This is a genomic window from Streptococcus suis (assembly GCF_016775005.1).
GTDB classification, from domain to species: domain Bacteria; phylum Bacillota; class Bacilli; order Lactobacillales; family Streptococcaceae; genus Streptococcus; species Streptococcus suivaginalis.
The window spans coordinates 115,344-160,375 of record NZ_JAEUXI010000006.1 but is presented as its reverse complement, the minus strand read 5'-3'; the positions used below and the strand labels follow the sequence as shown (position 1 = coordinate 160,375).

The window sequence follows — 45,032 nt, the reverse complement described above, 5'->3', positions numbered from 1 at the left end:
ACTTTAACACTGCCGTCTGGCTGGCGTTCTGAAATAACCGAGCTTCCGTTTGCTCCGTCACGACCGTTGGTACCGTTGGTGCCATCTACTCCATTTCGGATGGTAGTAATCTCGGTGCGCTCACCTGTTGAGGAAACGTTGTAGACTTTAACACTGCCGTCTGGTTGGCGTTCTGAAATAACCGAGCTTCCGTTGGTGCCATCTACTCCATTACGGATGGTAGTAATTTCAGTACGCTCACCTGTTGAGGAAACGTTGTAGACTTTGACACTTCCATCTGGTTGACGTTCTGAAATAACAGAACTTCCGTTTGCGCCATCACGACCGTTGGTACCGTTGGTGCCATCTACGCCGTTGCGAATAGTTGTGATTTCAGTGCGCTCGCCTGTTGAGGAAACGTTGTAGACTTTGACACTTCCATCTGGTTGACGTTCTGAAATAACAGAACTTCCGTTTGCTCCGTCACGACCGTTGGTTCCATTGATGCCATCTGCACCGTTGCGGATGGTGGCAATTTCAGTGCGTTCACCTGTTGCAGAGACATTGTATACTTTGACACTGCCGTCTGGTTGGCGTTCTGATATAACCGAGCTTCCGTTGGTTCCATTGGTGCCATCTACGCCGTTGCGAATAGTTGTGATTTCAGTGCGCTCGCCTGTTGAGGAAACGTTGTAGACTTTGACACTGCCATCTGGTTGACGTTCTGAAATAACTGAGCTTCCGTTTTCGCCATCGCGGCCGTTGGTTCCATTGGTTCCATCTGCACCGTTGCGGATGGTGGCAATTTCAGTACGCTCACCTGTTGAGGAAACGTTGTAGACTTTAACACTGCCGTCTGGCTGGCGTTCTGAAATAACCGAGCTTCCGTTGATTCCATCTACACCGTTGCGGATGGTGGCAATTTCAGTACGCTCGCCGCTTGGAGAAATATTGTAAACTTTGACACTGCCATCTGCTTGAACTTCTGAAGTTACAGAGCTTCCGTTGGTGCCATCTACTCCATTACGGATGGTAGTGATTTCAGTGCGTTCACCTGTTGAGGAAACATTATACACTTTGACACTGCCGTCTGGCTGGCGTTCTGAAATAACTGAGCTTCCGTTTGCTCCGTCGCGACCATTGGTGCCATCTACGCCGTTGCGAATAGTTGTGATTTCGGTGCGCTCGCCTGTTGAGGAAACGTTGTAGACTTTGACACTGCCATCTGGTTGACGTTCTGAAATAACAGAACTTCCATTTGCTCCGTCGCGACCATTGGTGCCATCTACGCCGTTGCGAATAGTTGTGATTTCGGTGCGTTCACCTGTTGAGGAAACGTTGTAGACTTTGACACTGCCATCTGGTTGACGTTCTGAAATAACAGAACTTCCATTTGCTCCGTCGCGACCATTGGTGCCATCTACGCCGTTGCGAATAGTTGTGATTTCGGTGCGTTCACCTGTTGAGGAAACGTTGTAGACTTTAACGCTGCCATCTGGTTGGCGTTCTGAAATAACAGAACTTCCGTTTTCGCCATCGCGGCCGTTGGTTCCATTGGTGCCATCTACGCCGTTGCGAATAGTTGTGATTTCGGTGCGCTCGCCTGTTGAGGAAACGTTGTAGACTTTGACACTGCCATCTGGTTGACGTTCTGAAATAACTGAGCTTCCGTTTGCTCCGTCGCGACCATTGGTGCCATCTACGCCGTTGCGAATAGTTGTGATTTCAGTACGCTCACCTGTTGAGGAAACGTTGTAGACTTTGACACTGCCATCTGGTTGACGTTCTGAAATAACTGAGCTTCCGTTTTCGCCATCACGACCGTTGGTACCGTTTGTGCCATCTACTCCATTACGGATGGTAGTGATTTCAGTGCGTTCACCTGTTGCAGAGACATTGTATACTTTGACACTGCCATCTGGTTGACGTTCTGAAATAACAGAACTTCCGTTTGCGCCATCACGACCGTTGGTACCGTTTGTGCCATCTACTCCATTTCGGATGGTAGTAATCTCGGTGCGCTCACCTGTTGAGGAAACGTTGTAGACTTTAACACTGCCGTCTGGTTGGCGTTCTGAAATAACCGAGCTTCCGTTTTCGCCATCACGACCGTTGGTACCGTTTGTGCCATCTACTCCATTACGGATGGTAGTGATTTCAGTGCGTTCACCTGTTGCAGAGACATTGTATACTTTGACACTGCCATCTGGTTGACGTTCTGAAATAACAGAACTTCCGTTTGCGCCATCACGACCGTTGGTACCGTTTGTGCCATCTACTCCATTTCGGATGGTAGTAATCTCGGTGCGCTCACCTGTTGAGGAAACGTTGTAGACTTTAACACTGCCATCTGGTTGGCGTTCTGAAATAACCGAGCTTCCGTTGGTGCCATCACGACCGTTGGTACCGTTTGTGCCATCTACTCCATTACGGATGGTAGTGATTTCAGTACGCTCACCTGTTGAGGAAACGTTATAGACTTTGACACTTCCATCTGGTTGACGTTCTGAAATAACTGAGCTTCCGTTGGTACCATGTCGGCCATTATAGATGGTCTGACGATTTATTTCTCTCCCATCACCATCACGAACAATGATTAAAGTTCCAATCTCCCTATTACCATCCATCACAGGTAATTGTTCAATGGTCGGTGTTTTTCCATCCCTACCATCATTACCATTTAAGATATTTCTACGAGAAATAATGCGTCCATCACCATCTTTAACAATGACTGTTGTTCCAAGCACATGTCCATCTTGACCAGTGTACGGCTCTAGCTCTACACTAGGTGTTTTTCCATCAATACCATTTCTACCGTCTCGAACAAAACGAGTATATTCGCTTCCGTCTGGTCTAGTAATGGTAATATTATAGCCTGATGTTCCATCAGATGAAACGCCTGGTGTCACATTGATATCAGCATTCCTCCCATCGCGCCCATTACGGACAAAGCGTGTATATCTACTACCATCAGCCTTAGAAATAGTGATATTATAACCAGATGCTCCATCTATATCTTGTGCAGGTTCAATACTAACATCTGCATTACGTCCATCAAGACCTCTTTCACCTTGTAACCCGTCCGGAATAAAGACTTGTCGTATAATTCTACCATTTGGACCATCTCTAAAGGTTATTTCAGTACCGTTTACCAATGGCCCGCCATCTACAGATCCCTGCTTCCTAACTGTTGTAACATCGATATTCGAATCAACAACTTGAGGTTGTTCACCATCTTTAATATTAACCTCAATAATTTGATTTCGAGGCTGTGTGTGAATAGTTGCTTGACCATATTCATAGCGGGAGGATTCTTCCGTCCCATTTGCACCAATATAAGCAATTCGCTTAACAGGAATTTGCATAATTCCATTTACACCAGACTCAATTTGTCTAGTGAAACCAGGTGCTTGGTCAGGCATCACTACAAAGCGATATTCGGTTTGAAACGGAATAGGCATGGCAATAGGAGGCAACTCCGTCGTCACTTCATTTCGACTTGGATTTGGATCAATTGTTACAACACTCTTATTCCAAAAGTAGTTATCAGAAGAGAAGAAATCCTTGGTATTATTAGCACCATTATCTAATGAGAACATTCCGATATGGCTATCAATACTCAAATCTCCATTCCAATTACGAACAGGAACTGAAAATTTTATATTAAGCGGACCAGACATCACCTGGGCATTCGTGTACTGGATCGGTGCCGATGGGCTATAACCTGCAATGGTATTTCTTCTACCTCCATTAACAAGAGCAATACTTGAAATATTAGATCCAGCACGCACTGAAGCATTTGTCGGAGTTCCGTATGCAGCTCCTAAATTGACAACGAAATCTCCCACATGTGTACCAGAACGACTATTGATACCATCTAATTTATAGTTCAATTCGAAATCCATGGTATTTCTGGATCTGTTCGGTGTCACCGTCAGGGTATAATTAGCAGGTCCATATGAGAAGGTCTGTCCTTTCCCATTGACCACATACTTATTCTGATTATTGGGATTAATCAGTGTTTCTGACATAACTACCAGATTGAGAGGTTTTGGAAGGCTTGTATTTCCTAATTTATTTTGGATATAAAATTTCTTCTCAGCCTCACTGAAACCAGCCAAACTTTTTATCTCTTCTGCTGTCAATTGAACTGAATTGGTTCCAGTTTGTTGAGCTACAATTTGGTTAAACAGAGTCAGCTTCTCTTCTTCGGAAAGTCCTAAAGCCTCTAAGTCAGCAAAACTCATATTTGCCAAATCTAACTGACTTAGGTCTAGAGTTGAATCAGATGAATTGGGAACTTCATGGCTATCCATTTTAGTTTCAGCAGAACTTACTGAAAGAGCATTTCTTCCTTCCTCGGTAGTAATTCCTACGTCATTGTAATTAGAAATAGCTTCCGGCGAAGTCTCTGTCTGATTTTCCCTACTTGTTTGATGACTTTCTTTTTCAACTTCATTGCCAATTTGCTCACCTGTAGAAGTTTCTGATGAAGTAACTGCTGTACCCAACTCAGAAACACCGTTTACCTCTTTTGCAGTAGAGTTTGCTTCAGCTGTGATGGGGGTTGAATCTACTCCAATTTCACCCCCACTTGGTTCAACACCTTCTAATTTTGGAGCGCTTTCTTTCGCGTTTGTAGTTGAATCCAAAACTTTTTCAATCAGTTCTATATTGGAATTGGCTTGTCCTATTTGTCCAGTGTCTATTTCTTCAGCAGCCGCTTTTACAGCCCCTCCACTAAACATAAATAAGAAACCAATTAAAACAGATGCAACACCAGATTTAAACTTTTTAATTGTAAACCGTTGTTTAGAACGCAGTGCTTCACTTTCAAACTGTTTATTATTAAAAAACATAAGAATTCCTTTCTATTATGCAACAATTTTACAGATAAATAGTTGCTAAATTACATTTTTCATTATATACTAATTGAAATAGTACCTATTCACAACATATATTATTTTGTGAAAATACTATTTAAATTTTTGGGGAAATTACTTATAAAATTGAAAATGGGGGAACTTTTGTGGAAAAAAAGTCTTTTAAAACTAGTAAAAAATTTCTAAAAGCTTACTTTAAGCTTAAGAAATCTAACGATTGTAAGAGTTTTACAGTAAATAAGATAGCTGAACATGCCGAATTAAGTCGGAGGGTTTTCTACAACTACTACAATTCAAAAGAAACTTTTTTAGAAGAATCGCTTGAATATATTCTGAATGAGATCAATATTATTCTTGAAAAAGATCCTACCCTTAGCGATGATGTTGTGAGAGAAATGTTAACATTCCTCTATCAAAATCAGGAAATTGCTATAGATTTTGTCAATTTTTTTCCACATATTTCTTTGGAAGTAACCAAGTATATTACTGAAGTCGTTGAACATTCTAGCATACCAAACCTTCCTCAACAGTTGGAACAGGCGTATGGAATTCCATATCCCTATGCTTTAAGTGTTTATACTTCAACTATTGACAGCATAATCAAGTATTGGATACAAAATGGTTGTAAAGAAACACCTGAAACCATTCAGAGCTATATCTTATCCATTGTTCGTATTTAATATTTCTTGCAATAAAGTTTTTCTATTATTTCAGCTTCAAACATACTCATTAATTTACTTGATAACTTTCTAATTTACGAAGTATTCTAAATAAATAATCAATAAGTTTTGTCATTCCATTTCTATAACAAGAAATCTAAACTAATTAATTAAGTGAAGTTTCAAGAACTTTCAAAAGTCTATAGCTACAAATTAAGCCATAGAATAACCAAAACCATCAGTTTAAACCGATGGTTTGTTTTTTTACAAAAAATACTTTTTAGGTAGATAAGGTCGATAAACAAACTTCTCCGTACCTACTCCGTATTTATTTCTCTGCACAGTTATTCTAATGAGATATAAATCGAAAAACTATAATCATTTCTTGCAAAATCATTATTCTACTCTCAATTCTTCTGTGGTTTGTTCAACTATCAACTTCAATTTACAACAATTGTATTGAAAAATAATTTTTCACTCTTTGCTTGATAGCTGATCATTCATTTAATACATTTATGTGACTATAGACATATTATTAAGTAATTTGATATCATTATTTCACTTTAATATCTTTACTTAACTATTTTTCTGTTTTTAAATAAGATTTTTCATCAATCTAAAGAAAATAATGATATTATTGCAACTCAAAATAATCATTAAAAAATATATTAATTAAAATAAAAAAAGCGGACCAAGTTGGTCCACTTCTAGAAAAGCACTCCCTTACTATAAAAATGTGAAATCTAATTCATATTTCCAAAGCTTTTCCTAATATATTAGTTCAATCAAAACGAACATGACCACCAAAGCCAACAAGTGACCAACTGTCACCAGTACAAATGAATACTTGAGACCACGCTTCATGCTGATTTTTGACAGGTTATGGAAGGTAATCATAACACCGGATTGTGGTACAACAGTCAAGATAGCCGAAGCTACGACAACCACACGATGAAGGACTTCCGGATTAATCCCCATTTCCAAGTAGGCTGGCAAGAAGTTATTAGAGGCAATGCCTACCGCTCCAGAAGAAGATCCGATGATACCACTAATCAAGGCTGTTGATAGTGACAAACTAATCAGTGGAGATCCTGGAATCTGTTGGATCCAGTCTTGAATGACGGCAAAACCTGTTGACATGGCAAGAACTGTTCCAAAAGCTACTGTGCTAGATGTAGCAAAGGCTGGGACAATAGAAGCTGTCGCACCTGAGTTCAACATATCTTTTTGATTTGGAAGATAGGAATGAAAAATCAGGGTTGCCAATAGAATAGAGACTGTCAGTCCAATGACCAAGATATTTGGTGTTTGACTCCATACGAAAATCACTCCAATCAAACTCAGCAATGGTAAGATAGAAAGCACAACACTAGGTTGCTTGCCTTCATCCGTCGAGACAGATGCTTCTTCGACCTCTGTATAAGTTTCTCCCTTGGCAAGACTTTGCTTAAGGCAATATGCCATGTAAAATAGACCAAAGAGCAACAAGGTCACACTGGCCGCTAGACTAAGTAGGGGAGCTGCTGTCAGACTCGTTCCCAAAACCTTGGTTGGAATCACGTTTTGAATGGAAGGTGTTCCTGGCAAGGATGTCATGGTATAGGTACTTGCTCCGAGAAAAACGGGGAGGGGAAATAGGGCCCAATTGATATTCAACTCTTTAAAAAGTGGTCGAGAAAGTGGAAGTAGGGTAAAAATCACCACAAAAATACTGACACCACCATAGGTTAATAGGCTTGTAATCAAGGTAATTGCCAATAAAACCTTATAGGGACTATCTTTTCCGACAAGTTTCAAAATGCTGTTGGCAATGGTCTGGGTAGCTCCACTTGCTTCCATGTAACGTGCCAAAATTGAGCCTAGCATAAAGATAGCAAAGTTATTAATTAAAAAGCCTGCAAGACCAGTCATATAGGACTTCTCCTGTCCAAACATGACCTCTAACACATTCATCTGATTGGTCAAGATGATAATCAGACTAGCCAATGGCGCTGCAACAATTACATGTAGATTCTTTGCAGTCCAATAAATAATGGCCACAACGGCCAGTAAAACTCCTAAAATTGCTAAAATTTCCATAATTCTCCTTATTTTCCTTATTTAGTCAAGGGAGATTTTTTTAATTTCTGACCTATCTCCTAAATGACTTACTAGCTCTTTTACCTTTTGACCAAGACTTGGATGTCGATAATCTGCTGCAATATCAGCCAGTGGTAAAAGAACAAATGCCCTCTCATGGGCGTAGGGATGGGGAACGATGAGGTTTTCTTCCTCAATCACTTGCTCATCCCAAAAAATAATATCCAAATCAATGGTACGTTGGCCCCACTTTTCAATCCTGACCCGATCCAGATCCAATTCAATCTGCTGGCAAAGGGCTAAAAAGTCTTGGGCAGATAAATCTGTTTCAACCTGACAGGCTAGATTGAGGAAATCAGCCTGATCTGTCTTGCCCCAAGCTGGTGTTTCATAGATGGGAGAAACCAAACCAAGTCGGCAGCCAGGATGACGATCTATAGCCTCTAAAGCCGCCTTTAAATAAGCGAGACGGTCCCCCATATTCCCGCCAATACTGAGATAGGCTAGATGCTTCATGGTCGTTCACGCTCCAATTCAATTCCGACAGAATCATAGTGTCCAGCAATGGGCGGATTTTCCTTGTAAATGGCCAAGCGAATCTTCTCCACCTTTGGAAATTGATCAAAAATCTCCTGACAAATAACACCTGCTACCTTTTCTATAAGAATGTAGGGCCTGCCTTCCACAACTGCTTTAATGGTTTCAAAGACCATACCATAGTGAACTGTGTCTTCTAAATTGTCAGTTTGTGAAGCTGCTGTCAGGTCAACAAACAAATCACAGTCAACTGTGAAAATTTGACCAAGAACTTGTTCTTCTTTGAAGGCACCATGGTAGCCGTAAAAGCGACATTTATTAAGAGAAATCTTATCCATGTTGACCTCCAGAAGTCAATTGATCCCAAACTTTAACGATGTCACGGTTGGCAGCGACATTGTGAACACGGACCATTTTACAGCCTTTTTGGACTGCCCAGGCAGACAAGGCTGCTGTTGCTTGATCGCGGTCAGTCGGTAAGCTATTTCCACCAAGCAGATAATCTACCACTCGCTTACGAGATATTCCAAATAGAACAGGGTAACCTAGACTAGTAATTTGATCCAAGCCTTGCAAGAGATCCAGATTATGTTGGACATTTTTTGAAAAACCAAATCCTGGATCCAACCAAATCTTGTCTGCGGAAACACCAGCATCAAGTGCTGCTTGAGCACGCTCAGCTAGAAAGTTTTTGACCTCTCCAACAACATCCGCATAGCTTTCTTCTTTCTGGTTGTGCATGAGAATAATTGGTACCTTGTACTCCGCAGCCAGTGCTAGCATATCTCCATCATAAAGTCCTGCCCAGACATCATTTAAAATATCTGCGCCTGCTTCAAGCGCTGCACGTGCTGTGCCTGTTTTATAGGTGTCAATGCTGACTAGACAGTCATAGTTTTCTTTGATAGCGCGGATAATCGGAACCACACGAGCAATCTCATCTTCTTCAGACACAAAGCTTGCACCTGGACGAGTGGACTCACCACCAACATCGATGACAGTCGCGCCGTCTGCCAACAACTTTTCTACTTGTACCAAGGCAGACTCCACCTCATTATAGTGACCACCATCTGAAAATGAGTCTGGCGTCACATTGAGAATCCCCATAATGGTTACTTGATTCGCTAACTGTTCGATTGACATAGAACCTCCTATTTATTGTGAATCATGGACAAGAGTTCACGGCGCAAGATGGCATCTTCCTTGTATTTGCCAAGGGCAACGGTGGTCACTGTCTTACTACCTGGCTTGCGAATACCACGCATACTCATGCACATATGCTCTGCTTCGACCATGACAAAAACGCCTTCTGGTTCAAGGGCATCTTGAAGCGCATGAGCCACTTGATGAGTTAAGCGCTCCTGCAATTGAGGACGACGGCTCGCCACCTCTACTGCACGCGCCAATTTACTCAGACCTGTCACACGCCCCTTACTCGGAATATAGGCTACATGGGCAATTCCATAAAAGGGCACCAAATGGTGTTCACACATAGAATGAAAAGGAATATCCTTTACCAAAACAACCTCTTCATGTCCCTCTGAAAAGACAGCTGTAAATTGGTCTTTAGGGTCCTCTTGTAGGCCGTTAAACATTTCTAAATACATCTTAGCGACCCGTTTTGGCGTATCCAGCAAGCCCTCACGGTTTGGGTCTTCTCCTAATAATTCCAATAATTGGTAAATGGTTTGTTCGATTTGTTCTTGTTTTGACATACTACATCCTAAATAATTTGATGTTCTTATTATACCGTAAAATCCCTTTTCAGAAAAGGGTTTCCATCACTTGATAGCCTCAACTGTCCCCGACCAGATAAAAGATAAGACATCCCCTACAACTGGCTTTATGATATAATGGAGGAAATGATTTTCAAGGAGCTACTATGACCAAAAAACCTGTCCAACTAGCGACGATTTGCTACATTGATAATGGCAAAGAATTTCTCCTTCTCCATCGCAATAAAAAAGAAAACGATGTCCACCATGGAAAATGGATTGGGGTCGGAGGCAAGTTGGAGCCTGGTGAAACTCCACAAGCCTGTGCCATTCGCGAGGTCTTTGAAGAAACAGGCCTGACAGTCACCAAGCATGCCCTCAAAGGAGTCATCACCTTTCCAGACTTTACTCCAAACACTGACTGGTACACCTATGTCTTTAAGATAACAGGTTTTGAGGGAAACCTAATAGAATGCAACGAAGGCGATCTGGAGTGGGTTCTTTATGATCAAGTCCTGTCCAAACCAACCTGGGAAGGCGACCGCCATTTTCAAGAATGGCTCTTGGAAAACCGTCCCTTCTTCTCGGCATGCTTTCGCTATGATGGGGACAAACTGCTGGATTACAGCGTTGATTTTTATGAAGATTAACTCTTTTTTCATTAGATTTGGAACACGACTCCTAGTTTTGTACCTACATGCTAGGAGTTTTTGCATGAAAAAAAGGTCCTTGCGGACCTATCATTGAAACGATTGTTGATTTTTTATAGAAATTTTTTCTTAGGAACTTGTTTGTTGAGGACAACATCCTTTGGACCAGCTGCCAAAAGGGTGTCGAGAAGGTGCTTGTCTGAAATACGTTGACTTACTTGAATGTGGTATTCCAAAACCAGCTCCTCTTTCTTTTTCTTGTACTTGATAGAAAGCAGCTTAGCAGCCTTTAAATCCTTTCCAAAGCTCTTCTCGAAAAACTGATCATAGTCAAATTCCTTATCAACTGTCACTAGTAAATGACGGCTTGTTTGATCCACCTGGGCAAATAGGGTATTTTCAAATAAGAGAATAGCCAATGAAAGGACTAAAGTAACCAAAACTGCCAATCCGATGTAGCCCATCCCTGTTGCAAGCCCAATAGCTGTCGCCATGAAAACAGCTAGCAAGTCCTTGGAACTTCCCGCAGCAGAACGGAACTTGATTAAGCTAAAGGTTCCTGCCACCGCAACACTTGTTCCTAGATTTCCGTTAATTAGGAAGATAATCACCGCAATCAGGGTGGGCAAGAGACTGAGCGTCATAACAAACTCTTTTGAATAGAGGGATTTATACTTATAAACTGCAGCTAATAGGATTCCCAGCCCCAAACTCGAACCTAAAGTCAGTGCTATTTGCAAAAGAGTTATATTTGAGTTGCTGGTTGTAAAGATACTATTAAACAGTTGCATGTTTCTGCTCTTCCTCTCTAGTTAAGCTGATATTGTGGGCCAATTTATAGGCGTTTCCGTATTTAGAAAATGATTGTTTTTCAATCTGATATTTTTCAAGAAGCTCCTCCAGCCACTCTGGGCAAACTTCTGGTACTTTAACCTCCATGATAACCTTGTTTGGGTCTAAGAGATTTTTACCAAATTTTCCTTCCTCAACTGCTACATTGTAGTCTCGGTAGAGAAGGTTTTGATCAATGGTCAAGCGAATTTTCTTGTCCTCTTTTCCTTTGAAAGAAACACGGTCATAGTAGATATACATTTTAGGCTGGATTTGACCGTAGCGTTCTTTAAGCATTTCAATCTCGGACATGACTTTTTCATCCCGAATCGATTTATCATTTTCACCAGTCGCCACAAAATGAGTCACAGAGTCTGGAGTAGATGTCAAACGGTACTTGTAGCCAATTTTATTTTCTTTCTTTTTAATTTCCAAAAATGCGTGACTAGCACCTGTTGGTTGGGCATCATAGACACGCATGCGCACCTTTTCTCTGCCATTCTTTTTGGCAATCGAGTCTTGGATCATATCAAAGTTTTCATTATCGAAATATATATTTGTAATAGTTGATTGAGCATATTCATCCGCCACCATGTATTCTTTCAAATCTTCTGCTAAGAGAGCAAAGGTTGCCTTGTCCAAAATGTATTTTGATTCAATGCGTTTAAACTGTTTTTGTACGATTCTTGTCTTCATGGGATTACCTTCTTTTCACTTTCTTCGAGCACCTGTCTCGTTTACAGGTATTAGTTTAACGGCAAAAGGTTAAAAGAAGCTGAAAGAAATGTTAAAGAAAACTTAACGCAACAGCTCTGCTATGTTACAATAAAGCAAAGGAGAAAATCATGTTAAAAAAGATTATCAAATGGTCCCTGAGCATCCTTGCTCTTATCCTACTGACCGTCGGCTCCTATGTAGCCTACCTCTTTCTTGACTACCACCGACTCGAAGACAATCTTGCTCTGGAGGTGACCAATCAGACCAGTCAGGACGAGTTTGCGGTCGGTCAAACTTATTCTATGATGTCCTTTAATATCGGCTACGGCTCCTATCCGAGCGACTACTCCTTCTTTATGGACGGGGGAGATGAGGTCCGAGCTCGGAGCAAAAAGGCTGTAGAGGAGGCTCTGGCTATTGATAAGGACCTGATAACTTCTGCCAATCCCGACCTCATTCTCTTTCAGGAGGTGGATCTGAACGGTGACCGTTCCCAGCACGTCAATCAGGTGGACTATTTTACACAGGAGTTGACCGACTACTCCTGGTCTTTTGCTCAGAACTACGACTCTTCCTACCTCTTCTACCCGGTCACCGATCCTATTGGCCAAGCGACTTCTGGACTGCTGACCCTCTCTAAGATTAATTTCCAAGAGGCCACCCGCTACCAGCTGCCCATTGACACGGACATCAATAAGTTCTTCGACCTGGACCGTGCCTACTCGGTCAATCGTTATGGGACCAATAGCGGAGCGGATTTGGTAGTTATCAATGTCCACCTTTCTGCCTATACTAAGAATGCGAGCATCCAAAAGGCACAGCTGGAAAAAATTAGTCAGACCATGGAAAGCGAGTATGCCAAAGGCAACTATGTCATCGTTGGCGGAGATTTCAACCACGCACTTAATGACAATGCCCGCAATGACCTAACCTGGATGAAGACCTTTCCAGTTGACCAACTGCCAGCAGGCTTCTCGGTTATTGCATCCAGCAATGCACCAACTGTCCGCAATATCGACCAACCCTACAATCCCAATACTACCCTGACAGGAACCATCGATGGTTTTATCCTTTCAGACAATATCATTGTTTATAAGATTGAGACTCTTTCAAACGATTTTGCGTCCAGCGACCACCATCCTGTCCTAATGAGCATACGACTCCAATAACCCCATAATCAAAATCGTAGGAAAAGGCTTGCAACTATGCTAGAATAAAGTAAACGAACGCAAGGAGAAACCCATGTACGAATTTGTCCTAGAATACGGCTCTTTCCCCGTAAAACTTATCGACGGTTTTGTCAACAATCGCTCAGAAATTCCTGATTTTCTCAAAGAGGATGAAGAAATGATTGCCCGATTGAATGAGATTAACGAACTCTTCCACCAACTTTTCTTAACCATCGAATGCAAGTTTGACTACATCGGCAAGCAATTCCCTGACAAGATTGAACAACTACGAGCACTCTATCATCCCCTGGCAGACGATTTACTAGTCAAGTATGGCAACCAGATAGAGTTGAAGATTGAACCCTTTATTTTGTAAGACAAAAGAGATGACCGCAATCATCTCTTTTCTTCTATTCTGTATTCCAAACCATACTGGTCACGCGATAAGTAGCCATAATCCACCAAATAGCGTCTCAATATAGCATAGTCATCATAAATCTCAGCTAGAAAGGCATTGACTTCTTTTTCGGTGAATGTTGAACCTTTCTTAGCTAATTCTTTTTGTAAATAAGCAAATAAGACCTGCTTACTTTTCAGCTTTTTCGGAATGACAAGCAACTTCCCATCTCTGAAAAATTTTTCTTGAATATCTTGAGTACTCATATCACCCTCCCAAAAATCCTAGCCCGCAGGCTAGGATTTAGTAGTATAGTCTTTCAGTTTGCTTTTAGTACTAGGCAACGAGCTGCAGACAATACTGGAGTACGGCAAAGCGAGTTAACGAAGTAATAAAAGATAAAATGGAAGACTAAAATTTAACGAATCTCAGCACCAAGCTCCACCAAAGCCTTACTGATTTTCTCCATGTACTTCGCCACTTCTTCATCCGTCAGGCTGTCCGCAGGATTTTGGAAGGTCAGGTTGTAAGCCATAGACTTCTTACCAGCCTCAATATTGCTGCCAGCATAGACATCAAAGAGGGTCACCTTAGTCAAGCGTTTGACGCCTGCACCAGCAATGGCATCCAGGACATCCTGATGTTTGACATCACTGCTCAAAAGTAGAGCAATATCACGGCTAACCGCTGGGAATTTAGAGATTTCGGTAAATGGCTGAGCAGGCTGGAGAGCTTCTTCAATCGCATCCAGATTGATTTCAGCCACATAAGTTTCAGGGATACCGTAGTCCTTAGCCGTTTGAGGGTGTACCTGACCGACAAAGCCGATTACCGCCCCATTCAAATGAATTTCAGCTGTACGACCTGGGTGCAGGGCAGCAATCTCACTGGTTGCCACAAAGTCAACTGCCAACTTGTAGTGACCAAAGATAGCTTCCAAAATTCCTTTAGCATGGAAGAAATCAACTGGTACAGCTGGTGTCTGGAAGTCTTTCTCAGCCACCAAACCTGTCAAGACAAGGGCAAATTTATTGATTTCTTGTGGCAGGTCCTCTTTTGGATTGCCAGACTGTTCAAAGATTTTACCGATTTCGTAGAGGGCCAAGTTCTTGTTCTTGCGAGCCACGTTGTAGGCTACCGTTTCCAGCATACCAGATACCATATTCTGACGAAGGGCAGAGCGGTCAATGGTCATCGGCCACATGAGTTCGGTGACTGTGGTTGGACGAGCCGCAAACTCCACAGCCTTTTCAGGTGTTGTCAAGGCATAGGAAATGATTTCTGTCAGACCTGCACCTTCTGCCAGGCTACGCACTTGGCGACGGATGTTCTGGGTCAGGGTCAACTCACCTGCTGTTCCATCCTCTTTCGGAAGAGTGGTCGGCAGATTATTATAGCCATAGATACGTGCGATTTCCTCTACCAAGTCTGCTGGGATGCGAATGTCCCAACGACGACGCGGTACTGCTACTGTAAACTGACTTGCATCGCCAGTTGTTTCCATACCTAAACGACGGAAAATGTCTGCGATTTGGGCATAGTCCAGATTGGTCCCGAGCGAGCGGTTAACGTAATCAATGGTCGCTGTGACTGGGACATCAGAAGTGTCCACGCTACCCGCAGAAACGATGCCAGACAAGACCTGACCGCCAGCTAGTTCCGCAATCATAGCAGCTGCTGTGTCCATAGCCTCCGTCAAGGTTGACACGTTGATGCCTTTTTCAAAGCGAGAAGAGGACTCAGAGCGAAGGTTGAGGCGACCTGAGGTCTTGCGGATAGACTTGCCGTCAAAGAGGGCAGCTTCCAGCACAACCGTCTTAGAGTTGTTGTCAATTTCTGTGTTGGCACCACCCATGACACCACCAAGGGCAACTGCCTTGTCCGCAACGGAAATGACGATGTCATCGGTAATCAAGTCACGCTCTTCGCCGTCAAGCGTTACCAAGTTCTCACCCTCTTTTGCCTGGCGAGCCACGATTTTCTTGCCGTCAAACTTGTCAAAGTCAAAGGCGTGCATTGGCTGACCGAAGTAGAGCAAGATGTAGTTGGTGATGTCCACCACGTTGTTGAGCGGGCGGATACCTGCGTTCATGAGCAGATTTTGCAACCACTGTGGGCTCGGTGCGATAGTCACATTTTCAATGACACGGGCCGTGTAGGCAGCCACCTTGTCTGACTCAATGGCTACTTCAATCACATCGCTGGCCTTCTTGTCACTTTCCTCCAAGGACACAGGCTTGAAGTTGACCTTGCTGTCATAAATAGCCGCCACTTCGTGAGCCACACCACGCATAGAGAGGGCGTCGGCACGGTTTGGCGTGATAGACAGCTCGATAATCTCGTCGTCGAGGTCAAGGTATGAAAAGACTGGCTCACCCACGACTGCATCTTCAGGCAGGTGGTAGATTCCGTCCGCATAGACTTTTGGCACCACAGAGTCGGACACGCCGATTTCGCTCAATGAGCAGAGCATACCCAAGGATTCAACTCCGCGGATTTTGCCTTTCTTGATCTTGTAGTTACCAGCGATACGAGCTCCTGGCAGAGCGACGATTACCTTGATGCCTGGCTTGACATTTGGAGCACCACAAACGATTTGCGTAACTTCCTCACCGACATTGACCTGGCAGATGTTGAGGTGGGTATCTGGAATTGGCTCAGCAGACACAACCTGACCGACAACCAACTTAGACAGGCCAGCACTCTTTTGCTCAACCCCTTCTACCTCAATCCCTGTTGTTGACATTTTTTCAGACAAGTCATGGCTTGTCGCATCAAAGTCAACGAGTTTTTTTAACCATTTGTAACTTACTAACATAACTTTTCTTTCTTTATTTTTTTAGAAAACACTACTTTTTCAACTGTAAACCTAGTGAGAGGAGTAGGTAAACTGCTAGATCAGCTACCGCTTCTCCCAAACAACAATCTAACAACTTTATCGGATTACGACGTTCTAAGGTTGAAAACGACATTTTTTCAACCTTAGAGCTAGTGAGACGATTAGACAGTTCGCCATAGCGACTGTCGTCTCGTAAATAGGTGCTTCAGCACCATTTATGAGTATCGGAGTCCGACGGTTTCTGATTGAAAACGATACTTTTTCAACTCTAAACCTAGTGATGTGAGTAGGAAGACCGCTATAGCGGCTTCCACTTCTCTCAATCAACGATCTACTAACTTTATCGGATTACGACGGATTTCAAGCAAAACGATATTTTTTGCTTGAAATCCTAGTAAGGTAGCTAGGGAAGTCGCAGAATAGCGATTCCCGTCTACTTAAGAGCTGACTTTATCAGCCTTAAGTAGTGCTACGTTAAAATTGCTCCGAGAATCGTACATCGCCTTGATAGAATCCACGAATATCGTTGATACCGTAACGGAGCATGGCAATGCGTTCCTGACCGAGACCGAAGGCAAAGCCAGAGTACTTGGTTGAGTCAATGCCGCTCATTTCCAATACTTGTGGGTGGACCATGCCGGCACCGAGGATTTCAATCCAGCCTGTTTTCTTACATACGTTACAGCCGTCACCACCACACTTGAAGCAGGAAACATCCACCTCAACAGAAGGCTCGGTGAATGGGAAGTATGATGGACGGAGGCGAATTTGACGCTCTTCACCAAACATTTTCTTGATGATCATTTCAAGCGTACCTTTGAGATCACCCATGGATACATTTTCACCGACAACCAAGCCTTCAATCTGGTGGAACTGGTGGCTGTGGGTCGCATCGTCCGTATCACGACGGAAAACACGGCCTGGCGAAATCATCTTCAAGGCACCTTTTGAGAAGTCATGCTGGTCCATGGTCCGTGCCTGAACAGGTGAGGTATGGGTCCGCATAAGGATTTCTTCGGTGATGTAGAAAGTGTCCTGCATATCACGTGCTGGGTGGTCTTTTGGCAAATTCATGCGCTCAAAGTTGTAGTAATCTTTTTCCACTTCAAATCCGTCAACGATTTGGAAGCCCATGCCCAAGAAAATATCTTCGATTTCTTCAGAAGTCTGAGTCAAGACATGGCGTTTTCCGACCTTAACCTGACGACCTGGCAAGGTCACATCAATGGTTTCTGAAGCTAATTGCTGTTGAATTTTTGCGGCTGCAACCTTCTGAGCGGTTTCTTCAAAGGCAGCTGTCAGCACATCACGTACTTCATTGACCTGCTTACCAACAATTGGTTTCATTTCGTTAGACAGGTCTTTCAAGCCTTTCAACAAGTCAGTCAAGGACCCTTTTTTACCCAAAACCGCAACACGCAGGTCTTGTAGTTCTTTTTCTCCTTGGTGCTGGATTTCTTTTAATTGTTCAAGTGTAGTTTGGCTTAATTCAGCCAACTGTTGTTCAATGTTTGACATAATTCCTCCAATAAAAAAACGCATGACACCACTCGTATCGGAGCGTTGTCACGCGGTACCATCCGTTTTCATCTGCTAGGCAGACCTTAGTTCTAAGTCTTTGCGTGAGTGAATTCGACCAATTTTCACTGATTGAGCTTACAGTCACGGCTCAACTCCCTGGACAGTTTCCATAGGTGTACTAGTCTCACAGACTTCTATTCAATTATTTCTAGTTTAACAAAATATAGGCAGTTTAGCAACTGATTTCTTTATTCATTCACCGTGATTTTGCCACTATTATAGTTAATGCTGAGGCCGCTCTGTACATTGGGAACAAATACATTGAACTCTAAGCTTCCATCAGAAGATTTAGCTTCGATTTGTCGGCCAACTGCGACTAAATCATTCTCTTGGGCATAGATCAAGGTTACACGGTAGCGGACACGTTTGTTCTTGTCTAGTGCTTTTCGTACCAAGGTTTCAAAATAATTCTGCCCTGTTGAAGTTTGGTCGTTAGCTTGGTTGGACCAAGCTGTTTGAACTGCAATATTTTGAGGATTGCTGGTTGAAGCATCAAAGCCAGATAGACCGCCAATGATTGCATATCCTAGTAAGTGCCCACGATCCACAGCATGGTCATATTCCCCAGTTAAATCATGAACCTGATGCCAACCAGCTGGAGTCCAGGATGTAGCACCATTTCCAGTCTCATTACGGTCCCTGTATTGTCTGGTTGCTTTAGTCATCAAGGCATTGGCTACCGTTGGAACTGTTTCTCCCTGGGCTGTTTTAGTTTTGGTATCTGCATAAGGCAGGCTGGACACAGAAGCATCTAGATCAGTCTTATTCCCATTGACAAGAAAAGCGCCAGCACCATTCCAGTCAATCGAATTGCCCAGTTGTTTTTTTACACTCTCTGTTAAAACAGAACTAGCTAATTCCTCACTTGGGGTAGACTCACTTGCCTGCGATTGATTCACATAATACGAATAACTAGCTGTACTATTGCTACTCGAATTATTTAAAAAATAGCCTCCGCCTACTACAACAATAGTTGCTATCAAACTAAGCAGGCTCATGGCCTGTTTTTTTACATTTTTCTTTGCCATATATCTCCCGTCAAAAAAGTAGGTCTAGCCTACTTTCCTGTAAATTTACTCATTAATTCTTGCCATTTATCAGGTGATAAAATAGCCCAGGCATTGTCTCCATCTCCGACAACACCGTAGCCCACCATGAGACCTGCCGCTAAAAATAATAGAGCCAATATGAAAACTAGAAAGACAATCAACCATTGTCGTCCGACAAAGCCAAGATTTTCTTTAAACATCACTGTCTTCTCCTTTGATTCGTTCAATTTGAGCACCAAGTTGGGCTAGTTTTTCATGAAATTTATAATATCCTCGGTCCAAATGACTAAGTTTTCCGACGATTGTTTGACCTTCTGCTACTAAGCCAGCCAAAATCAGAGCAGCACTTGCTCTCAAATCTGTTGACATGACTTGAGCTCCCTCCAAGGCTTGACCTCCATGGATAATGGCCGTATCACGCAAGATTTCTGAATGGACATTCATCCGTCTCATTTCTTCCAAGTGCTGGAAGCGATTTTCAAAGACTGTCTCAACCATGGTTGACTGACCTTTTACAACTGACATCAAGGCTGTAAATTGGGCTTGCATGTCCGTTGGAAATCCTGGATGAGGCAGGGTTGTGACAGAAACAGGTTTAAGGTTAGTAACCGTTGATCGAATTCGAATACCTTCGTCTTCCTCAAGCACCTCGACTCCCATCTCCTGAAGTTTTGAGAGAAGGGGACGATTATGTTCCCAAATAGCGTCCTGAACCAATACATCACCACCTGTCATGGCAGCTGCAACCATAAATGTACCCGCTTCAATCCGATCTTGAACTACCTGATGAACTGCTCCTTTAAGATGTTCAACACCTTGAATAGTAATAGTCTCGGTACCTGCACCACGTACTTTAGCTCCCATCTTGTTCAAGAAGATCGCCAAATCAACAATCTCAGGCTCCCGAGCCGCATTCTCAATAACAGTTTTTCCCTCAGCCAAACAAGCTGCCATCATCAGGTTTTGAGTAGCACCTACGCTTGGGAAATCCATGAAGATATGTGCTCCCTTTAATTTTTCCGCATGCGCTTCAATGTAACCTGAGCGTTGCGTGATGCGTGCCCCCATCGCTTCCAAACCTTGTAAGTGTAAATCAATGGGACGACTGCCAATTGTACAGCCACCTGGCATAGAGACCTTGGCATAGCCATTTCGTGCCAAAATTGGACCGAGTACAACAATTGAAGCCCGCATTTGGTTCACATATTTATAGGGTGCCTGACTACCAATCTGGCCACTTGCATCAATGATAACCTGTTTTTCTTTCTCATCAAAGGTCACATCAATATCCAAACCACGTACAACGTTGTTCATGGTAAATACATCCGATAAAATAGGAACATTGGTTAAAGTTGAAGTCCCTTCTGAAGCTAAAATCGTTGCTGCTAACAAGGGCAGAACAGCATTTTTTGCTCCTTCTATCGCGACCTTTCCTTGCAAGGGATTTTTACTTCCAGTTACTATAATTTGATCCATAAGTTCTCTCTTTTCTATTGAAGTACAAATAGCTTACTGAGGGCAACGATATCTAGGAAGAAGCCTGACACGATATAGCCCAAAGCAATGGCGAAAAAGAGAAGTAAGACCTGAATCTTTCCAGTCTCTCGACTCCCCTTAAAAACTGATTTCCAATCAATGACAGATGTCAACAATATATGGGAGAGGTATATAAATAACAAGTGACTGAATAATTGAAATAATGAATTAAGCATGACTCTATTATAACAAACTTCCCCAAAAATTTGCCAAAAGAAACACAGGCCCTCCTATGAAATCCTATCAAACAAAAAAAGAGGCTGGACAAAAAGCCCTAGCCCACTTTTCAGTGTTCGTGTCAACATCTCAGCGCAGTGGTTGATTGGTAGATTTGTTCGTGTTTTACACTCCAAATCTAACCTAATCAACTGTGCGGGGGTGGGAAGACGAACTCTTTTAACTTAGTCGAGTTCTTTCCCACTCCCTATTAACGATTACCACAACGAATCCGGTTAATAGCTCGTTGCAAAGCAATGTTGGCGCGCATTTCCAAATCAATATTGTGGGCATTGTGAGCTTCTTCCAGCTCTCTTTCAGCCCGTAATTTGGCACGTTCTGCACGACTGACATCAATATCACGTTCCCGCTCTGCTGAGTCAGAAACAATGGTAATCAGGTCTTTATTTACTTCGATGATACCACCATTGACCGCAATCCAGTCCACATGGTTTTCATCATCTACCCGACGAACTTTGATTTCATCGATTTCCAAAACAGCAATCAATTCCAAGTGACCTGGATAGATTCCCAACTCCCCTTCTTTTGTTTTACACAAAACAAAGGCAGCGTGGTGATCGTATTTGATGCCATCCGGCGTGACGATTTGAACGGTCATTTGAGCCATGATTCACCTCTAAAACTTCATCTTATCCGCTTTGGCAAGTACATCTTCGATTGAACCAACGTTACGGAAGGCATCTTCTGGAAGATGGTCATGTTTACCCTCTAAGATTTCCTTGAAGCCTTTGACAGTTTCTTTTACTGGAACATAAGAACCTGGCATCCCAGTAAACTGCTCTGCCACGTTAAAGTTCTGTGACAGGAAGAACTGGATACGACGAGCTCGACCAACCAAGGTCTTCTCTTCATCAGACAATTCATCCATCCCCAAGATGGCAATAATATCTTGCAATTCTTGGTAGCGTTGAAGGACACGTTTGATTTCCATGGCAACGGCATAATGCTCCTCGCCAACAATCTCTGGAGCAAGAGCACGTGAAGAGGATGCTAATGGATCAACCGCTGGATAGATACCCAGCTGAGTCAATTTCCGCTCCAAGTTAGTTGTCGAATCCAAATGGGCGAAAGCAGTTGCTGGGGCTGGGTCTGTATAGTCATCGGCAGGCACATAAATAGCCTGAATCGATGTAACAGAGCCCTTCTTGGTTGAAGTAATCCGCTCCTGCAACTGTCCCATTTCTGTCGCAAGGGTTGGCTGGTAACCAACGGCAGAAGGCATCCGACCCAGGAGGGCTGATACTTCTGAACCTGCTTGCGTGAAACGGAAAATGTTATCGATGAAGAGCAGGACGTCCTGACCTTCAACATCACGGAAGTATTCCGCAATGGTCAAACCAGTCAGAGCAACTCGCATACGAGCACCTGGTGGTTCATTCATCTGACCAAATACCATGGCCGTTTTTTCGATAACGCCTGATTCTTTCATTTCCCAGTAAAGGTCGTTTCCTTCACGAGTACGCTCACCGACACCTGTAAAGACAGAGATCCCTCCGTGTTCTTGGGCGATGTTGTGAATCAATTCTTGGATAAGAACTGTTTTACCAACACCCGCACCACCAAAGAGACCGACCTTACCACCTTTTAGGTAAGGCGCCAAAAGGTCAATGACTTTGATCCCTGTTTCTAAAATTTCTGTCGAAGTGGACAGTTCATCAAAACTTGGTGCCTTCTTATGGATTGGCTCCCGTTCCGCATCTTCCGAAAACGGCTGATCCAAGTCAATCGTATCTCCCAAAACGTTAAATACACGACCCAGTGTTTCTTTTCCGACAGGAACGGAGATTGGACGGCCTGTGTCCAACACTTCCATACCACGTGTTAGACCATCCGTTGATTCCATGGCAATGGTCCGTACGACACCATCACCCAGTTCCAAAGCGACCTCTAGCACTACCTTTTGCTTGCTGTCGTCATTTTTATATACCACTAAGGCGTTGTTAATCTCAGGAAGCTTATCCTCAGCTGCGAAGGCAACGTCAACAACGGGACCAACAACTTGAGTAATTTTGCCTGAACTCATACTATTTCCTCTATTTTCTAATCTATTCCAATGCAGAAGCCCCTGCTACAATTTCCGTAATCTCTTGCGTAATCGCAGCTTGACGAGCCCTATTGTATTGGATGGTCAAATCTGAAATAACATTTTTTGCATTGTCTGTTGCTGTCTGCATGGCTGTCATGCCAGCAGCATTCTCAGCAGTTTTTGCATCTAAAATGGCTCCATAAATGGTCGATTCTGCGTACTGGGTCAATAATTGCTCCAATATCGCATCACGGCTTGGCTCCAATTCAAACGTCGCTGTATAACCTTCTACTTCATTGTGGTCCAAGTCTTCAACCGGCAACATTTGCTGCACACGCACTTGACTAGTCAAGCTATTGACATGGTGGTTGTAACAAACATAGAGTTCATCAAAGATCTCATTTTTGTACATTTCAACCGATTTTGAGATGATTTTTTGAACATCTTCAAAGCTTGGGTTATCAGCTAAGCCACGCAGTTCAAAAACAGGATTCATTCCCCTTGCGCGGAAAAAATCTGCGCCCATACTACCAATAGCAATGATTTCAAATTCATCATTGGAACTATGATCCTGTTCAATCATCCCCATAACAGCTTTGAGGATGGTTGAATTATAGCCACCCTTCAAGCCGCTGTCTGAGGTGATGACAATGTAGCCTGATTTTTTAACAGGTCGACGGATCAACATAGGATTGGAAGTATCAGAAGCCATCAGTTCTGCGTGCAACAAATCCGTCGTAATTTGACGGACCTTGCTAGCGTAAATTTGAAAGGATTGGGCCAACTGCTCAGACTTTGCTAATTTTGAGGCAGAAACCATTTGCATGGCGCCTGTGATTTGACTGGTTTTCTTAGTAGAAGCTATTTTTGTTTTAATCTCATTTAGAGAACCTGCCATGCTCTACACTCCTTTACTTGAAAACAGACTGGTCTTTGAAGGCTTGAATGGCTGCATTCAACTCGTCTGTATCTGGCAAATCTTTGGTTGTACGGATGACTTCCAAGAGATTATCATAGTGCAAATCAAAGAAGGCATAGAGTTCCTCTTCAAATGCCAAGACATCTGCAATCGGTACAGAATCCAAGAAACCATTGGTAAGAGCATAAAGAATCAAGACCTGTTTCTCAACTGGAAGTGGCTTGTGCAAAGGCTGTTTCAATACTTCCACAGTTCGACGACCGCGGTTGAGTTTGGCTTGCGTAGCTGCATCCAAATCCGAACCAAATTGCGTGAAGGCTTCTAGTTCCCGATAAGAAGCCAAATCGATACGAAGGGTACCTGCCACCTTTTTCATAGCTTTAATTTGAGCCGAACCACCTACACGAGATACAGAAGAACCCGCATCAATGGCTGGACGGATACCAGAGTTGAACAAGTCATCCTTCAAGAAGATTTGACCGTCCGTGATTGAAATCACGTTAGTTGCGATATAGGCAGAAATATCCCCTGCCTGGGTCTCGATAAATGGCAGAGCTGTAATGGAACCGCCACCTAATTCATCAGAAACTTTAGCTGAACGCTCAAGCAAACGGCTATGTAAGTAGAAGACATCCCCTGGATAAGCCTCACGACCTGGGGGACGACGAAGCAAGAGGGATAATTCACGATAGGCTACCGCCTGTTTTGACAAATCATCATAAACAATCAAAACGTGTTTGCCTTCATACATGAACTCTTCTGCCATCGCAACCCCAGCATAAGGTGCCAAGAAAAGCAATGGAGACGGTTGTGAAGCAGAAGCCGTTACCACGATTGTATAATCCAAGGCACCGTACTGACGAAGGGTTTCCACCTGAGTACGAACCGTTGACTCCTTTTGACCAATCGCCACATAGATACAAATCATATCTTGTCCTTTTTGGTTAAGGATAGCATCGATAGCAACTGATGTTTTACCTGTCTGACGGTCCCCGATAATCAATTCCCGCTGACCACGACCAATCGGAACCAAAGCGTCAATAGCCTTAAGACCAGTTTGAAGTGGTTCATTAACCGACTTACGTTGCATAACACCTGGTGCTGGATATTCAATCGGACGGGTTTTGCTTGTCCGAATGTCACCAAGTCCATCAACTGGCTGACCAAGTGGATTAATGACGCGACCAATCAAAGCAGAACCAACTGGCACTTCCATGATTTTTCCTGTACGACGAACAACAGAACCTTCACGAATATCAGTAAATTCACCCAAAATAATGATACCAACATCGTTGGTTTCCAAGTTTTGAGCCATACCAATCGTTCCATTTTCAAAGACCAAGAGCTCGCCACTCATGGCATTGTCAAGACCGTGGGCCCTGGCAATTCCATCACCAATATAGGTTACAACCCCTGTCTCTGTGTAGTCAAAGTCTGGTTGAAACCCTTCAATTTGTTGTTTTAGTAAAGCGCTAATTTCTTGTGCATTAATCACCAAAAGAACACCACTTTCTATTTTTTAAAGTTTATTTCTAATTTCTTTCAACTGTGTCCGAACACTGGCATCAATCACCTTGTGGTTAACCGTAACGATAAAACCGCCAAGAATACTTGGATCTAGTTCTTCCATGATCGAACGAACTGTCAAAGAAAATTTCTGTTGGACAAGCTTTGTCAGTCTGTCTTTTTGTTCGGGAGTCAAAGGATGGACCGAAACCACATGGGCATCGAATTCATTCTTACTCTTACTAATCGAACGTTTGGCTGCTTCTAAGGTTTCCAACAAGAGGTCCGCATGACCATCTCGAATGACTTCTTCTATCAATTCATTGACTTGATAGTAAGAAGATTGGCGAACCGTGCGAACAAAGTCTGACTTTTCAGCAGCTGATACGGTTGGTGACAAGAGGATGCGATTCAACTTGGTTTCGTGAATAATCGCAATCAAATCTGAAATCTGGTCATACATTCCCCAGATTTCTTGCTTATCACTTACTTTTTCAACGAATGACTGAGCATATTTTTGCACGAGGGCAGTTTCTCTTGCATTCATCTTACTTGTCTCCTAGCTTGTCAATATACCGATCAATCAAGGCTTGATGAGCTTCCAGGTTCAAATCTTCTAAGATAATTTTTCCTGCCAAGTCTACAGCCAGATCGGCTACTTGGACACGTAGATTTTCTTGGGCTTCACGTTTCTCAGCTTCAATTTCCATTTGAGCTTTTGTTTTTAAGCCTTGAATTTCAACATCTGCCTGTTCTAAGATACGTTTTTTCTCAAGTTTTGCACGTTCTACAGCATCTTGTACAATTTGCTGTGCTTCCACTCGACCTTGTGCTAATTCAGATTCTCGTTGGGCAACCAAATCCGACGCTGCTTGCAATTTTTCTTCTGCAGCATCAATATCACCTGAAATTTTTTGCTCACGTGCTTCAAAGATACCTGTAATACGATTCCAAGCAAAGACACGAATCAATACAATCAACAGGCCAAACGAAGCTGTTACAAGGATAAAATTGCCGAGAATGGTACTACTTGTACTGAGTAGTGTAATCATAAATCTTTTCTTCCTTTCCTATCCGTGTTCGTCACCAATTTTATTGCTCAAATACATGGACACCAGCATAACAAAAACATAACCCTGCAAACATGAAATAAAGACAGAAAAGGCTGTCCAAAGCACGTTCAAAAGAAAAGCAATCGGATATGCTAAAGCGCTCTGTTGAGACAATTGTAAGAGAAGGGATACCAGCACTTCACCCGCGTAGATATTACCATACAGACGCAAGGCCAGAGATGCTAAGTTTGTCACTTCTTCTAAGATATGCATGGGAGTCATGGCCCAAGGTGTCACAAATGCTTTTAAATAACCTTTAAAACCTTTGCGGCGAATTCCTTCGACATGACAGAAGACAATTGCAATCGTTGCTAGACCAAAGTCATAGGCCATATTGGCTGTTGGTGAGGTCCAAAGATTGTGTCCTTCTGCTGTTTCGATTTTGGTCATCAAACCCAAATTATTGGCAACTAAGAGGAAGGTAAAGACTGTGAAAAAGAAGAGTGAATAGCGTTTTGCATCTTCATCACCCAGATTTCCCTTGGTGAAATTTATGGTTAATTCATAAACATATTCCAGGACATTTTGTTTTCCTTTAGGTTTTAATTCCATGCGGCGACTTGCCCAGAAAACCAGGAGGAAAATAACGAAAATGGTAATGAATGAAACCAATACCATGGTCAGGTCAAAGGTTACGGGACCAAGGGTAAGGGTTGGACTTGCATGTTCTTCCAATGGAGGTTCCCCCTTTTTCTAATCTCTCTTTTCTTTAACCAAGTACAAACGCCATCGCGAGTGTTACGAAGAAAGTACCTTCGATAAAGGCTACACCCAAAAATACACCAGCCATTAATTTGCTTTGCATCTCTGGTTGACGAGCAGTCGAACTAAGGTAAGAAGCTACCAAAAGACCCTCACCGATACTTACTCCAAGACAGGCCAAACCTAAAGCCAATGCACCTAAATTCATGTTGAATTCTCCTTTAATTTTTTATACCATGTAAGCATACTCCTATTAAATGCGTTTGTCAAGAAAATACGGTCAATGTAAACGCTATATTCAGCTTTTGACAAAAAGAAAAAGAGCCGTTCGGCTCTTTTCTTCCTATTTAATAGCCTCATCAAACCGAGCTGATTCTTCCAAGAACTTTCTGGTCATCTGTTCCAAATTGAGTTCTTCCGTATCAATCGTAATCGCATGGTCTGCAATTTCATCCGTATCTGCAAAAAATTCAATATGGTTCTTGAGGTTAAATAATTCCACAGGTGCATCACCACCATACTCGCCATCCAAGTTTAACAACATTGGATGTTGGGCGTCCAGAGAGCGAACATGTAGCGATCTGGTCTTGATGTATTCAATCTTATCACTATCGATGTGTTTTCCTCCATCAATGACCAGTCGAATCAGATGCAAAATCTCAAACAAATTATCGGTTTTTACCATAATCAAGGTAAACTGCCCATCGTCTAGCTTGGCATCAGGGACAATCTGTTCAAAACCTCCTATAGAATTGGTCAAAGCGACAAACATCATGGAAATCTTGCCTTCAAAAATACCATGATCATGCTCGACCAAGACAGGTGTGAATTGAACTTGTGGCAAGAGCTCTGCTCCTTTTACCACATATGCTAAATATCCAAACATGGTCTTGAGTTGGCTTGGAACACTATAGGTCAACTCTGTCAATGTACCAGCGGCTGCAATATTAATGAAGTAATGTTCCTGATAAACACCTTTCTTATGGTTTTTTGCCAGGCCAATATCCATCAAAATCGTCTGATTTTTGCCAATCAACTTGGCGGCTTCGACTGGATTTCCGCGTGGAACCTTGAGAGCACGCGCGTAATCATTGGTTGTACCAGTTGGGATAATAGCCATTTTCGGTCGTTTTTCGAGAGGTGCAATACCGTTAACCACTTCGTTAATAGTGCCGTCACCACCTGCTGCAATAACCAGGTCAAAACCTGCTAAAGCAGCTCTTCTGGCTTCATTTTTAGCCGAATCCTTTTCAGGTGTCGTTTGAAAGGCAGATGTCTCATAGCCGAAGCCTTCTAAAATATCCAACACTTCTGCCACATTTTTTTTCATGATTTCCTGACCAGAGGTCGGGTTGTAAATCAATCGTGCTCGTTTACATTCTTCCATATCCAATACCTTAGAGACTTTCTAACCAAGCCTCGTCTTTTATTTCAATACCTAATTCTTGTGCCTTGGCCAACTTGCTTCCCGCGTCAGCTCCTGCGATGACTAAGTTAGTCTTTTTGGAAACCGAGCCTGCTACGTTGGCACCGAGGGCTTCTAGCTTGGCTTTGGCTTCGCCCCGCTTCATCCGTTCCAACTTACCTGTCAAGACAACTGTCAGACCAGACAGTGCAGCATTTTCATCGGCAACCTGTCCTAGATAGGTCAAGTTTACGGCATTTTCCTTAAGTTCAGCTAAAAGCTGCTGGGCTCCTGAGCTGGCAAAGAAGCTGGTCAGTGACTTGGCAATGACCTGGCCCAATCCTTCTAGAGAGGCAATCTCGTCTTGGCTGGCTTGAGCTAGGGCTTCCAAATCACCAAACTTCTCTAGTAAAATCTTGCTGGCCTTGTTGCCGACATGGCGAATGCCCAGACCGAACACGAGCCGTTCTGCTGAGTTTCCTTTTGAAGCTTGAATGGCTTGGTAGAGCTTGTCTGCGGACTTTTCCTTGAAGCCGTCTAGGGTCAAGAGGTCGTCCACTGTCAGTTTATAGATGTCCGCTACATCCTTGACCAGACCCGCTAGGAAGAGTTTTTCTACAATAGAAGATCCCAGACCTGCGATATTCATAGCATCGCGACTGGCAAAGTGCTCCAACTTGCTCATCAACTGACTAGGGCAAATGGGATTGATACAACGGAGGGCAACTTCATCCTCGTAGTGTTGCAAGTCGCTCTGGCAAGACGGACACTGGATTGGGATAGGCATAACTTCCTGGTCAGTCCGGTACTTGTCCACCACTTTCAGAACGGCTGGGATAATGTCCCCCGCCTTGTAGACAATGACCGTATCGCCAATGCGAATGTCTTTTTCTGCGATGTAGTCCACATTGTGCAGGGTAGCACGGCTAACGGTTGTTCCTGCTAGCTGTACTGGGCTGAGATTGGCTGTCGGCGTGACAACGCCTGTGCGACCAACGGTCCAGTCAACTGATAGGATTTGCGCTTCTTTCTCCTCAGCTGGAAACTTGTAGGCCACCGCCCAGCGAGGTGCCTTAACGGTAAAACCGAGTTCTTCTTGGATAGCAAGGTCATTGACCTTAATGACGATACCATCGATTTCATAAGGCAAATCGTCTCGTCGCTCTGCCATTTTTTCAATAAAAGCCCAAACTTCATCGATCGTATCTGCCAACTGGTAGTCGTGGTTGGTCACAAAGCCTAGACCATCCAGCTTTTCCAGCACTTGCGACTGGCTGGTCACCTCAGATGGACTAGCCTCTTGGTAGAGGAAGGTAGCAAGACCACGCTGGGCCACTACGCCTGTATCCAGCTGGCGAAGGGTGCCTGCCGCTGCATTACGTGGATTGGCAAATTCTGCCTCGCCTGCCTCCTGCCGCTGCTGGTTGACGCGGTCAAAAGAAGCTTTTGGCATGTAGCACTCGCCACGGACAGTGATGTCGACCACCTGAGGCAAGGTCAGGGGAATGTCCGCTACTCGCTTGAGATTTTCCGTGATATTCTCACCGACACTGCCGTCGCCACGTGTTGCACCAACCACCAGATTGCCCACTTCATAGGTCAAGGAAATGGACAGACCATCAATCTTGAGTTCACAGATGTAAGTCGCCTGTGGAAATTCTTTGCGAACACGCTGGTCGAAGGCGTCCAATTCTTCACGCGAAAAGGCATCCTGCAAGCTAAAAAGAGGATAGACATGGGCATATTTTTCAAAACCGTCTAAAATTTTGCCACCAACGCGGTGGGTAGGACTGTTAGGCAATACCAGGTTTGGATGAGCTGTTTCCAGCTCCACCAATTCTCGATAGTGCTTATCGTATTCAGCGTCAGACACACTTGGCTTGTCTGTTCGGTAGTATTCGTCGGCATACTGGTTGAGGATGGCAACCAGCTCTTCAATTCTTGTTTTCATAAGAGTATTATATCATGAAAAATAAGGGACTGGTCATTTAACACTTGGACAAGCTTTTGATTTTTAGATAAATTTGATAAAAAACGGTATAATAAAATCAACATAATTTTTGGAGGTGGCTTATGCCTGTTACTTATAAACGTCAAGATGATTTAGAGAAATTATTTGAAACCTTTGCCTCATTTGATGAGATGGAAAAGGTGGAATTTCCGGATCCAAAATCAGCTCTCCAGCAAGATGAAAGTGTTGAGTAGGCCATATGTTTGGTTTTGAAAACTTGCCTACTTCCATCCTGCAAGCTGGTGCGATTTTCCTATCCATTATCATCGAGGCCCTGCCCTTTGTTTTGATAGGTTCCATCCTGTCTGGCTTCATTGAGGTTTTTGTCAGTCCCGATCTAGTTAGACGCTTTCTGCCTAAACAGCCAATTTTAGCAGTTATCTTTGGTAGTTTTGTTGGTTTAATTTTTCCTTCTTGTGAATGCGGTATCGTCCCTATCGTCAATCGACTCTTGGAGAAAAAAGTCCCACAATACACCGCCATTCCCTTTTTAATCACAGCTCCTGTGATCAATCCAATTGTACTGTTTGCGACCTTTATTGCTTTTGGAAATTCTTGGATCTTTCTTATCTATCGTGCCCTCGGTTCATTATTGCTTGCCATGGTTGTGGGCTTGATTTTGGCTTATTTTGTCAAAGAGCCTATTCTCAAGCGTGCTTTAGAAGACAATCACCAGCATAGCTTGGAGACAAGATCAATTTGGAAAAAAATAGGACATGCCCTTATTCACGCCATTGATGAATTCTTTGATACGGGGCGCTATTTAGTGTTCGGTTGTTTATTTGCCAGTCTGGTGCAGGTCTATGTTCCGACTGCCTTGTTAACCAGTATCGGACACAGTCCTCTAACAGCAATTTTACTGATGATGGTCCTTGCATTCCTACTCTCACTTTGTTCAGAAGCGGATGCTTTTATCGGTGCATCTTTGCTGTCTAGTTTTGGTTTTGCGCCTGTAATGGCCTTTCTCATCATTGGCCCTATTGTAGACGTCAAAAATCTTCTGATGATGAAATCCTATTTCAAATCATGGTTCATCGGTGCCTATGTCGGTCTGGTGTCCTTACTTGTCCTTGTCTATTGCTGGGTGATTGGAGGTCTAGTATGATTCGATTTTTGGTATTAGCAGCTTATTTTGAAATGACCATGTACCTCTACGTGTCTGGTAAGTTGGACCAGTACATCAACTTGCACTACACCTACTTGGCATTTTTATCCATGATTCTCGCTTTTATCTTGGCGCTGGTTCAATTAGTTGTCTGGATGAAACAAATGGAAACCCACAGTCATTTAACCAGTCGGTTGGCAAAAGCATCTAGCATCTGCCTTTTACTGATTCCCTTAGCAGTTGCCTGGCTTTTTCCAACAGTGAGCCTCGATTCAACAACTGTCGCCGCCAAGGGCTATCATTTCCCTTTAGCTGCTGAAAATGACACTGGTACTCAGGCCCAAGAAGGGACAACCGTGCAATACCTGAAACCAGATACATCCATTTACTTTACAAAATCCACCTACCAATCTGAAATGCGTAAGATTGCTGACCACTATTTGGCCCAGGAAAAGATCCAGATTACCAGTGAAAACTACATGGAGGTCATGGAAGCCTTCTATGATTTTCCAAGTGAATTTTCAGGAAAAACGATTGAAATGGTCGGCTTTGTCTACAATGACCCTGACAATAGCCAGCAATTTTTCCTCTTCCGCTTTGGTATTATCCACTGTATCGCTGATTCAGGTGTCTATGGTTTATTGGTGACTGGCACCAATCAGACATTTTCAGATAATAGTTGGGTCAAGGTAGAGGGGACAATTAAGGTGACTTATCATACAGCCCTTGGACAGAGTTTACCATCCATAGAAATCCAAAGTATCCAGTCGGTCCAGGAACCTGACAACCCCTATGTTTATCGTGTTTTTTAAGAAAATCCTTTCAAAAAGTGAATTTTCTGACAATTTGTGGTATACTATTACTGATATTCAACAGATAGGAATGAAATTATGTCATCACATGTATTGTTTACAATTTTTGGTGCTAGTGGCGACCTTGCCAAACGCAAACTCTATCCATCCCTCTTTCGTCTTTATAAGGCAGGCCATATCCGAGAAAATTTTGCAGTAATTGGTACAGCTCGCAGACCTTGGACCAAGGAATTTTTTGAGCAAACCGTCATTGAATCACTGGGTGATCTGCCTGACACACCTCGTCAAGCACATGAATTTGCTAGTCATTTCTACTACCAAAGCCACGATGTCAATGACACAGAACATTATGTAGCTCTTCGTAAATTGCAAGACGACTTGTGTGAAAAATACGATACCCAGCACAACAAGGTCTTCTTCCTCTCTATGGCACCTGAATTTTTCGGAACCATTGCCAAACACCTCAAATCTGAGCAAATCGTTGACGGACAAGGTTTTGAACGCTTGATTATTGAAAAACCTTTCGGAACTAGTCTTGCTACAGCTACCAAACTCAATGATGAATTGGCAGCCGCTTTCAACGAAGACCAAATCTACCGTATCGACCATTACCTTGGCAAGGAAATGGTGCAAAATATCTTTGCGGTTCGCTTTGCCAATATCATTTTCGAGCATATTTGGAACCGCGATTACATCGATAACGTCCAAATTACATTTGCTGAAGCGATTGGTGTGGAGGACCGTGGGGGCTACTACGACCATTCTGGCGCCTTAAAAGACATGGTGCAAAACCATGCCTTACAAGTTCTTTCCCTTCTAGCAATGGATAAGCCAGCCAGCTTCAAGGAGGAAGATGTCCGCGCTGAAAAAATCAAGGTTTTCCAACACCTTCGTCAGCCTTCTGATGAGGACCTCAAACGCAACTTTATCCGTGGTCAATATGCAGCAGGTTCCATCGACGGAAAAGACTACGTTAGCTACTTGGATGAACCAAATATTGCCGAAGCTTCTCAGACAGAAACCTTTGCAGGAGGGGTCTTCTTCGTTGATACTGACCGTTTCCGTGATGTACCTTTCTTCTTCCGTACAGGTAAACGTCTGACAGAAAAGGGCACGCGCGTGACCATCACCTTCAAGCATGCGGAAGATATTTTTGGTCAGCCTTCTGAGGCCAATGTCTTGACCATTTTCATCCAACCAACCGAAGGCTTCATGCTCTCTATCAACGGTAAGGAAGTTGGTTCCCACTTTGCTCTTACTCCTGCCAAACTCAACTTCCGCCACAATGCAACTGCTCTTGGAAATTCACCCGAAGCCTACGAAAAACTATTTTTCGATGTTCTAAATGGTGATTCTACTAACTTTAGCCACTGGGAAGAAGTTAAAGCAAGCTGGAGCTTGATTGACCGCATTGTTGATTTATGGGCAAGCAACCAAGTTCCGCTCCACACCTATCCAGCTGGAACTATGGGACCTGATGCAGCCTTTGATTTGCTAGAAAGCTACGGTTGCAAGTGGGTCTGGACGCCAGATGTCTGGTATCGTGAACGTGGCTTATTGAAGTAGTCATTTAGTTTATCTTTGATTACTTCGTTAACTCGCTTTGCCGTACTTTAGTACTGCCTACAGCTCGTTGCCTTGTACTAAAAGCAAACTAAACGACTACATATAAAAACTGGAGCAATCCAGTTTTTTTCGGAGATATTCATGACTGAAATAAACACCATTCTCACCCAACTTGAAGCAGCCAGCCATGCTGGCACCCTCAAGCGTTATGAAAAAATTGGCGAAACTAAGCCCTACTACGGCGTTCCGATGGGAGCTATTTCTGGTATTGCCAAGGCTTATAAAAATCGACTGGACTTGTTTGCTCCACTCTGGCAAACAGGTATTCTAGAAGCTCAATATCTGGCTATTCAACTGGCAAAAACTAAGCCAGACCAGCTGGACCTAGCTGATTTAGAGAACTGCCTCAGTGAACAGGTTTCTGTCAATGTCCTCGATAAGCTGGCTTCCATCATTCTTAGCAAACGAAAAGACAGTAAGGATTGGGAAACCTACTTGCTGGACAAAAATTCAGCCATTATTCAACGCATTGGCTGGTTCCTTCGTGCCAAATACTTTGCTGGAAAGACAGCAACAAATCAAGAAATTGAAGAGACTCTAGACCATATTCGCCAGCATTTACAGAATGCAGCCCCACTTGTCCAATGGACTATGAACCAATGCTTAGTGGAGATTGCTGTTGCCTACCCAGACTATCTAGAACAAGGCCTTGCAATCGGTCGGCAGTTAGCTGTCTATGTGGACATGAAAGTTCCAAAAGGCTGTACTTCTGCCTACGCACCAGACTGGATAGAAGCATTGTTGAGGAGGAAATAATCGTGGTATTGTGAATAGTGGCATTTACTCACTGTTGCATACAGATAGAAAAAGTCGCTAGTTCTTGTTGAACTAACGACTTTTTGCTTTTATATTTTCAACTAATCAACCGGCATATATTTTGCGAGGTATTCTTCCACCAATTGCATATATTCTTGATTGGCAGCATAATCATTTTGCAGACCGTGACCTGAATGCTCAGCGGTAATAAACTGGTAATCAACACCATTTTCTTTCAAAGCTTCTTCTAATCTCAATGATCCTTTATAGGGCTGTACCTTATCATGCTTGCCATAGATGACCACGCTTGGCACCGTTTCTTCCGTCACCCAATAAACTGCAGAAATTTGGTTGACAATCTCCTTGTAGCTACCATCTGCAATCATTTCCTCTGTAATTTCTTGACCAGACATGGAACTGGTAAGCCCTGCTGCAGCCTCAAGATTAGTATCCGCTCCGTAGATGCCCCAATCCTCCATGTAAAAACTAGACGGTCCAACAGCTCCAAAAGTCAATACTACTGGTACGGGAGCCTCTTTGGCATCTCGATAAGCATAAATCATTGCCAAGGTATGTCCTGCCGAGCCTCCTGCAACTGTCATTTTATCAATGGAGTAACCTTCTTTTTTAGCTGCCTCAATCACATATGGAATACTCTCCTTGATTTCTTGAGCTTGTGATGTTACACTGGCACCATTTGTTTCAGTTGCCAAGGTGTAGTTGATGCCAACCGCTACATATCCTTTGGAAGCCAACCATTGCAAGATCTGTTTGTCATCTTGTTTGTCACCACTTGTAAATCCTCCTGCATGGAGATAGACAACCAGTCCATAAGATTTTTTACTAGTATCAGCAGGCAGATAGAGGTCAAACTTCTGTGCTTCTTCCTCTCCGTAGGACAAATCAGTCACCATTCTCCCCACCTGATCAGACCATTCCACCGAATATTCTTTAGCCCAAGCAGGTTTCAAAAAGTTTTTTGAAGCCACACCCGCAAAAAGAGCTATCACAAAAACCAGAATTCCAAATCCCACAAATTTTCTCCTTCTCATAAAAAATTACCTCCCCAAAGTGTTCCACCTAAGAGTAGGTTAAGAAAAATACGGACCAACAAGCGACCAATTAAAAATCCAACAACTGCGATAATCCCTAAGATAAGCCAACGTTTGATTGTCATTTTTACTCCTTGACATTTCAATTTATTTCATTTAAGATGTAACAAGTGTAACATTTAATTATTTCTTATGCAATAACAATGCAGCCATATGTAACAAATCAAAGGAGTTTGTATCATGTCAGCTAGTCACTATATTCAAGAAGCCTTACTGCAACTCATTCAACAAAAGGAGTATGAAAAAATCACCATAACTGACATTGCAAAACGGGCTGGTATAACTCGAATTAGCTTCTATCGAAATTTTGACAGCAAGGATGCTATATTGGAGCTAGCCTTGAAATCTGCATTCCAAGCCTATCAAGCAGAGCATGGAACTGACCTATCTTTCCCGGCACTGTTTGCCTTTTTTCAGCAGAATAAACACTTGATTGACTGTCTTTTCAAAAGTGGAAAGGAAATTTTAATTGCACAACTCTTAACAGACAAGCAAAGCCTTTCTACATTACCGACTGAGGTTGCCTATTCCTATGCCTTTATCGGCTATTCTATTCTAGGAGCCTGCACAGCTTGGTACCAAAGAGGCATGGTGGACACTGCAGAAGAAATTACAAGAATTATGGACCAGCAAAAAAGTAGCTAACTTCGCAGTTGGCTACTTTTTCTATTCTACACCAATCCTTCCAAGAGGCCACGCATGAACTCTTCGGATTTGAATTCTCCGATGTCATCAATTTTCTCACCGAAACCAATCAGCTTGACTGGAATATCCAGTTCCTGACGGATGGCAAGGACTACACCACCTTTTGCTGTACCGTCTAGCTTGGTCAAGACTAGGCCTGTCAATGGGGTAATTTTCGCAAATTCCTTGGCTTGACTAAGGGCGTTTTGACCTGTGGAGGCGTCCAGTGCTAAGAGGGTTTCATGTGGTGCATCAGGCAGAGTCCGTTTGATAATGCGACCGATTTTTTCCAGCTCTGCCATGAGGTTTTCTTTATTCTGCAAGCGACCTGCTGTGTCAATCATGAGAATATCCACGCCTTCTGCCACGGCACGTTTTACCCCATCAAAGACCACACTGGCTGGGTCTGACTTCTCTGGACCTGTGACCACTGGCACATCGACACGGCGCCCCCATTCGACCAGCTGGGCTACCGCACCCGCACGGAAGGTATCCGCCGCGACCAACATGACCTTCTTACCAGCCTGCTTGTACTTGTAGGCCAACTTACCGATAGAGGTCGTCTTCCCAACGCCGTTGACACCGACAAAGAGCATGACTGTCAAATCATCCTGGAAATTGATCTGCTCGCTGAACTGGCCGTCTTTTTCGTAAATATCCACCAATTTTTCGATGATAACCCGCCGGAGTTCATCTGTCTTCTTAGCTTTCTGTAGCTTGGCTTCATAGCGGAGCTCCTCTGTCAGAGTAGAAGCAACTTGCACACCTACGTCTGACAAAATCAGCATTTCTTCCAACTCTTCGAAAAATTCTTCATCAACCGAACGGAAATTGGCAAAGAATTCATTGAGCCTTGCCCCAAAGCCTGTACGGGTCTTTTTCAAGGTCCGCTGGTACTTGTCCTGCTCACTTTCTTGCTCTACTGGAACAACTTGCTCAACAGGCTCTTCCTTGACCTTGGTTTGAATAGCAGGGTCAAAGCCTTGTTCCTGCGCCTCCTTCACTCGAGCTGCAGCAGCTTCCTTGGCTGCATAATATTGAGCCATCATGTCTAAGGTCCGTTGTTTCTGAGCTTCCTGCTCGGCAGTCAATTCAGGCTTTGCTTCTTCAGACTGGAACTCTTCCATTTCTTGAGTAGCTGACTCAACTTCAGTAGTTACAGTATCTTCGCTTGAAGCCGACTGTTCCGTCTCTACTTCTTCAACAAGAGCAACTTGCTCTTCTTGTTTTTCTTGTCCAAATAATCGATCAAATAATCCCATATTATTCCTCATTCAATACATAGTGCTCGATGGCCCAAGCAATGCCATCTTCATCATTGGTTTTTGGCAGGACAAGGTTGGCCGCAGACTTGATTTCATCAGTCGCATTCGCCATGGCAACACCCAAACCAGCCCATTCAATCATCGAAAGATCATTTCCTTCATCGCCACAAGCCATAACTTCTGACTGGTCAATCCCCAGATGTCCAATCAACTTGGCCAAACCATTTGCCTTATGGACACCTTTTGGACTCCATTCAAGCAAGATATCACGCGATTTGAAAATCTCGAAACGCTCGTGAAGTTCCGCAGGAATTTTTGGAATTTGTCCATCCAAAAAGTCTGCTGCCACAGCTGAAACTGCCTTATTGTAGACAAAATCTTCTGGCAGTTCCTCATCTGTCACAGGGATTTTATTCAAAAGTGGATTGGCTGTTAGATAGAGAGATTCATGGGCAGCAGGTAGCGAATAGACATCGCCACCATAGAGAACATCCAGAGGCAAGTCCAAATCATTTGTCACACGACGGATGGCGCGGACATCTTCAATTGTGAAGCCAACCTTATCCAAAACCCGACCTGTATTTTCCTGGACTAGACCACCGTTAAAGGTAATGGAATACTGGCTTTCACCTAGCAAATCCAATTCTTCTAGAAAACTACCGATAGCTTGCAAGGGCCGTCCTGTTGTCAGAACTACATAAACTCCACACTCACGCGCTGCCTGCAAGGCCTTTTTATTGGCTTCTGAAATCCGTTTGTCCGATGTCAGAAGCGTTCCATCTAAATCCAATGCAATCAACTTAATTGCCATTTACTAATTCCTCCATATAAGCTATGACTGCCTCATCATTGCAATGCCCAATTACCAGATCTGCTTGCGCTTTCACTTCATCAATAGCATTTTCTGTCGCAACCGAATAGGCCGCTAGTTTCAACATTTCCAAGTCATTTTGATTGTCACCAAAGGCAATCAGATGTTCTCCAGTCACGCCTAAGTGCTGGCAGAGGTGAGAAAGTCCGATCCCCTTGTGAACCCCTGACAAGATGATATCAATCGATGTAAAGCCGGTAGTTACCGCAGATAATTGTTGAAAATGTTTGTTGATCCAGTCCTGCGCTTCTACACGAATAGCTTCATCGATGTAAAGATTTAACTTGATAATCTCTTCAGAAATATCTTCAAAGCTCGGCACCAATACAATGTCGTGATAATAGCCAGACAATTCTCTGTATAGCCCCTCTTCAACTTTATCCAACATATAAGAGGCCTTCAAGCCAGACAAGGTAACATACTGCGGATGAACATAACCACTCTTAACCAGCTCATCCACCAAGGCTAGATAAGTCGATGGCTGAATAGGATCATCTAAATAGATGGTTTGATTGCGATAGACAACTACAGCCCCATTTTCAGCAACCAGAGCAATATCCTCTAAAAATTCCTCAAACAACTGTTTGAGACTCGGCAGAGAACGACCGCTAGCCGCTACAAACAAATAGCCCTTTTCCTTAAACTGAGCCAGCAGACTCCGAAAACGACTAGCATCAAATCCATGGTCATTTCGTAAAAATGTCCCATCCATATCCGTTGCAATGATTTTCTTATACATAACAAACAACCTCCGTCCAGTCCTTTTATTATACCATATTTCGCCCTATTTCCCTTTCGTCTAGTCGAATTTCCATCAAGAAAAAACCTGGAAATTTCCAAGTTTTTCTAGTTCTTAATCTGTATAGGCTTCCACATCTTTCAGTTTGACCGACACAATCTTGGACACGCCAGATTCCTGCATAGTCACCCCATACATGGCATCCGCCGCCGCCATAGTCCCTTTTCGGTGGGTCACGACGATAAATTGACTGTCCTTATCAAAGCGATTGAGATAGTCCCCGAAACGCTTGACATTGGCCTCATCCAAGGCTGCCTCCACCTCGTCCAAGATGACAAATGGAATGGTCTTGACGCGGATAATGGAAAATAGCAGAGCGAGGGCCGAAAGGGCTTTTTCGCCACCTGACATGAGGTTGAGCGATTGAATTTTCTTACCCGGAGGCTGAACAGAAATCTCCACACCCGCAGTCAGTATGTCTGGACTGGTCAAAATCAAGTCCGCAGAGCCACCGCCAAACATTTGCTTAAAGGTTGTTTTGAAGCTTTCTCGAATAGCTTCAAAGGTCACTTTAAAGCGTTCCTTAACCTCTCCGTCCATCTCATGAATGGTGTTCAACAGCAAATCACGAGCTGAGAGTATATCGGTCCGTTGCTCCTTGAGGAAAGTCAGGCGGTTATTGACCTCATCATACTGCTCAATGGCATCCAGGTTGACTGGACCCAAGGCACGAATGGACCGCTCCAAATCTTTGACCTGTGCTTCTGCCTGTGCAAGATTATCTACTTCCTTAGCTTGACTGCTGGCCTCTTCAAAGCTCATCTTGTACTGTTCACTGAGATTGGAGAGAAGAGACATCAACTTGTCGCTGGCCTGCTCACAATCTGCTTCAAGTTTGGCTTGCTTGCGAATCAGGTCATCATTCTTTAAACGAGCCTGCTCCAAGCGACCTTCCAAATCTTCAAATTGTCCATCAATATCTTCCAATTCAAACTTGAGACGAATATGTAATTGGCTAGTCTCTATTTGCTTTTGATTGGCTGCTGCTAGTTGTTCCTGCAAGGTTTCCAAACTGCTATCATCCAGGGCTACCGTTTTCTGATTGATGATGTCTTCTAGAAGACCGATTTCTTTTTCAGTAGCTGCTACTTCATCTTGCAAGCGTGTCAGGTCAGTCTGTTCAAAGCCAAGCTGACCAACAAACTGAGTCTGTTCCAATTTCAAGCTGGACAGTTGCCCTTGCAAATTAGACAAGCTTTCTTGTACTGCATCTCGGTTGTTCTTAACTTCTTCGATCTGCTTGTTGAGCTGATCTTTCTTGTCCGCTAAGGCCGACAAGTCTTTCTGGTAACCAGCTTCTAATTCTTTCAATTCTACCAAAATGGTCGGACTGGTTTGACTGATTTGAAGGTCATACAAACTAGTTAATTGCTGCAGTCTCTCCAAGGCTTGCTCGTGACGGAGTCGGATTTCTTGTTCCATCAAGCGAGCTTCCTCTCCTTGGCTCTTAATCTTTTCAAGTTCCAGACGAGCCTGGTCAAGACTGACTTTTTGCGATGACACCTTGTCTTCTTGGGCTTTTAACTGGCTAGATAGCTCTGCTATTTCCCCAAGTAACTGATCCAATTCTGGCTTGACAAAAGTGGTATTGTTATTGCGGCTGCTACCGCCGGCAAAGGCTCCACCTGGTCGAATTTCAGAACCGTCCAAGGCTACCATACGCACTTGGAACTTGGTCGCACGCGCCGCTTGGTTGGCATTGTCAACGGTGTCAAAAATGGCAACAGTTCCCAGTAAGTTTTGAAAAATGTTGCTAAGTCGAGGCTCAAAAGTCACCAAATCACTAGCCAAGCCCAAGAACCCAGTTGCCATCTTCAAGACTGATTCATGATGGCTGGCCAGCTGCCGAGCTTTAATGGTTGTCAAAGGCAAGAAGGTCGCACGTCCCTGCCTTTGTTGTTTAAGAAAAGAGATAGCAGACTTGGCAGTCGCCTCGTCCTCTACGATAATATTTTGACTGGCACCACCAAGAGCAATTTCAAGAGCTGTTTGATAGCGAGTATCAAAGGTCAGGTGTTCACTGACCGCTCCGACAATACCTCCGATAGACTGGGCATTCTGTAAGACAGCCTTAACCCCTGCGTAGAAGTTGGAATGATTTTTCAAAATCGCTTCCAGACTGGCTTGGCGGGCCTGTTTGGTCTTGACCTGATCCAGGAGGTCAAACATGACAGCCTGGTTCTCTTGATAAGTTTGCTCAACCTGCTGTACAGCTTGAGCCTGTTTCTGATAATCTTTCAAGAGCTGACTCAGGCTAGATTCGGCTTGGTTTCTTTCTACTTGATGGCTGGCAACTTCAGCATCAACTGTCTCTTTTTCCGCCTGCAAACGACGGACTTCTTCCGATTTGCTCTCTGTTAGGCGGATCTGGTTGGCAATATCCTGCTCGACTTTGGTCAGGTTGTTGGACAGGTCTGCTTCTTCTTGTAAGAGCGTCACGTATTGCTCACGAAGGTGGTCCAAGACCTGCTCTGGATCTTCAGAGAAATAGGCAATTTCCTTTTCCAATTCAACAATCTGTTGTTTAATCCTTGCCAACTTGCTATTCAAATCGGCAATAACTTCCGTCTTGTCTGCAACCTGCTGGCAGGTCTTGTCCAGCTTCTCTTGCAAGGTCTGTAAGCGGTCTTGGGCTTCTTGCTTACTGGATTCATTCTGACTGGACTCCAGTTTGTGGACTTCGATTTTCCGTTCTAAGTCGCTAATCAGTTTGGTCAAATCCAAGAGAACAGCCTGTTCTCTCTCGATCTGCTCGGTCAGTTGGTGCCGCTTGTGTTTTAATCCCTGGTTTTCCTGTTCCAAGTTGGAGCGGAGCTCGTAATAATTTGCAAGTTCCGACTTGACTGCCTCCAACTCTTCTTGTTTGGACATCAGTTTTTCACGACCAGCAAGAACCTGTGCCACCAAGACATCCAGAAAGAGCTCGCTACGTTGTCCGTCTAACTCCAAGAATCTTTTGGCCGTCTGGGCTTGTTTCTCCAAGGGTTTGACCTGATTATCCAACTCGTAGATGATGTCTTCCAAACGGTCCAAATTATCCTGAGCCTGAGCCAACTTGCTTTCAGTTTCTTTCTTACGGGTCTTGTACTTGAGCACCCCTGCTGCTTCTTCAAAGATCGCTCGACGCTCCTCTGGCTTGGAATTAAAAATGGCCTCCACACGTCCTTGAGAAATAATGGAGAAAGAATCCCGACCCAAGCCGGTATCCATGAATAGATCATGAATATCCCGCAGTCGAACTTTCTTCCCATCAATCAGGTACTCACTATCCCCTGACCGATAGATGTGGCGTTCAACTTTAATTTCCTTAGCCTTATCCGCGATAAATCCGCTAGAATTATCCAAGGTCACCACTACTGAGGCATAGTTAAGAGCCTTACGGCTTTCTGTTCCCGCAAAGATAACATCCGGCATCTTTCCTCCACGCAGGCTTTTTGCAGAGGATTCTCCCAAGGCCCAACGTAGACTTTCAGTAATATTGGATTTACCAGAACCGTTTGGCCCCACCACGGCAGTCACCCCACGGTCAAAGACCACCTTGGTCTTGTCTGCAAAGGATTTGAAACCTTGCATTTCGATTGATTTCAGATACATACTTACCCTCTGGCCTCCACCGCATTTTTGGCAGCAGCCTGTTCCGCTAATTTCTTAGATCGCCCTTTACCACGACCAATCGCCCGTTCATCTACCAAGACTTCTACCTCGAAGACCTTGTCATGAGCAGGACCTGATTCTGAGACAACCTGATAACTGATGGTAATTTCACCATTGACTTGTAGGATTTCCTGCAGGGCAGTCTTGTAGTCCGTTACACGTTCAAAATTGCCTACCTCTAACTGTGGAATCATGACCTGATACAGAAAGGCCTCCACAGTCTTTTCTCCCTTGTCCAATAGCAGAGCCCCCAAGAAAGCCTCAAAAGCATCTCCTAAAATGGTATCCCGATTGCGGCCGCCAGATTTTTCCTCACCTTTGCCCAGTCTGATATAACGATCAAAACCGCAGGCACGAGAAAAGCCAGCTAAGGACTCCTCCCGCACAAATGTTGAACGAAGTTTTGACATTTCCCCTTCTGGATACTCTGGGTATTTCTGATATAGATACTTGGAAATAATCAATTGCAGAACAGCGTCTCCTAAAAATTCCAAGCGTTCGTTGTGTGAAATTTTTAGAAGGCGGTGCTCATTGGCATAAGAAGTATGGGTGAAGGCAGTTTCTAACAAGGCCAAATCACTAAAATCAATCCCAAACTCTGCTGCTAATTTTTCTTGTAAGGTTTGCATCTCTTGCTCCTTTCTAATTACCTGCTTAAACAGGCTATTTCCTATTATACCATATTTTACACTGGACTTCTCCTCTTAACTTAGCTTTCCTCAAGTAGCCTATCTCCCATTCCTGTAAACATTTACATATTCATCAGATTTCGATAAAATGGAAGAAAAAAGAAAAATATTAACATGCAAAATAAGACAAAACCACTCAATACATCCCTGCTCTCCCTCATCCAGTTCATCGGAGCTATTTTAGTCATCGCCCTCCATTGCCGCAGATTATTTGAAGCAGACCCACTCCACTTCATCCAAAAATCAGTCTTTAGCCGCATGGTCGTTCCCTACTTCATGGTCACAGCCAGCTTCTTCCTCCGACGCAACTACCCCAGCCTCTCCAAACAATACCTGATCCGCTACAGCAAACAATACCTGACCTGGTCCATCCTCTACCTCCCCTTCTACCTCATCTACCTAACACTCCAAGAAATCCCCTTCCCCTACTATCCCCTCGCACTCCTAGTCGGACTGACCTACACCGGCACCAGCTACCAACTCTGGTACATGCCCGCCTTCTTTCTAGGTCTTGTCCTCGTTCATTTTTCCTTGGAGAAATGGGGCTGGCGCATCACAGCTTGTCTAGCCTGCCTTCTATATCTTCTAGGCTCAGTCGAAACCTACTCCTCCTACCTGGCAGAATCGATTTTCCTGACCGCATTTGACAGCTACAAAACCTTCTTTTTCACCAGCCGCAACGGCCTCTTCTACGCACCGATTTTTGTCCTGACAGGCTTTTATCTAGCCGACAAACTCAATCAACCCATTTTCCAATACAGACAAAAAAACAAACTACTTGTCTGCATAGCTCTTTTAACTGTTGAGGCTACAATCATCTATCTCAATCAGGGCTACGACAAGAACTTTCTATTTAGCCTGATTCCATTCACAGCCTATCTAGTCGCCTGGACCCTAACCACAGACCTCTTCCGCCAGAAAAAATTCCAATTTCTCAAAGAATACGCCAGCTATTATTATTTTATCCATGTTATCCCAGTCGAAATCAGCTTTTTCTTCCTAGAAACTAGTGCCCTGACCAAAATACAGCAAGGTTGGTTAGTCTTCCTTATCACCATCATCACTTGCCAACTGCTCAGCTGGTTAATCATTAATACTCAATGAAAATCAAAAACAGACT

The 45,032-nt window shown here is 43.5% G+C and carries 43 protein-coding genes; 11 read left to right on the top strand and 32 right to left on the bottom strand.

Going from position 1 to position 45,032, the window contains the following annotated elements; all coding sequences use genetic code 11:
• On the bottom strand, window positions 1-4,838 hold a 4,838-nt coding region (locus JNG37_RS08090), incomplete at its 3' end, for a YSIRK-type signal peptide-containing protein (protein WP_202848247.1).
• Window positions 4,839-5,008: 170 nt separating this feature from the next.
• On the opposite strand from JNG37_RS08090, the gene JNG37_RS09925 reads away from it, so the two are divergent.
• On the top strand, window positions 5,009-5,542 hold the full coding sequence (locus JNG37_RS09925; RefSeq protein ID WP_187321633.1) for a TetR/AcrR family transcriptional regulator: 534 nt from the start codon (window positions 5,009-5,011) through the stop codon (window positions 5,540-5,542).
• 747 nt (window positions 5,543-6,289) lie between these two features.
• Here the strand turns inward: JNG37_RS09925 and JNG37_RS08080 are convergent.
• From JNG37_RS08080 to folE, 5 genes are read right to left on the bottom strand one after another with little or no spacing between them, the layout of a single operon-like run.
• The gene (locus JNG37_RS08080; RefSeq protein ID WP_158456924.1) at window positions 6,290-7,600 is read right to left on the bottom strand and encodes a GntP family permease; all 1,311 of its coding nucleotides are present in this window, start codon (window positions 7,598-7,600) and stop codon (window positions 6,290-6,292) included.
• 21 nt (window positions 7,601-7,621) lie between these two features.
• Entirely contained in the window at window positions 7,622-8,116 is a 495-nt protein-coding gene (gene folK / locus JNG37_RS08075) for a 2-amino-4-hydroxy-6-hydroxymethyldihydropteridine diphosphokinase (RefSeq protein WP_158456926.1), read from the bottom strand.
• Entirely contained in the window at window positions 8,113-8,475 is a 363-nt protein-coding gene (folB, locus tag JNG37_RS08070; protein ID WP_158456928.1) for a dihydroneopterin aldolase, read from the bottom strand. The genes folK and folB overlap by 4 nt, the downstream gene beginning before the upstream one ends.
• Window positions 8,468-9,280 carry a dihydropteroate synthase gene (folP, locus tag JNG37_RS08065; RefSeq protein WP_158456930.1) on the bottom strand — a complete coding sequence of 271 codons (813 nt, stop codon included), beginning with the start codon at window positions 9,278-9,280 and terminating at the stop codon, window positions 8,468-8,470. Before folP ends, folB begins: the two co-directional genes overlap by 8 nt.
• A gap of 8 nt (window positions 9,281-9,288) precedes the next feature.
• On the bottom strand, window positions 9,289-9,852 hold the full coding sequence (gene folE / locus JNG37_RS08060) for a GTP cyclohydrolase I FolE (RefSeq protein WP_105242726.1): 564 nt from the start codon (window positions 9,850-9,852) through the stop codon (window positions 9,289-9,291).
• A 167-nt stretch (window positions 9,853-10,019) separates the two neighbouring features.
• On the opposite strand from folE, the gene JNG37_RS08055 reads away from it, so the two are divergent.
• Window positions 10,020-10,502 (top strand): NUDIX hydrolase, encoded by a 483-nt coding sequence (locus tag JNG37_RS08055; protein ID WP_158456932.1) that lies wholly within the window; start codon window positions 10,020-10,022, stop codon window positions 10,500-10,502.
• A gap of 113 nt (window positions 10,503-10,615) precedes the next feature.
• Here the strand turns inward: JNG37_RS08055 and JNG37_RS08050 are convergent, their stop codons facing one another.
• Together JNG37_RS08050 and JNG37_RS08045 are read right to left on the bottom strand one after the other, a co-directional pair.
• The gene (locus JNG37_RS08050; protein ID WP_158456934.1) at window positions 10,616-11,293 is read right to left on the bottom strand and encodes a DUF4956 domain-containing protein; all 678 of its coding nucleotides are present in this window, start codon (window positions 11,291-11,293) and stop codon (window positions 10,616-10,618) included.
• Entirely contained in the window at window positions 11,280-12,029 is a 750-nt protein-coding gene (locus JNG37_RS08045) for a polyphosphate polymerase domain-containing protein (protein WP_158456936.1), read from the bottom strand. Before JNG37_RS08045 ends, JNG37_RS08050 begins: the two co-directional genes overlap by 14 nt.
• 149 nt (window positions 12,030-12,178) lie before the next feature.
• On the opposite strand from JNG37_RS08045, the gene JNG37_RS08040 reads away from it, so the two are divergent.
• Both JNG37_RS08040 and JNG37_RS08035 read left to right on the top strand, forming a co-directional pair.
• Complete coding sequence (locus JNG37_RS08040) at window positions 12,179-13,219, top strand: endonuclease/exonuclease/phosphatase family protein (RefSeq protein ID WP_158456938.1); 1,041 nt, start codon at window positions 12,179-12,181, stop codon at window positions 13,217-13,219.
• Window positions 13,220-13,292: 73 nt separating this feature from the next.
• A complete protein-coding gene (locus tag JNG37_RS08035; protein ID WP_158456940.1) occupies window positions 13,293-13,595 on the top strand; it encodes a hypothetical protein in 303 nt (100 codons plus the stop codon).
• A 20-nt stretch (window positions 13,596-13,615) separates the two neighbouring features.
• Here JNG37_RS08035 and JNG37_RS08030 read toward each other — a convergent pair whose 3' ends face one another.
• From JNG37_RS08030 to ligA, 17 genes are all read right to left on the bottom strand, one after another.
• Window positions 13,616-13,882, bottom strand: coding sequence for a DUF2087 domain-containing protein (locus JNG37_RS08030; RefSeq protein ID WP_158456942.1), 267 nt, complete (start codon window positions 13,880-13,882; stop codon window positions 13,616-13,618).
• Between the two features lie 152 nt (window positions 13,883-14,034).
• On the bottom strand, window positions 14,035-16,434 hold the full coding sequence (pheT, locus tag JNG37_RS08025; protein WP_158456944.1) for a phenylalanine--tRNA ligase subunit beta: 2,400 nt from the start codon (window positions 16,432-16,434) through the stop codon (window positions 14,035-14,037).
• A 495-nt stretch (window positions 16,435-16,929) separates the two neighbouring features.
• Window positions 16,930-17,973 (bottom strand): phenylalanine--tRNA ligase subunit alpha, encoded by a 1,044-nt coding sequence (pheS, locus tag JNG37_RS08020; protein WP_158456946.1) that lies wholly within the window; start codon window positions 17,971-17,973, stop codon window positions 16,930-16,932.
• Between the two features lie 251 nt (window positions 17,974-18,224).
• Entirely contained in the window at window positions 18,225-19,064 is an 840-nt protein-coding gene (locus tag JNG37_RS08015; RefSeq protein WP_158456948.1) for a DNA/RNA non-specific endonuclease, read from the bottom strand.
• Between the two features lie 29 nt (window positions 19,065-19,093).
• Window positions 19,094-19,285, bottom strand: coding sequence for a DNA-directed RNA polymerase subunit beta (locus JNG37_RS08010; protein WP_172043436.1), 192 nt, complete (start codon window positions 19,283-19,285; stop codon window positions 19,094-19,096).
• Window positions 19,278-20,561 (bottom strand): UDP-N-acetylglucosamine 1-carboxyvinyltransferase, encoded by a 1,284-nt coding sequence (murA, locus tag JNG37_RS08005; RefSeq protein WP_158456952.1) that lies wholly within the window; start codon window positions 20,559-20,561, stop codon window positions 19,278-19,280. Before murA ends, JNG37_RS08010 begins: the two co-directional genes overlap by 8 nt.
• A 14-nt stretch (window positions 20,562-20,575) precedes the next feature.
• On the bottom strand, window positions 20,576-20,797 hold the full coding sequence (locus JNG37_RS08000; RefSeq protein ID WP_158456954.1) for a DUF1146 family protein: 222 nt from the start codon (window positions 20,795-20,797) through the stop codon (window positions 20,576-20,578).
• Between the two features lie 251 nt (window positions 20,798-21,048).
• Window positions 21,049-21,465: a F0F1 ATP synthase subunit epsilon gene (locus JNG37_RS07995; protein ID WP_158456956.1), complete on the bottom strand. Its 417-nt coding sequence runs from the start codon at window positions 21,463-21,465 to the stop codon at window positions 21,049-21,051.
• Between the two features lie 9 nt (window positions 21,466-21,474).
• A complete protein-coding gene (gene atpD, locus JNG37_RS07990; RefSeq protein ID WP_158456958.1) occupies window positions 21,475-22,881 on the bottom strand; it encodes a F0F1 ATP synthase subunit beta in 1,407 nt (468 codons plus the stop codon).
• Window positions 22,882-22,903: 22 nt separating this feature from the next.
• Window positions 22,904-23,782: a F0F1 ATP synthase subunit gamma gene (locus JNG37_RS07985; protein ID WP_158456960.1), complete on the bottom strand. Its 879-nt coding sequence runs from the start codon at window positions 23,780-23,782 to the stop codon at window positions 22,904-22,906.
• Between the two features lie 13 nt (window positions 23,783-23,795).
• On the bottom strand, window positions 23,796-25,301 hold the full coding sequence (gene atpA, locus JNG37_RS07980) for a F0F1 ATP synthase subunit alpha (RefSeq protein WP_158456962.1): 1,506 nt from the start codon (window positions 25,299-25,301) through the stop codon (window positions 23,796-23,798).
• 21 nt (window positions 25,302-25,322) lie between these two features.
• Window positions 25,323-25,856, bottom strand: a complete 534-nt coding sequence (locus tag JNG37_RS07975; protein WP_158456964.1) for a F0F1 ATP synthase subunit delta — start codon at window positions 25,854-25,856, stop codon at window positions 25,323-25,325.
• A 1-nt stretch (window position 25,857) separates the two neighbouring features.
• The gene (gene atpF / locus JNG37_RS07970; protein WP_158456966.1) at window positions 25,858-26,361 is read right to left on the bottom strand and encodes a F0F1 ATP synthase subunit B; all 504 of its coding nucleotides are present in this window, start codon (window positions 26,359-26,361) and stop codon (window positions 25,858-25,860) included.
• Window positions 26,362-26,379: 18 nt separating this feature from the next.
• A complete protein-coding gene (atpB, locus tag JNG37_RS07965) occupies window positions 26,380-27,096 on the bottom strand; it encodes a F0F1 ATP synthase subunit A (RefSeq protein WP_158456968.1) in 717 nt (238 codons plus the stop codon).
• A 34-nt stretch (window positions 27,097-27,130) separates the two neighbouring features.
• Window positions 27,131-27,331 (bottom strand): F0F1 ATP synthase subunit C, encoded by a 201-nt coding sequence (locus JNG37_RS07960; protein ID WP_158456970.1) that lies wholly within the window; start codon window positions 27,329-27,331, stop codon window positions 27,131-27,133.
• A gap of 135 nt (window positions 27,332-27,466) precedes the next feature.
• Entirely contained in the window at window positions 27,467-28,510 is a 1,044-nt protein-coding gene (locus JNG37_RS07955; protein WP_158456972.1) for a diacylglycerol kinase family lipid kinase, read from the bottom strand.
• 10 nt (window positions 28,511-28,520) lie between these two features.
• A complete protein-coding gene (gene ligA, locus JNG37_RS07950) occupies window positions 28,521-30,479 on the bottom strand; it encodes an NAD-dependent DNA ligase LigA (RefSeq protein ID WP_158456974.1) in 1,959 nt (652 codons plus the stop codon).
• Between the two features lie 122 nt (window positions 30,480-30,601).
• Here ligA and JNG37_RS10005 point away from each other — a divergent pair, with 122 nt between their 5' ends.
• The 5 genes from JNG37_RS10005 to JNG37_RS07930 all read left to right on the top strand — a co-directional run bounded on the left by JNG37_RS10005 (window position 30,602) and on the right by JNG37_RS07930 (window position 34,838).
• Window positions 30,602-30,733: an SPJ_0845 family protein gene (locus JNG37_RS10005; protein ID WP_261979899.1), complete on the top strand. Its 132-nt coding sequence runs from the start codon at window positions 30,602-30,604 to the stop codon at window positions 30,731-30,733.
• Window positions 30,734-30,738: 5 nt separating this feature from the next.
• Window positions 30,739-31,644, top strand: a complete 906-nt coding sequence (locus JNG37_RS07945; protein ID WP_158456976.1) for a permease — start codon at window positions 30,739-30,741, stop codon at window positions 31,642-31,644.
• The gene (locus tag JNG37_RS07940) at window positions 31,641-32,456 is read left to right on the top strand and encodes a TIGR03943 family putative permease subunit (RefSeq protein WP_158456978.1); all 816 of its coding nucleotides are present in this window, start codon (window positions 31,641-31,643) and stop codon (window positions 32,454-32,456) included. Before JNG37_RS07945 ends, JNG37_RS07940 begins: the two co-directional genes overlap by 4 nt.
• Window positions 32,457-32,534: 78 nt before the next feature.
• Window positions 32,535-34,022: a glucose-6-phosphate dehydrogenase gene (zwf, locus tag JNG37_RS07935; protein WP_158456980.1), complete on the top strand. Its 1,488-nt coding sequence runs from the start codon at window positions 32,535-32,537 to the stop codon at window positions 34,020-34,022.
• Window positions 34,023-34,163: 141 nt separating this feature from the next.
• The gene (locus tag JNG37_RS07930) at window positions 34,164-34,838 is read left to right on the top strand and encodes a DNA alkylation repair protein (protein WP_158456982.1); all 675 of its coding nucleotides are present in this window, start codon (window positions 34,164-34,166) and stop codon (window positions 34,836-34,838) included.
• Window positions 34,839-34,939: 101 nt separating this feature from the next.
• Here JNG37_RS07930 and JNG37_RS07925 read toward each other — a convergent pair whose 3' ends face one another.
• Both JNG37_RS07925 and JNG37_RS10000 read right to left on the bottom strand, forming a co-directional pair.
• Window positions 34,940-35,872 carry an alpha/beta hydrolase gene (locus JNG37_RS07925; protein ID WP_222837016.1) on the bottom strand — a complete coding sequence of 311 codons (933 nt, stop codon included), beginning with the start codon at window positions 35,870-35,872 and terminating at the stop codon, window positions 34,940-34,942.
• A gap of 14 nt (window positions 35,873-35,886) precedes the next feature.
• Window positions 35,887-36,015 carry a hypothetical protein gene (locus JNG37_RS10000; protein ID WP_257211351.1) on the bottom strand — a complete coding sequence of 43 codons (129 nt, stop codon included), beginning with the start codon at window positions 36,013-36,015 and terminating at the stop codon, window positions 35,887-35,889.
• 115 nt (window positions 36,016-36,130) lie between these two features.
• On the opposite strand from JNG37_RS10000, the gene JNG37_RS07920 reads away from it, so the two are divergent.
• Complete coding sequence (locus JNG37_RS07920; RefSeq protein WP_158456986.1) at window positions 36,131-36,595, top strand: TetR/AcrR family transcriptional regulator; 465 nt, start codon at window positions 36,131-36,133, stop codon at window positions 36,593-36,595.
• A 26-nt stretch (window positions 36,596-36,621) separates the two neighbouring features.
• On the opposite strand, the gene ftsY is transcribed toward JNG37_RS07920, so the two are convergent.
• The 5 genes from ftsY to rnc form a co-directional block, all read right to left on the bottom strand.
• Window positions 36,622-37,896 (bottom strand): signal recognition particle-docking protein FtsY, encoded by a 1,275-nt coding sequence (gene ftsY / locus JNG37_RS07915; protein ID WP_158456988.1) that lies wholly within the window; start codon window positions 37,894-37,896, stop codon window positions 36,622-36,624.
• Window position 37,897: 1 nt separating this feature from the next.
• Window positions 37,898-38,710 (bottom strand): Cof-type HAD-IIB family hydrolase, encoded by an 813-nt coding sequence (locus tag JNG37_RS07910; protein WP_158456990.1) that lies wholly within the window; start codon window positions 38,708-38,710, stop codon window positions 37,898-37,900.
• A complete protein-coding gene (locus JNG37_RS07905) occupies window positions 38,700-39,509 on the bottom strand; it encodes a Cof-type HAD-IIB family hydrolase (RefSeq protein ID WP_158456992.1) in 810 nt (269 codons plus the stop codon). The genes JNG37_RS07910 and JNG37_RS07905 overlap by 11 nt, the downstream gene beginning before the upstream one ends.
• Before the next feature lie 114 nt (window positions 39,510-39,623).
• Window positions 39,624-43,163, bottom strand: a complete 3,540-nt coding sequence (gene smc / locus JNG37_RS07900; RefSeq protein ID WP_158456994.1) for a chromosome segregation protein SMC — start codon at window positions 43,161-43,163, stop codon at window positions 39,624-39,626.
• Between the two features lie 2 nt (window positions 43,164-43,165).
• The gene (gene rnc / locus JNG37_RS07895) at window positions 43,166-43,852 is read right to left on the bottom strand and encodes a ribonuclease III (protein ID WP_158456996.1); all 687 of its coding nucleotides are present in this window, start codon (window positions 43,850-43,852) and stop codon (window positions 43,166-43,168) included.
• 174 nt (window positions 43,853-44,026) lie between these two features.
• Here rnc and JNG37_RS07890 point away from each other — a divergent pair, with 174 nt between their 5' ends.
• A complete protein-coding gene (locus tag JNG37_RS07890) occupies window positions 44,027-45,016 on the top strand; it encodes an acyltransferase family protein (RefSeq protein ID WP_158456998.1) in 990 nt (329 codons plus the stop codon).
• Window positions 45,017-45,032 lie beyond the last annotated feature (16 nt).

Coding starts and splice junctions, on each gene's coding strand:
- JNG37_RS08080 (WP_158456924.1), bottom strand. CDS start 7,600: ATGGAAATTTTAGCAATTTTAGGAGTTTTACTGGCCGTTGTGGCCATT.
- folK (WP_158456926.1), bottom strand. CDS start 8,116: ATGAAGCATCTAGCCTATCTCAGTATTGGCGGGAATATGGGGGACCGT.
- folB (WP_158456928.1), bottom strand. CDS start 8,475: ATGGATAAGATTTCTCTTAATAAATGTCGCTTTTACGGCTACCATGGT.
- folP (WP_158456930.1), bottom strand. CDS start 9,280: ATGTCAATCGAACAGTTAGCGAATCAAGTAACCATTATGGGGATTCTC.
- folE (WP_105242726.1), bottom strand. CDS start 9,852: ATGTCAAAACAAGAACAAATCGAACAAACCATTTACCAATTATTGGAA.
- JNG37_RS08055 (WP_158456932.1), top strand. CDS start 10,020: ATGACCAAAAAACCTGTCCAACTAGCGACGATTTGCTACATTGATAAT.
- JNG37_RS08050 (WP_158456934.1), bottom strand. CDS start 11,293: ATGCAACTGTTTAATAGTATCTTTACAACCAGCAACTCAAATATAACT.
- JNG37_RS08045 (WP_158456936.1), bottom strand. CDS start 12,029: ATGAAGACAAGAATCGTACAAAAACAGTTTAAACGCATTGAATCAAAA.
- JNG37_RS08040 (WP_158456938.1), top strand. CDS start 12,179: ATGTTAAAAAAGATTATCAAATGGTCCCTGAGCATCCTTGCTCTTATC.
- JNG37_RS08035 (WP_158456940.1), top strand. CDS start 13,293: ATGTACGAATTTGTCCTAGAATACGGCTCTTTCCCCGTAAAACTTATC.
- JNG37_RS08030 (WP_158456942.1), bottom strand. CDS start 13,882: ATGAGTACTCAAGATATTCAAGAAAAATTTTTCAGAGATGGGAAGTTG.
- pheT (WP_158456944.1), bottom strand. CDS start 16,434: ATGTTAGTAAGTTACAAATGGTTAAAAAAACTCGTTGACTTTGATGCG.
- pheS (WP_158456946.1), bottom strand. CDS start 17,973: ATGTCAAACATTGAACAACAGTTGGCTGAATTAAGCCAAACTACACTT.
- JNG37_RS08015 (WP_158456948.1), bottom strand. CDS start 19,064: ATGGCAAAGAAAAATGTAAAAAAACAGGCCATGAGCCTGCTTAGTTTG.
- JNG37_RS08010 (WP_172043436.1), bottom strand. CDS start 19,285: ATGTTTAAAGAAAATCTTGGCTTTGTCGGACGACAATGGTTGATTGTC.
- murA (WP_158456952.1), bottom strand. CDS start 20,561: ATGGATCAAATTATAGTAACTGGAAGTAAAAATCCCTTGCAAGGAAAG.
- JNG37_RS08000 (WP_158456954.1), bottom strand. CDS start 20,797: ATGCTTAATTCATTATTTCAATTATTCAGTCACTTGTTATTTATATAC.
- JNG37_RS07995 (WP_158456956.1), bottom strand. CDS start 21,465: ATGGCTCAAATGACCGTTCAAATCGTCACGCCGGATGGCATCAAATAC.
- atpD (WP_158456958.1), bottom strand. CDS start 22,881: ATGAGTTCAGGCAAAATTACTCAAGTTGTTGGTCCCGTTGTTGACGTT.
- JNG37_RS07985 (WP_158456960.1), bottom strand. CDS start 23,782: ATGGCAGGTTCTCTAAATGAGATTAAAACAAAAATAGCTTCTACTAAG.
- JNG37_RS07975 (WP_158456964.1), bottom strand. CDS start 25,856: ATGAATGCAAGAGAAACTGCCCTCGTGCAAAAATATGCTCAGTCATTC.
- atpF (WP_158456966.1), bottom strand. CDS start 26,361: ATGATTACACTACTCAGTACAAGTAGTACCATTCTCGGCAATTTTATC.
- JNG37_RS07960 (WP_158456970.1), bottom strand. CDS start 27,331: ATGAATTTAGGTGCATTGGCTTTAGGTTTGGCCTGTCTTGGAGTAAGT.
- JNG37_RS07955 (WP_158456972.1), bottom strand. CDS start 28,510: ATGGAAGAATGTAAACGAGCACGATTGATTTACAACCCGACCTCTGGT.
- ligA (WP_158456974.1), bottom strand. CDS start 30,479: ATGAAAACAAGAATTGAAGAGCTGGTTGCCATCCTCAACCAGTATGCC.
- JNG37_RS10005 (WP_261979899.1), top strand. CDS start 30,602: ATGCCTGTTACTTATAAACGTCAAGATGATTTAGAGAAATTATTTGAA.
- JNG37_RS07945 (WP_158456976.1), top strand. CDS start 30,739: ATGTTTGGTTTTGAAAACTTGCCTACTTCCATCCTGCAAGCTGGTGCG.
- JNG37_RS07940 (WP_158456978.1), top strand. CDS start 31,641: ATGATTCGATTTTTGGTATTAGCAGCTTATTTTGAAATGACCATGTAC.
- zwf (WP_158456980.1), top strand. CDS start 32,535: ATGTCATCACATGTATTGTTTACAATTTTTGGTGCTAGTGGCGACCTT.
- JNG37_RS07930 (WP_158456982.1), top strand. CDS start 34,164: ATGACTGAAATAAACACCATTCTCACCCAACTTGAAGCAGCCAGCCAT.
- JNG37_RS10000 (WP_257211351.1), bottom strand. CDS start 36,015: ATGACAATCAAACGTTGGCTTATCTTAGGGATTATCGCAGTTGTTGGA.
- JNG37_RS07920 (WP_158456986.1), top strand. CDS start 36,131: ATGTCAGCTAGTCACTATATTCAAGAAGCCTTACTGCAACTCATTCAA.
- ftsY (WP_158456988.1), bottom strand. CDS start 37,896: ATGGGATTATTTGATCGATTATTTGGACAAGAAAAACAAGAAGAGCAA.
- JNG37_RS07910 (WP_158456990.1), bottom strand. CDS start 38,710: ATGGCAATTAAGTTGATTGCATTGGATTTAGATGGAACGCTTCTGACA.
- JNG37_RS07905 (WP_158456992.1), bottom strand. CDS start 39,509: ATGTATAAGAAAATCATTGCAACGGATATGGATGGGACATTTTTACGA.
- smc (WP_158456994.1), bottom strand. CDS start 43,163: ATGTATCTGAAATCAATCGAAATGCAAGGTTTCAAATCCTTTGCAGAC.
- rnc (WP_158456996.1), bottom strand. CDS start 43,852: ATGCAAACCTTACAAGAAAAATTAGCAGCAGAGTTTGGGATTGATTTT.
- JNG37_RS07890 (WP_158456998.1), top strand. CDS start 44,027: ATGCAAAATAAGACAAAACCACTCAATACATCCCTGCTCTCCCTCATC.